This window comes from Bacteroidota bacterium (genome assembly GCA_039821555.1).
Taxonomy (GTDB): Bacteria; Bacteroidota; Rhodothermia; order Rhodothermales; family Rubricoccaceae; genus JBCBEX01.
The window spans coordinates 1-57,671 of the sequence record JBCBNX010000010.1 but is presented as its reverse complement, the minus strand read 5'-3'; the positions used below and the strand labels follow the sequence as shown (position 1 = coordinate 57,671).

The following is a 57,671-nucleotide window of genomic DNA, read 5'->3' as shown; positions in this document are numbered from 1 at the left end:
AGCCTGGACGCGCTGCTTAGCGCGCACGCTCGCCGGGAGGTAGAGCCCGGCCTGCGTCTGGCTGTCGGCTTCTTCTGGGCGCACGAGCACGCGGTCGCCGACGACGAGGAGCGATTCGAGAGGCATAGCGGTTGGGATACGTGGGGGCAACGCCAAGGTACACGCCGACCGAGCGCGTTCGGTCACAGCGAAGCCGCTCCCATCGCTGGCGAGCGGCTTCGTGGTCGTACGTCCGATGCGGTCTAGCGTTCGCTGTCGAGCATCGCCATTTGCCCCTCGGCGTAGCGCGTCCCAGCGGCGACCCCCTTCGGCACGGCCTGCTCGATCTGCGCGAGGTCGGCGTCGGTGAGCGTCACCGCGACGGCCCCGAGCGACTCACTGAGACGCGTCCGGCTGCGGGCCCCCACGAGCGGCACGATGTCTCCGCCCCGCGAGAGCACCCACGCGATCGCGATCTGCGCGACAGATGCGCCCTTCGACTCCGCGACCCCGCGCAGCGCCTCGACGAGGGCGAGGTTTTGCTGGAGGTTCTCGCCGTGGAAGCGCGGTAGGATCGCGCGGAAGTCGCGGCTCGTCTCGGAGCGCTCGGGCGTCCAGTGGCCCGAGAGTAGCCCGCGCGAGAGCACGCCATAGGCCGTGACTCCGATGCCGAGTTCGCGCGTCGTCGGGAGGATCTCGTCTTCGATACCGCGCGAGATGAGGGAGTGCTCGATCTGGAGATCGCTCACCGGGTGGACGGCGTGCGCGCGGCGGATCGTGTCGGCGCCCGCTTCGGAGAGCCCGACATGGCGGACGTAGCCCGCTTCGATCAGCTCTTTGATCGCGCCGACGGTGTCCTCGATGGGGACGTTCGGGTCGAGGCGCGCGAGGCGGTAGGTGTCGACGTAGTCGGTGCCGAGGCGCTGGAGCGTGTAGGCGAGCGCGTTCTTGACGGCGGCAGGCCGCCCGTCGATGCCGAGCCACGAGCCGTCCGGCCCGCGCAGCGCGCCGAACTTGACGCTGATCTGGATGCCCTCGCGGTTGTGGCCCTGCAGAGCGCCTCGTTGATGGAGCGCCTCGCGGAGAAGAAGTTCGTTGTGGCCCATCCCGTAGAAGTCGCCCGTGTCGAGGAGCGTGACACCCGCGTCGAGCGCGGCGTGAATCGTGGCGATGGACTCGGCGCGGTCGGCGGGGCCGTAGAGGTCGGACATGCCCATGAGGCCGAGGGCGAGCGCGGAGGCGCGGGGCCCGTCGGTGCCGAGTTGGCGGGTGGGCATCGGGGTCTGGATGGAGGTCGTGGTCATGACAGGAGCGGTTGAGCGGAGTGGATGGCGCGGCAGCCGTGGAGCGCCGCGCCCGTTGATCTGCCCTCAATCTCCCTGTTTGCCCGCGCTGCCTCCATGCACGGATTCTAGGAGGCCCTACCAATTTCTCAGACCAGAAGCGTTGTCACGCATTGCCTTGATTTCCCTTCCTTGTCATCCCGGACTCGATCTGGGATCTCGGCAATCCTTCAGAGCACCGCAGTCGGCAGAGGTTCTCAGTCGAACTCAGCGTGACTCTGAGGCCGTACAACTAGGGTGCTGTAACGGATGCCTCACACTCCCGCGCGGAAGGTCGTGGGCGTCTGGCCCGTGTGCTTCTTGAAGTAGCGCGAGAAGTGCCCCGGCTCCTTGAAGCCGAGCCGGTAGGCGACCTCCTTCACCGGCACCTCGGTGCGGGCGAGGAGCGCTTGCGCCTCGGCGGTCGCCTTCTCGGCGATCCACGCGTTGACGGAGCGCCCCGTTTTGCGGCGGACGACCGTCGAGAAGTAGCTCGGGTGGAGGTGCTGCGCGGCGGCGAGGTCCTGCACCTGCGGCAGCGCACGCGCCTCCGGCGGCCCGTCGCCCGCGACCAGCGCCCGCAAGCGCGCTTCGAGGTTGCGTTTGAACGTCCGTACGAGGAGTGTGCTGCCATCCGTCGTGTCGTCGGCCTCGCACAGCGGATCGTAGGTGTCCCAGAAGTCCTCGCGCAGCTTCAGGAGGAGCACGACCAGCAGGCTGCCGAGCACTTTGAACTTGTAGGTCGACGCGCCCTCGTACTCGCGCAAGAGCTGTGCGGCGAGGTCGTCGTAGCTGCGAAAGTGCTCCGGGGCGAGGTAGCTCGGCGGGACCGCCTCGGCGATGAGGAACGGGAAGTCGTCGAGGACGCCCCCGTGGACGTAGCGCTTGAGAAACCCCTCCTCAAAGGTGATGACGAACCCCGTTGTGGGCTCCTTCACGCCGAAGCCCTTCACATGGCCAGGGTTGGTGAAGTAGATCGTCCGCGCCCGGGTCGGGTGCGTCTGCTCGTCGATGACGTAGTGCCCGCCGCCGGTGCGGATGAGCACGATGGAGTAGTAGTTCGCCCGGAAGAGCGGCGAGGCGTACGGCGCCTCGGCGTGGACCTCTTCCATCGGGTGCACGGTGAAGCCCTCGACCTGCTCCATCGTCCCCCCAATGGCCGCGTAGAACGCCGCCATCGAGTCGTAGCTAGGGATCGTGTCGGGCATGACGCACGGGGACGGGGCACAGGAGGGCGGGGCGAGGAGGTAGCGCGTTGGACGCCGACCTCTCTCACACGATCCCAGCCTTCTGCTGACCTAGCGGCCCAGAGGTCAGTACGCCAGCGTGCGGTCGATGGCGGCGTAGAGGGTGCGCCGCGCGGTGTAGAGCCCTTCGAGCGGCTTCGCAAACGGGATCGGCCAATCCTCCGCGGCCACCCGCGCCGGCGGCGCGTCGAGGTACCCGAACGCCTCCTCCGCGAGCTCGGCGGCGATCTCCGCCCCGAAGCCGCCCGTGCGCTGCGCCTCGTGGAGCACGAGCAGCCGGTTCGTCTTGCGAAGCGAGTCGAGCACGGTGGCGCGGTCCCACGGGACGAGCGTGCGCAGGTCGATCACCTCGATCTCTGCGCCCTCCTCGGCAGCCCACTGCGCGGCCTCGTCCTCGGCCCACCGGACGCCCACGCCCCACGTCACGATGGTCAGGTCTGTACCCGAGCGGGCGATGCGCGCCTCCCCGAGCGGGACGGCCGTGTCGCCGTCGGGGACGAGCCCTTTGAGCGAGCGGTAGAGCAGCTTGTGCTCGAAGAAGAGCACCGGGTTGGGCTCGGCGATGGCCGCACGCAGCAGTCCCTTCGCGTCGGCGGGCGTCGCGGGGATGACCACCTTCAGGCCGGGCGCGTGGCAGAACCAGGCCTCGGGGCTCTGTGAGTGGAACGGTCCCGCCCCGATGCCGCCGCCGAACGGCGCGCGGATGGTGACGTTGACCGGCGCGCCCCAGCGGTAGTGCGTCGCGGCGAGGTTGTTGACGATCTGGTTGAAGCCGCACGTGATGAAGTCGGCGTACTGCATCTCCACGACGGGCTTGTAGCCGTCGAGCGCGAGCCCGAGCGCGCAGCCGAGCGCGCCTGACTCGATGATGGGCGTGTTGCGGACGCGGGCAGCTCCGAATTCGTCGAGGAAGCCTTGCGTGACCTTGAAGACGCCGCCGTAGTCCGCGATGTCCTGGCCCAGGATCACGATGCGGTCGTCGGCGCGCATGGCGTGGCGCAGGCCGTCCGAGAGCGCGTCGATGAAGCGCTGCTGCGTTCGAGGCACGTTGGATGTTGGTACGAGGCCGGCTTCCTCAAAGTGCTGGGCGTCAGGGCCCGGCGCGAACACGTCGGACCGCTCGCGCTCGGGCGTGCTCGCGACCTCGGGCTGCGTGAGCGCCCACTCGGCCACCTCCTCGACCTCAGCGGCCACCTCTGCGTCGATAAGGTTGAGGTCGGCCTCGGTGAGGAAGCTGTGCTCGACGAGATAGCGGCGGTAGCGCGCCACAGGGTCGCGCTTGCCCCAGCGCTCGAAGAGCTCGTCGGGGACGTACTTCGTGCCGGAGGCCTCCTCGTGGCCGCGCATGCGGAAGGTCTTCATCTCCAGCAGCGTCGGCCCCTCGCCGATGCGCGCGCGGCTGGCCGCTTGCCGCACCGCGCGGATGACCGCGAGCACGTCGTTGCCGTCCACGCGGAAGCCCGCCATGCCGTAGCCCGCCGCCGCGTCCGCGATGTGCTGCACGGCCATCGCGTCGCCCGTGGGCGTCGAGAGGCCGTAGCCGTTGTTCTCCACCACGAAGACGACGGGCAGCTTCCAGACGGCGGCGAGGTTGAGCGCCTCGTGGAAGTCGCCCTCGCGGGTCGCGCCCTCGCCGCAGAAGGCCAGTGCCACGCGCGTCGCGCCGTCGAGCTGCGCGGCGAGGCCGAAGCCGCACGCCACCGGCAGCATCGCCGCGAGGTGCGAGATCATCCCGACGATGCCGTGGTCGAGCGTGCCGAAGTGGAAGGTGCGGTCGCGGCCGTTGGTGAAGCCGCCGTCCTTGCCCATGAGCTGGCAGAAGAGCGGGCGCAGCGGCACCCCGCGCGTGGTCCACACGCCGAGGTTGCGGTGCATCGGCAGGATGGTGTCGTCCGGGTTCAGGCCGGTCGCGCAGCCCACGGCGATGGCCTCCTGGCCGTAGCCCGAGAACCACTTGCTGATGCGGTTCTGGCGGATGAGGCGGAGCATCTTTTCCTCGACGGCGCGCGGCAGCGCCAGGTCGCGGTAGAGGGCCTCGTGGTCAATGGAGGACGAGGGCAGGGCCGTCCCGAGTACGGCAGTGGTGGGGGCGTCCACGGCGTGTGCAGGCTTGGTAGAGGGAGGATACCGGAAGCTACGGCGGTCAGCGAGGTGCTGTCAGCCTTCAGTGACACTCCTCGTTGCATTGCCACCTGGCTTCGCCCTTGTCATCCTGAGCGGAGGCCCCAGGCCAGAGCCGAAGGATCTGCGGGCCAGCTTCCAAGTCGTGCTCCGAGCGTCGAGGTAGACATAGATCCTTCGGCTCGCTTCGCGCGCTCAGGATGACTCATTCAAACTCCAGCAGACGCGTTCAGGGCGTCCCTCGCCTCACGAACAAAAACAGTTCGTCCTCCTCTCTGATGTTTGGCAGCACATACTCAATAATCATTGAGTCATTTTTTGCTTGATATTCCCAGGTACACAGGTATAAGGAATAGTTGCTATACGAGGTCATCACTGACCTCTGAACGATTTCTTCCCCTTCGATGGCAAAACTGCACCCCGTCGATTCAAACCGAATTACTCCCTCATCAAACATCTCGCTCAAGTAGTCACCGGATATGCTCAGCGACTCTTTGCTTCTCGACGTGATGGTAGCGCTGAAGTATCCCTCCATGTTGTAGAGTGCTACACGAGTAGGGTCGGTCCCTTCGGTTCTAACAAGATCGACTTGAACCGAGGGGAAGTCATTGGAGAACAGCGCACAGGACCCTAGCTGAACTGACAGCATCACCAGCGCCACGAACGTTGTAGCCTTCCTCCCGAATGATCGCAATGCATGGATTGCGTTCGGTCTACTCACTGCCCCTTCCCCGTGAGCGCGGTCCGGATCGTCTGCAGGAGGATGCGCGCGTCCATGCCGAGGCTCATGTTCTCGATGTAGAACAGGTCGTACTTCAGCTTCTGGCGCACGTCGTCGAGAGACTGGTCGTAGCCCCACTTCACCTGTGCGAGGCCGGTCACGCCGGGCGGGACGCGGTGGCGGCGGCGGTAGAGCGGGATCTCGGCGGCGAGCTTGCGCACGAAGTAGGGCCGCTCCGGGCGCGGGCCGACGAGGCTCATCTCGCCCTTGAGCACGTTCCAGAGCTGCGGCACCTCGTCCAGGCGCAGCTTGCGCAGCCACGCGCCGAGCGGGGTGATGCGCGCGTCGTTCTTGGTCGCCCACACGGGCCCTGTGCCCCGTTCGGCGCCGTCCACCATCGTGCGGAACTTGTAGATCGTGAACGGCTCGCCGTGCTGGCCCGTGCGCACCTGCCGGTAGATCGCCGGTCCTTTCGAGGTCAGGCGCACAGCGAGGCCGAGCAGGATCCATAGCGGGAGGCCGGCGAGCAGGATGGCCGAACTCACGGCGAGGTCGAAGCCGCGCTTCGCCGCGCGGTCCACCGCCGACATCGGCTCGGGCAGCACCTCGATGAGCGGGAGGCCGTACATGTGCTCCGTCCGCGCCATGCCACCAACGACGGCGTAGAAGTCGGGGACGAGCTTCAGCGTGACGGCCTTGCCGTCGCAGACGCGGAGCACCTCGTCGAGGTAGACGTGGTCGTCCGACCCCAGCGCGATGAGCACGTCCTGCACTTCGAGCCGGTCGATCAGGTCGGGCAGGTGGTCGATGGCGTGGAGCGCCTCGGAGAGGCCGTTGGCGTCGAAGGCGAGGCCGTCGCCGGAGGAGGCGTAGACGGAGCCGTCGCCGCCGGAGGACTCGCGCCGGTCGTCCTCGCCCACGATGACGAGTTCGGGCTCGTCGCGCCGCAGCCGGACGGCGCCGACGATCTCTAGGCCCGCTGCCGGGTAGCGCGCGACCTCGTCGTGCACCTCCGCCACGCGGTCGCTCCAGCCGACGATCACGGCGCGGTGGCGACCGTACCCCGCGAGGATGCGGCGCTTCTGGATCGAGCGGACGGCGAAGCGTCCCAGCGCTGCGAGGCCGATGAACGTGCCGCCATAGAGCATGGCCACCGTCCGAGCCGCGTCCGGGGGCAGCGCATCGAGGACACCGCCGAAGAACAGGCCGAGCGTCCCGACAGCCGTCACCTTCACGAGCGTGGTCACCTCGTCGAAGCGGCTCGCGGCGAAGCGTTCCTGGTAGAGCCCGGCGAGGACGAACAGGAGTGTCCAGAACACCGCACCGGCGGCGAGGACGAGGTAGGGGGAGCCGGGCGCTAGCGCAACGGCCTCAGGCCACGACCACCACTGGGCGGCGGTCAGCAACACGGCGACGTACGCCGCGCTGTGCGCGGTCGCGTCGCTCGCCAAGAGGGCGGCTAGCTCAATTCGTCGGGACACGGGCATCCGGTGCGGGGTGGTACAATCGGAGCGCGTAACCAGGAGCAGAGGCCGTCGGGTTTCTTGGCGAGAGCGTGGACAGGTCAAGGTATTGACTCTCGGTGCAAGATTCAAGCGCCCTCCGCGTACCCTTCGCATCGGGCTGTGGGCGCGCCCGCTCAAGGTGCTGCGGGACATGGACAGCTTGGTGGTGGTTTCGCTGTTCCATACTTCTGGTTCGAGGGCGCATGGCTCTGCATGCATGTGGCGTAGCCGGGTTCGCACGCGTGGAGCCGCACTCGCCGCTGCCAGGGTCACGCCGCTGGCGCACGTGTTGCACCGACGGTATGTCGCTGGTGGCCTCTCCGCCCGGAGTCCTGCGAGCCTCTAGTCATTGCCCTGAGAACCTCTGAAGCACGTTTTTTCATCGATCTCTGATGCTACTCCGGGCTGGCTGCGCTGAACCTTATCACCCTAGACGTGATTCCTAGCGTGCATCTGCGGCTTCAGCATCTCCGTACCACCCCCCATCGCTGAAGCCGTACCACACCGAAGCGGTCTGCGCTTCTCACGCAACGCTTCGTGACGTACACAGCTGCGCTGCGTGAGGCCCACTTCGCGCTTGCATGCTGTCGCCTCACCCTGCCTCTCTACTTCACCATGCGCCCCCTGACACTTGCCCTCGTCGTCCTGCTTGCAACGCTTTCGCAGCACGCACAGGCTCAGATCGACGAGTCTCGCGTGACGGCTGCCCTCGACGCTCTCGCGCAGATCGCGCGGGCAGGCGATGCCTCGCCGCTGTTCGAGCACCTGGCGTGCCTCGATCGCACGAACGGTGACGAAGGCGGCAGCGTTGCACCGTGCGTCTACGAGGGCGATCCGCGCATGGAAGACACGGCGGCAGCCCTCGTGACGGGCATCAACGCGGCCTTGCCGCCCGAGGCAAGTTGGACCCCGGACGCGATCACAACGCGCGCCCGTGAAGGACATACCCTCACCGAGGCCGTAGTGAAAGTCCGCCGCGACGGCGACCTCGTCGGGCTGTCCGCGTTTTTCTTTGCCGACCACGCGTCCCGCCCGCTCCTCGTGCAGGTCGGCGACGGCCCCTCGATGCTGCTCGCCGAGGCGGCGCCCCCGGAGGCCCCATCGATGCTGGACCTCCCGATCCTGCAGGCACCGGACTTGAACGTGCAGCTCCCGGCGCGCGCCGCGCTCCTGCAGCGGGCCATCGACGGCGAGCTATCGACCGCTGACGCGGCGACGCTCCTTTTCTGCCGCACCTATCCAGGCAATGGACGCGGACCGGCTCCCTGCTCCCCGGCCGATGCCGCCGAACGCGTCCCGCAGGTCCTCGCCGAACTCGACTTCGCGCTAGGCGACGCCCAGATTACGCCCCGGACCGAGGTGATTGTCGTTCCACACGAGATCGAAGGCGTCCCGGGCGCGCAGGTGCAGTTCGAAGTCGCGGGTCGCCGCCCCACGCTCTTTTTCATCGAGGACGGGGGCACCTACCTCTATGTCTCGGCACACCCGGACATGGCCCCGCTGACACTGCCCATCCCGGACGCGCAGCCACGCCTCGAAGCGCTCCTCGCCGACCTGCTGGACTGGACCCGGACAGGCAACGCCGAGGCTGCCGCCCCCCACATCGTCTTCCGCGGCGACGGTCCCGACCGCTGGCAGCGCGCCCTCGACCCGGCCGACGCCGACGACCTCGCCAGAGCCGAGGGGGCCCTCCAGCAACTAGCCCGCATGATCGGGACCTACGTCACCTACACGGTGACCTCGTACCTCACCGACACCGAGTCTGAGGGCACCTGGCACGTCCTGGAGACCGAGTTCGAGTCCATGGAGATCCTGGGAGAGACCGAGACCGTGATGTTCGCCTTCCTCCTCATCGACGACGTGTTCGTCCTCGGCGACGTGGATTGAGGCTCGGCGACGTGGGCGGAGCGCTACCGGACAGCGACCTCCTCGCTCGTCGTGACGCTCTCCGGGCACGGGCCGCAGCCTGCAGGATGGACCACCTGGGAGCGGGTGCGCTGGATGGCTTGCTCTGAGTCCGCATCGTGGCCGAGCGTCTCGGGGAGACCGATCCACACGAGAAGCGCCGCAGTGACCGAGAGCCCGCCTGCGATGATGGCGCTCATCGGGAAGCCGATGCCCGCATAGAGCGTCCCGGCTACGGCGCTCCCAACGGCGAAGCCGACCTGGCCGATGGCGATCGTCAAACTCATGAACGACCCACGCCGCGCGCCCACGACGAGTTCGGTGAGCATCGCCTGGAACGCGCTGTAGCGGGCCGCCGCGCAGCCCATGATGCCGAAGAAGAGCGCGAACGGGCCCCACGGCACGCCGCCGCTGAGGGGCGTTGCGGCCATGAACAGCCCTACCCCCGCCGACGCCGCAATGATGACGGGCTTGCGGCCTACGATGTCCGAGATACGCCCCGCGCGCGGCCCGATGAGCACGTTGGACAGCCCGCCGAGCGCGTAGACGCCGGAGATCATCACGCCGGTGAAGCCGAGGCGGTTTTCCATCCAGACGGGGAAGTAGGTCACGAACAGCCCGACGCCGAGGAACAGCACGGCGAAGATGACGCTCGCCCGGCGCGTGTCGGCGCGGCGCAGCAGCTCGCCGTAGCCTCGGCCCACGCGGCGCAGCGTGAGGCGCTCGGTGTCGCGGTTGTTGGTCGCGTCGGGGAGTAGCGTCCAGACAATCACGGTCGCCACGACCATCGTGGCGGCGAAGACGAGGAACGGGGCGCGGAAGCCGTAGAGGTCGGCGAGCGTGCGTCCGATGGGGATGCCGAGGATCTGCCCCACCGCGAAGCCACTCATCACCCAGCCGTTGGCCCAGCCGCGCCGGTCGGGCGGGAACGTGTCGCCGACGTAGGCCACCGCGCCGCCCGAGAGGATGCCGCCCGCCGCGCCCGCGAGCGCCCGCAGCACCAGCAGCGATGCGAAGCTTTCCGCCAGCCCGTGCAGCGCGAGCACGACGGCCATCGAGGCCGCCCCGACGAGCAGCACGCGCCGACGCCCTACGCGGTCCGACACGGGTCCCGTCAGAAGCGTGCTCACCCCGACTGCCGCCGCGTAGACGGTCATCAGCGTCCCGAGCACCGCATCGCCGACGCCGAGTTGCGCGCCGACCATCGGCAGGATCGGCGCGACGATGATGATCTGGCTCGCCGCCGAGAAGACGAGCAGCCACAGCGTGGCGATGATGAGGCCCGCGCGGTCAGGCAGGGGCACGGGCTGGACCGACGGCGCAGGCGTGTTCATGCGTGGAAGCTAGCGCTCGGCTACATACCGAGACTCGCTTCCCCTGATGTTTTGGAATCGAATAGACACGTTGGTTTCAATACCGAAAAAGCTCCCCTTTTGATCTCTCGTCGCGATACGGGACGTAACCAAACGAATAGCAGCGGAGTGGACAAGACAGTACCTGTACGCCTATTATTTAGTCCCACGCAGCCTTTTGGGTGCACATTGCCTAAAAGACTGCGTGCAATCGACAGAAGTAGTAGTTCTACCGCCCCGTGCTCGAACGTGACCAACGCGAGGCTCATCGCTCAGATAGTTCAAGCGCTCACCCGGTACGAGCGTGGTGAACTGGCGGCATCGGAGGTCGAGCGTGCCGTGTCCCTGCACTTCCCCGCGCTCGAACGGGTCGGGACACGCGAGCGGAACGAGGCGGGCCACCTCGCGGCTCGGTTGATCGACGCTGACCTCTCCGATCCGACCGTCGAGGTCAACGGCCAACTGCTCACGTTCGAGGGCGAGGAGCTTGTGGCCGATGTATTACGCGACTTCCGGGTGTTTCTTGCTCAGCTGCCTTCGTAGGTGGGGGGCGGTAGAACCCGTGGCTGCAGGCCGACAACGGGCTCCATTGCTCTTGCTTCGTCCGGGCTTCGGCGTCTACGTTGCCTCTCCCACCTTTCGCGGTCGCTGCCCGTTAGCGGCTGAGCCGCAATCTGTTCGTTCGTCGTTGCTGCTACGCTGCCTCCATAGCTCCAGCAGTAGGCACCTGAAACACCTCCGCGACGGCGCGCACGAGGGCGGCGGGGTCGTCGGGGAGAGCATCACCGGAGTGCACGGGTGGTGCGGCGGCGATGGCGACGCGGAGCGCGTGGAGGCCGCGTACGCCCTGCATGTCGGCCAGCTCTAGGTCCTCGACGCCCGCCTCGATGTAGCCGAGGTGGCGGAGGTAGCCGAGGTACTGCAGGTACTCCTCCCGCTCGGCGCGATTCGAGTACACGACAGCGATCTGGCCGGGCTGCGTGAGCCGCTCGAAGGTGCCCTCCGCGGTCGCCTTGTCGATTTGCCTGCTTACGGATCGAACGGGAGCACGAGGCATTCCACCACTTCACTACACCGTGAGACCATGGAACGCCACGAGATCTTCCACGCCGATCCTGAGATCATGGGCGGCACACCCGTCTTCCAGGGCACCCGCGTCCCCGTACAGACACTTCTCGACTACCTCGAGGGCGGCGAAACCCTCGACGAGTTTCTCGATGGCTTTCCGAGCGTGAGTCGGGAGCAGGCCGTTGCCTTTCTCACGATGGCCAAGGACGCGCTGCTTGCCAACGCCTGATGCGCGTACTTCTGGACGAGAACGTAGACCGGAAGCTGAAGCGGTCGTTCGACGCGACCCACGAAGTGGTCACCGTCCGCGAACGAGGCTGGAGCGGCAAAACGAACGGCGACCTGCTTACATCCGCGGAGGCCGAGTTCGATGTTCTGTTCACGCTGGACAGGAACATGCGCTACCAGCAGCACCTCTCGAAGTACGACCTCGCCGTGGTCCTCGTCACCGCCGTCAGCAACAAGCGAAGCGTGATCGAAACGGCGATGCCGGAGGTAAATGCCCTACTTCCGAGCGTCCGGCCAGGCCGCCTGTACGTGGTTTCGGCCTGACCTCGGGTTGAGTTCCGGCGTCCGACGCTTACCGCCCTTCCTAGTTTCGACTGGGCAAGGCTACCCCGCTTCCGTCGCTCCGATAGTAGGCACCTGAAACGCATCCGCCACAGCCTGTACGAGGGCAGCGGGGTCGTCGGGGAGAGCATCGCCGGAGTGGGCGGGCGGCGCGGCGGCGATGGCGACACGCAGCGCGTGGAGGCCGCGCACGCCCTGCATGTCGGCCAGTTCGAGGTCTTCGATCTCCTGCTCGATGTAGCCGAGGTGGCGGAGGTAGCCGAGGTACTGCAGGTACTCCTCCCGCTCGGCGCGATTCGAGTACACGACGGCGATCTGGCCGGGCTGCGTGAGCCGCTCGCCCGTGCCCGCCACGGTCGCCTTGTCGATCCGCTTCTTGACGATGGCGTAGCGGACGTTGTAGGCCCCGTCGATGTCGAACTGCTTCTCGTCGGGGCGGAAGCGGATGGCGAGCGGGTTGTGCTGCGCGAGGATGAGGTGCGCCACGCGGAGCGCGAGCGGCATCTGCGCCAGCACGGCGTCGAGCGCCCAGCCGACGCTGCACGTCGTCATGAGCTGCCAGAGGCGCAGGTTCTGGAGGTCGAGCGGCGTGAACGTGCCGTCTTCGAGGAGCGAGGTGCCCGCATACATCGTGTAGTCGACGCCGTCGGTCTTGTACTTCTCGAAGAAGTGCGGGACGAGGCGCTGCGCCCACGTCTGCTGCCGGTCGAGCACGTCGGCGACGGTGTCGTTGATGAGCGTGACCGAGTCCTCGTAGCGCTTGCGCTCGCGGTAGAGGACACCCACCTTCGGGTCGAGCGCGGCGCGGTAGGCCGCCACGGCCTGCGCCGCCGCGTCGTTGCGGGCAGCCAGCACGTCGAGGTGCGGCTCCACCTCGGCGTGGAGGAACGTCACTGCGTTCGACTCGTCGCCCACGTTGGGCCGTTCGCGGTCGAGCGCGTCAAGGGCCTGCTCGATGCGATAGGCCAGGAGGTCGAAGGCTGGAGTAGGATGGCCAGCCTGCGCGGCGCGGAGCACGGCACGGGCGAGCGTCAGCTGTTCGCGGCTGTCGGTGCGGATCGCCTCGACGCGCGCCTCCGACGAGCCGCGGATGTCGGACTGCCCGTAGAGCGCGTGGACGTTGTCGAACGCGATGGAGGCGAGGCGCGGCTGCTCGCCTGCCGCCTGCTGCTTCAGCATGGAACGCGCCGCCTGCAGGAAGCGCCACTCGACCGAGGGGTGGATGGCGGTGTACTGCTGCTTGATGAGTGCCTGGAGCCGGTTTGCCTCGGCGTCGCCGTTGCGCTTGAGCGCGCTCGCGAAGAGCGTGGCGATCTCCTCGATCTCGCGGACGTTGAGCGCTGAGAGCACGCTGGGCCTCGCGGAGCCGAGTTCCAGGAAGCCCACAAACTCGTCGCCCACCCGCAGCGGAGCCACCACGAGAGTGCGGTAGCCCACCTCGGCGAGCGTCTGGCCAATCACCGAGCACGTCTGCTGCTGCAGGTCGTCAATGATGACCGGGGCCGTGCGTGCCTCGCTGTAGAAGGACGAGCCCCAGGCTTCGACGTGCGTGGCGTCCTGCGCGCAGATCCCGCAGGCATCGCCGAGCAGCAGGCTCCGCCCGACGGGCTCGCCGTGGCGGATGCCATTGGTGTTGGGCCGTGCAAGGCGGAGTACGCCCAGGTCGAGGTCGGGCTGCCGGAAAACGGTGCGCAGGCGCTGCTCCAGGTGCTCGATGGCGCCGGGGCCCGCCATCGCGTCGGCTTCCACGAGGTCGCGGCGGAGTGCCGAGAGTTCCTCGGTCATCGTGACCTCGGCCGCCTCCATCACCGCGAAGCCGCGCAGCGTGTAGTGCTCGGGCGGCAGTGTCTCAGTCCAGCGGTCGAGGTCGGTGCGGTCGGCGAGCAGCGGACGCAGGACTTCATCGGTCAACGCGGCCGGGGCGGCCTCCGCCTTCACCACCTCGCAGAAGCGCGTGTCGAAACGGAGTTGAAAGTGGCGCGGCAGGCCGGTCGGGTCGTCGGGGTCGACCAGCGTGACCGCGAACGGCACCATCTGGGCGTCAGCCCCATACGCCTCGGCGAGGATGTAGTCGTAGGCCTTGAAGACGTGCTTGCTCGCCATGCCCGGCTCACTGAGGAAGGCCAGCAGGGCGTCTACCAACCCGAGCCGCCGCGCCGTAGGCGTCTCGAAGAATGGAGCAAGGGCGAAGGGCGGGATCGCGAACGCGAGGCGGTCGTCGAGCCAGCCCGACGGGATGAGCGTGCTCATGAGCGCCTGCACGAGGTCGCCGTGCTCCCGCAGCACCGCCGGGTCCTCAATGTCGCCTAGCAGCGCCGGAGTCGCCTCCACGGCCTCCACCAGCGCACGGGCCTGCTCGGCTTCGAAGCCAGCGGCCTCGCCCGAGCGGGAACGCCAGTAGTCGAGCAGCCCGTCGAGGCTGAGCACCCGTCGGAACGGGAAGTCGTCCCCGAGGCCGGGGGCGGCCTGGGGGGCTGTACCGGGCAACGGTACCGAAATGAGCGGGTCAGAGAGCGTAGCAGTCGAGGCCATGCGAGCGTCGGACGAGTGCGCGGTGCCAGGGGCCCTGTGGCACGTCCGATACGCTCAGGGGATCCGCGCTGACCCGAACGGCCCGCCGACGAGGCTATCCCACCAGGATGCCTTCGGGGATGGCGCAGAGACGGTGGAAGTCGGCCACGCGGGCGTCGATCTCGTCGCGGGTGAGCACCATCAGCCGCTCGGGGCCGAGCGCCTCCACGCAGAACGACGCCACCACGCTGCCCATCACGATGGCCTGCTTCATGGTGGTCGTGTCGATGGTCGCTTGGCCGGCGAGGTAGCCCGCGAAGCCACCGAGGAACGCGTCGCCCGCACCCGTGGGGTCGTAGACGTCTTCGAGCGGGTACGCCGGGGCGGCGAAGACCTCGTCGCCCGCGAAGAGGAGCGCGCCGTGCTCGCCCTTCTTCACCACGAGCGTCTGCGGCCCGAGAGCCTGCACCTGGCGCGCGGCCTTGATCAGGTTCGACTCGCCCGCAAGCTGGCGCACCTCGGCGTCGTTGATCACGAGCACGTCTACGCGGCGGAGCGTCTCCGCGAGCGCGTCGGGCGTGCTCTCGATCCAGAAGTTCATCGTGTCCGCGATCACGAGATCGGCGTCCGGCACCTGGTCCATGACCTTCTGCTGGACAGTCGGGTCGAGGTTGCCGAGGCAGACGATGCGGCGGCTCTGGTAGGCCTCCGGCACGACGGGGTCGAACGTCGCAAGGACGTTGAGTTGCGTGTCGAGCGTGTCGCGGTTGTTGAGGTCGTAGTGGTAGCGCCCGGCCCAGAAGAACGTCTTGCCGTCCGGCTCGATGACGAGGCCCTCCGTGCCGATGCCGCGCTCCTGGAGTTCGATGATGTACGCCTCCGGGAAGTCACCCCCGACGACGGCCACGAGGCCGACCTCGTCGGCGAGGAAGCGGGCGGCGAGCGTGAGGTAGGTCGCCGAGCCGCCGAGGATGCGGTCGGTCTGGGCGAAGGGCGTCTCGATGGCGTCGAAGGCGACGGTGCCGACGGCGACGATGCTCATGGTGTCGTAGGTCGAGGGTGGTAGGTCGCAGGTCGGTCCCGGACCGGGGGCGCGGAACCCCAAAACAGCGCCAAAATAGCCGGATGGCAGACCCGGCAACGTGATTTTTGGGCAGAGAGCCCCGTTGCCCGTATTCGGCGACCCTCTCGGGCTCGGCGCCCCAACAAAAAAGGCGGCAACGCTGGGACGCTGCCGCCTGCCTAGGCGAAGGATGCTCTACCGGACTGCAGAGGCGGACCGGAAGCCAGAAGCAAATCGAAGGCCTGCTACTTCTTGAGCTTGTCGAACCAGTCGTCGGCCTTCTTCGCGACGACGCCCAGCACGGCAGCCTTGACGGCGTCCGCGACCACGTCGGCGAAGTCTTTGGCCTTCTCGTAGCCCTCCTCGGCGCGCTCGGCGGCCACCTCGGCCACGTCGCCAAACTTCTCGCCTGCGTCCTGAAGGCGCTCGCGCAGCACGTCGCCGGCGTCGCTGGCAGCGGCACTGCCCTTGGCAGCCATCACGCGGCCTTTCTCGGCGGCGGTCGTGCCGCGCTTGGCGATCTCGTCGCCGAGCTCGCGGGCCCGCACCTCGACGCGCTCGGTGAGCGAGGGCGGCGGCGGCGCCTTGAAGGCGCCCGAGAGCACGCGGCCGAGCGTCAGGCCCACGCCGACGGCGGCGGTGACGGCCAACGCCGGGTGGTCTTCGATCCAGGTGCGCGTGCGCGTGAGCCAGTCCTGCGTGGCAGGCTCGGGCAGCGAGTAGGTCGGCACCGTGAACGAGGGCGACGGCGGCGGGATGCTCGGGCTCGGCGGCGGGGTGGGCTTCGGTGTAGCCGCTGCGTGCGTCGTGGCTGCAGGCGTCGTGGCTGCGGACGCGGCAGCGTCATGACCGGTGTCGGCGCTGGCGTCGGTGTTGGGGGCGTCGGTGCTCATAGCAGACAAGCTGGATGCGATAATGGACAGGAAGGGGACGTGCGCTCGCGACGACGTGAACGTAGTCGTGCCCGCACCGGCAGTAGGACGGGCTCTCCGGGAGCGGCATGGGCCAGCGGAGACTCCAACGGACGAACGAGAGGCTGGGCCGAGGGTGAGCGTATACAACGTGCGCCGCCCCCCGCGTTGTTTCGATGGGCGCGGCGGGCCTTGGCACGGAGTGCAACCTCCACAAGGTCTTTGCCGAACTGTCCGCCCGAAGCGCCGAAAACCTTCTCGGTATTTTTCCTGCGGGCCGCAACGGCCCTGTTTTTGAGGTCACAGCCTCGGCGCCCCCTGCCCGCCCACCGCCGTGCCCCGCCCGACCGCCGCCTCGCCTGCCCATGCTCTCCCCGCAGCTTCCCCTGCTCCGCACCGCCCTCGGGGCGCTCCTATCGGTGCTCCTCGCGTTGCCCCCGGCCTTCGCGCAGCCCGCGCCGCCCTCGACCCCGGACGCGACCTACGCCGAGGCACACGCGCTCTACGACCAGCGCCTCTACGGTCAGGCAGCTCGCGCCTTTCGCGCCTTCACCGAGGCCAACCCGACGCACCCCCGCCACGCAGACGGCCTCTACTTCGGCGGCCTCTCGTCGCTCGGCGCCGGCGACATCGGCCGTGCCGAGCGGCAGTTCGACGCGTTCCGCGAGCAGTACCCGAACTACCCGCTCTCCGGCCAGGTCCGCCTCGCCCTGGGCGAGTATTACTTCGGCGCTAGCGACTTCGGGCAGGCGGAGGGCTACCTCACCGACGCCCTGCGCGACAGCCTCGACGCTGAGGGCGCGGCGCGGGTGCGCTACCTCCTCGGGCGCACCCAACTCGAACTCGGCCGCAGCACGACGGCCCTCGGTTACTTCACGCGGACGGCTTCGCAGTATCCCGAGACGATCTACGCGCCGCGCGCGCTCTTCGATGCTGGCCGGGTAGCGTCGGACCTGGGCCAGCACGCTCGCGCCGCAGACGCACTGGGCATGCTCGCCGAAGACTATGCGGAGGCCCCAGAGAATGCGCTCGTGGGCCTTGCCCTCGCCAACGCCCTCGCGCGCACGAAGCAGCGCCAGGAGGCTGTCACCGAGCTAAACCGGCGGGTCCCCACACTCTCAGGCGCCGCGCTAAACGAAGGGTATTTCCTCCTCGGCGAGATGCACGTCCGCCTCGCCGACGCCAGCGAGGCCGCCATCCCCGACGCCGATCTCCAGAGCGAGCAGGCGGCCCTTGCAGAGGCGGCCAACGAGCACCTCGACGCGGCTACGACCGCCTACGCGCAGGTCACCTACGAGAGCCAGTTCGGCCGCCGCGCCCGCCTCGCGCTGGGGCGCGTCGCCTACCGCACTGAGCGGTTCGAGGCGGCCCTGGAATACTTCTCTGGCCTCGTCAGCACGCTCCCGGCTGGCATCTACGACGATGTGGCGCACGAGGCCGACTACTACGCAGGCCTGACGGAGCGCCGCCTGGGCAACCTCGCCGTGGCCGAGGAGCGGCTGGCTCAGGCGCACCAGCGGCGCCCCACCGGCCCCTACGCCGATGCGGCCCTCCTCGAACTGGGCATCCTGCGCTACGAGCGTCGCCGCTACGACCCCGCCCTCCGCGCTCTCCTCGAACTCCTCGACGCCTACCCCGCGTCGCCGCATCGCGGGGAAGCCTCACGCATGCTCGGCGAGGCGTTTGCCGCGCTCGGGCAGTTCGACCGCGCCCGCGAGTACGCCGACCTCGCCGAGGTGCTCGGCACGCCCTCGGAAGAGTTGGCCGCGGAGGTCGACTTCCAGGACGCCTACGCGCTCTACACCGCGGGCGATTTCGACGCGGCGGCCGACGTACTCTACGAGGTCTACACGGCGTCGCCGCGAGGCCCCCGGGCTGCCGAGGCGCTCTTCTGGGCCGCGGACGCCGCCTTCCGCCACGGGCAGGCGGGCCACCCCCGTGCCTTCGCCCTCGCCGAGCGCAACGCCCAGCTCTACCTCCAGCGCTTCCCGCTCCACCGCCTCGCCGACGCGGGGCGCTACGTCCTCGGCTGGACCTACTTCAAGCAGGGCAACTTCACGCAGGCCGCCGATGCCTTCGAGACGTTCCTCGCCGCCTACGAGGTCAACCTCACACGCGAGGCCGTGCCCTACGCCGCCGACGCCCGCCTCCGGCTCGGCGACAGCTACTTCGCCCTCGGGCGCTACGAGTTCGCCATCGCCAACTACAGCCGCGTGCGCGGGCGCGGGGAGGACTATGCCCTGTTCCAGACCGCGCAGGCCCGCTCGGCCCAGGGCGACCTTGCCATGGCGCTCTCTGTCTACGACCGGCTCCTCGCCGAATTTCCCCAGTCGGCTCTCAAGCCCGAGGCGCGCTTCGCACGGGCGCAGGTGCTCTTCCAGAGCGAGCAGTACGACGCTGCCATCGACGCCTTCCAGGTGCTCGCGGACGACCTCCCCAACCACCCACTCGCAGCCAAGGCACTCTACACCATCGGCGACGCCTACTACAACACGGACCGGCTGCCCGATGCCGAGGACAGCTACCGCGTGGTCCTCCGGCGCTACCCCGACAGTCCCTTCGTGGCCGACGCGCTCACCGGCATCCAGTTCGTGCTCCTTGCCGAGGGTCGCCTCGTGGAGGCCGACAGCCTCGTGAGCGACTTCGTGGCGCTCTACCCCGACCTCGACGCCGAGGCCCTGCGCTACCGGCAGGCCGAGTTCCGCCTTCAGAGCGGCGATACGGAAGGCGGCATCACGTCGCTGGAGACGCAGCTCGAGCGCGGCGGCGTCACGAACCGGCAGCGCGCCGAGATCGGGCTTACACTCGCTCGGGCCTACGCCAACGAGGGACGCGTGGACGACGCCATCGCTCAACTCGCCGCCCTGCTCGACGCCCTTCCAGAAGGGGTCGACACCGCCAGCGATCGCTTCGCAGCCGCCTCGGAGTTGGGCGGACTCTACCTCAATGCGGGCCGCTATGCGGAGGCGCGCGACACGTTTGAGGGACTTGAGATGGACGCGCCCGACACGCAGGCGGTGCTAGAGGCGCGGCTCGGGCAGGCCGCCTCGCTGGCAGGCCTGGGCCGCAGCAGCGATGCCGCCGAGCTCTACCAGATCGTGGCCGACGCGGGCGGGCTGGCGAGCGAACGCGCGCTGCTCGGGATCGCGAAGATCTATGAAGACGACGACCAGAGCGAGACCGCCGTTCAAACCTACGGGCGGATTCTCGACGCCCGCGACGCCGCGGTGCGCGCCGAAGCCACCGTCCGCCTCGGCGTGCTCTACCACACCCTCGGCGAACACAACCGCGCGCTCTCGGTCCTGAACGGCGTCGACCAGCGCTTCGCGGCCTTCCCCATGCTCGTCGCCGAGGGGCTGCTGACGACCGCCCGCGCCTACCGAGAGCTCGGCCTCGACGAGCAGGCCGAGTCGCGCTATCGCCGCGTGGTCGCCGACTTCGAAGGCACGCCCTACGCCGCCGCTGCCCGCTCCGAGCAAACGGGGCAGTAACCCCCGCTGCTCTCGGTCTTCCTTTCCCGTTCCCGTATGTCCATGCGTCTGCCGTTTTCCTTCGCCCTGCTGCTTGCGCTCTTCGCAGCGCCGAGCACGGCGCTCGCCCAGACCGAGGCCCTCCCTGATTTGACGCCGCGCGAGTTCGAGATCCAGGGGAACCTGCAGGTCGACTTTTCGGGCATTCAGCGGCAGCCGCTCTCTGGCTTCGGGCCGCCGCCACGCGCCTACGTGGTGCCCGCCGAGCGCGGCCCCATCGAGTACGCCTATGGCTACCCCGTCGAGCAGATCGCGCCGCCGATCCTAGCGGCGCAGCCGATCCCCAAGGTGGACCTTCTGAATCCGTTCACAGGGCTCGTGGAAGGCCTCGCTGGCGTCTATGCAGGACGGGCGGCGCGGCTGCACCTCCAGCAGAACGGTCGAGCCGGCGCGTTCTTTGTCGATGTGGACTACGACGGGTCGAGCACCTACGCACCGTTCGACGGGGCCGTCTCCGACGCCAACGGGATCTACAACCGCGCGGAGGCAGCCCTCGGGTACATAACCTACACCGGGCTCCAGATCGAAGCAGGCGGGCACTTTGTCGACCACGAGCTCTACGGCGCTGCGTTCAGACAGCCCGCTGCGGCGGCCGGCGCCCCGCTACCCAACCAGCCCACCCGCACGGCCCTCGGGGGGCACGCTACACTCACCTACGAGAGCCCGAGCCTGCCGATCCAGGGCCACCTCCGCTACGAGATCGCCTCGGCATCTACGGACCTCGCCACGTTCGCCGCGCCTGCTGGCGTGGCGACCGACGACCCATCGGAGGGACGACTCACCGCCGGGCTCGCAGCCAGCGTCGGCCGCCTCGACCTGGACGGCCACGCCAGCATCGCCGGGACCAACACCGCGTTCGGTACCGACGTGCGCGGACTTGCCGCAGGCGGCGCGTTCCAGCTGCGCGCGACCCGCACGAGCACCCTCGACGTGGGAGGGCGCGTGCTCGTGGCCGACGGCCCGGCCGGCGACCTTGTCACGGGCGGTCCCGTCATCCGCTTCGAGGTACGCCCGCGCCGCAGCACCGTCCACCTGTTCGCCCACAACGAGCCCCGCGTCATCGACCAGGGCCTCGCTTCCGTGTTCGCGGCCAACCCCTTCGCCGAGACGGCCCCCATCGTGATGCCCGAGGTGCAGCCCATCAACGCGCGGGGCGGGATTCAAGCCCAGATCGGCGCTGCGCGAGCCACGCTCTACGGCGGAGCGCAGTGGGCCGACTTCACCCGCTTCTTCGAACGCAACGCCGCGACCGGCCTGTTTACCGTCGGCTACGGGGAGACCCGGCGCTACTTCGGCGGCATCGAGGTCGCCCTTGGCGACCCAGACCGGGTTGAGGCGACCGTCGGCCTCGAAGTCCGCAGCGGCCAGTTGGTCGACGCCGACAGCGACCTGCCCTACTACGCCCCGGTCGTCGCCCACGCCACGGTCACGGCCGCGCTGCTCGACGAGCGGCTGCGGCTGAGCCTGGGCGCACGCGCCGAGGGCACCCGGCCCGCCGACCGGGTCGGGACGGAGGCTCCGAGCTTCGTCGATCTCCATGCCGACGCCGCGTTTCAGCTCACCGAGCGCTTCGACGTCCTCGTCCGCGCTGGCGGGCTGACGGGCGAGCCCGAGCGCTGGGCAGGCTATCCGGAAGCCCCCTTCGCCTTGCTAGGCGGACTGCGCGCGCGCTGGTAGCGCGTCCCCTCCCAACAGGCACGTGGCGCCTCCTGGATGATGCTATCTTGCCTTCAACCGCCATCAGGAACCTGCTAGGCACGCTGCCATGCCTGCTACCGACGCCGCAGTGCTCCGCGCCTTCGCCGACACGATCCGCGTAGGCCTCTTGAACGACCACACCGTGCATGTTGCCGGGCTCGGCACGTTCAGACGCGAGCACGAGCCCAGCCGCTTTGACGACACCGTGCTTCCGCCACGGCTGCTGCCCCCACGCGAGGTCGTGCACTTCGCCCCGGAGACGCCGCCTCGGCGCACCGTCGCTTCGGACCTCCCGCTTCAATCGGACCTCCCGGCTCCATACGACGGGGCAGCCAACAGCCCCAGCCGTTCGGACCCTACCCGTTCGGACCCTACCCGTTCGGATCAGAGCCCGCGCACGTGAGCGCCGCTGCCTGAGGCACGTCGTTTGCCGCCCTAGCCCAGGCCGCGGCCGTCCGCGCGTTGCCGCCCTCCCATCGCTCCCGACCCATGTCGCCTGACTTCCTTGCTCGCTTTGCCGAACCGCTCGGCATCTCGTCAGCCGAGGCGCGCCCCGTCCTGACTCGGCTCATCGAAAGCATCCACCGGCTCGTCGAGGAGCACGGCGGCGTCTCTGTGCCCGGCCTGGGCACCTTCCGGCGCGACGGCGACCTGCTCGCTTTCGAGCCGGCGCCCGACCTCGCCGACACGGTCAACCATCGCTACGCGGGCCTCGCCCCGCTGGTCCCACGCAGTTCCGCCCCGCCGGAGGCCGCCCTGCCGACCCTTGAACTTGGCGCCCCGCTCCGGCTCAATCTCCCGACGGAGCCGCCGCTGCGGGACCTCGGCGACACCGCGGACCGCCCCCCTGCCGAGGACGTGCGCCTCCCGGAGGAATCGCTCCCCGACGAGCCGCCGCCCGAGGCCTTCGAGGCTGGACCGCTGAGCGCAGCGCTGCCGTCCGAGCCCTTCTCGCTGTCACTCGACAACGCACCGGACGACCTGCCGGAGGCAAGCTCGATCGCTCCCGACGACCTCTTCGACGATGTCTGGAGCGCCGACGACCTCCCGCCGCTCGAACCGCTCGAACTAGACGCGCCGCTCGACCGCAGCACTCCCGCTCTCTTCGGTGCACTGCCCACGGACGCTCCCACCGACGCCGTGCCCACCGACGAGGCACTACAGGAGGACACGCCTGCGTCCGCCAGCGCCTCCGCTCTGGACGCAGACGACGCCCTATCGGAAGCCCCGGCTGATCTGCCAGCCGACGAGGCCTCGGTCTTCCCCATGGCAACGGACCCGTCGGAGGCCGAGGACCCGCTACGTCCGCGGGCGTCCGAGTTCTTCGGGTTCGACGCTGGAGACGAAGCCCGCGACGCCGACGCCCCGGAGGCCACGGCTGCTGACTGGGCAAACTGGGACATGCTATCCGGAGACGACACGCTGGACGCACTCGACCTGGAATCCGGGTCGGACGCAGTCCCTGGCGATACCACGCACGCCGACGAGACGCAAGAAAACCAAGCGTTCGAGGACCCGGCATTCGAGGACGACGCGGCAAACATCTCCGCGCTGGGAGACGACACGTCCTTCGAAAACGCGATACCGTCCGCTGAGAGCGCGCCGCTCGAGCCTGTCGTGTGGGCCACCGACCCAGCGCTAGACGAGGCCCCTGAGTCCGAGCCAGGGGCGCTGCCCGACCTCCCTCTCCCCTTCGCGACCCCGGATGCGCTGCACATCGTTCCGCCGACCCCGTCAAGCGAGACCGCGCCCGACGAGGCGCTGCTCGGCGACCTCACCCCAGGCTTCGAGTTTACCACCGCCCCTGACCTACCCGCTGACCTGAACCTTGCCCCTGACCTGGACCTCAGCACGGACTTCGACGAGCCCGTACGGGCTGAGGCCACCGCCGACGTGGAAGACGGCCCGGCAGACGACAGCGACACGGAGGACGACAGCGACACGGCAGACGACACGAGCGAGAGCATCGGCGCGGCCTCGCTTCCGCTCTCGGAGATGCTCGACACCTCGGACCTCCACGATGTAGACACCGCCTCGTTCGGCCAGACCTCCGCCGACGCATCGACCGACGACTCGGACCCCACCGACGGTGCCCCGCTCCTCTATGATGACGTGTGGGACGCAAGCGACTGGGACGCTCCGGTACGTATCACGCCCCCCGGCGCCGACGAGACTCTGGATGCCGCGTCGATGGCTGACGACGACGCGCCAGATGTACTGGACGCCCGTTCGCTAGACGACGCCGCACAGAACGACGAGGGGATAGAAGCCGACGGGCTTGAGGACGTAAGCCTGGGGGACTTCGCGTCTCTAGACTCCGCAGCCAACACTGAGGCGATCGCCTTGGACCAGTCGGAGACCGACGATACCGGGTTGCCGTTCTTCTCTCTCCAGCCAGATCTGCCGTCGGACTTCGACGAGGCCTTCGAGTCCCCGTCCACGGTCGATGCTGGTGCCTCCATCGATGCTGGTGCCTCCATGGCCGACGCCTCGTTGCACCAGGACCCCTTCGACAACGCCGAGTTGGACGAGGCAGCTTCTCTGCAAGAGCCTCCGATCGAGGAACCTGCCTCTGATGAGACAGACCTGAGAACGGGAGCGCTCGCTGGTGCCGGAGCACTCGGCCTGGCGGGCCTGGCACTCTTTGGCTCGGACGAGGGCGACGAGGAGAAGCCCGACGCCACCGAGGCGACGTCCCTCTCGGAAACGCCCGCCCCGGAAACGACCGACCCCTTCGACTCCACCACTCCAGCCGCGCCGGTAGCCGACGACGCACTGCTGGCCAACGACGCACCGGGCGACGACGTGCCCCAGAGCGACCTTGATGACACGCCGTGGGTCCCCGATGAAGCGACCGTGCCGCTGGACGCCATCGAAGGAGACCGCTTCGAGGATCCCGACCCTGTCGACGCACTAGATGTCGACGCACTAGATGTCGAGGCGCTGGACGTTGAAGCGCTGGACATTGAGGCCTCGGACATCGACGCTGGAGGCCTCGATACCGAAGATTCAGCGTCGGTGGCCGCAGGCGCGGCGGGCGTCGAGGTCGTGGAGCCTGAACCCTTCGACGCGCCCACGGCCTTCTCGGAGGGTACCTCGACCGACGACCTGGGCGTCGATGGATGGCAGACACCCGCGGCGGCAGAGCCGGACGGCCAGCAGTGGACGGACCTGCCGCTCGGCTCGTTCGACGACCCCGCCTCCGAGGCCGACGCTCCGCCCCTGGCTCCGCTACCTTTCGAGGGCGGGATCCCAGACGCCGACCCGGTCTCCATGCCGCTCACGGCAGACCTCTTCGACAACGAGCCCGTCCCGGCCACGGTTGGCGCGATGCCGCCCGACGACGAGCGCGAGCAGCGTTCAGCCTGGCCTTGGCTGCTGCTGCTGCTGCTGCTGCTAGCCCTGCCGGTGGCGGGCTACTACCTGTGGCAGCAACTCAACGGCCCCGCCGACGCTGCCGTCGTCGCTGCCCCGGCGATGCCGGACTCGGACGTAGATCCCATCACCGGCGAGCAAGCTGATCCCACTGCGGATGCCGCCCAAGGCAAAGTCGCGCCAGACGATACCCTACTGGATGACGCGGACTTGCCCTCCGACCCCTTCGCTGGTGCGGACGACACGCCGGACCCGGCCCCCGCGGACGAGCCGCCTGCGGACGCCTCCGCAGAGCCCTCGGAGGACCCGGCTCCTGCGCCCGTGGCCTCAGGCTTGCGCGGTGCCAGCCGCATCGAGGTGAGCCAAGGCGGCTACACGTGGGTCGTAACCACCGACGTGAACGCCGGACCAACCGCTCAGCAGCAGGTCGCGCAATACCGCGCCCAGGGCTACCGTTCGGGCATCGTGCGCGGGCTGGTAGACGGCACCTCCGTCGAGCGCGTCTGCCTCGGCCAGTTTGCCACGCTGGAGTCGGCGCGGCAGGCGCGGTCGCAGCTGCCGCCGGGCGTCTCCCGCTCCTCCTGGGTCCTCAACCTCAACTCGCCGACGGTCCGGCGCTAGTCTCCGGCCCTCTCCGCCTCTCTCGCGTATGACCTCGCCTGCCTTCCTACTCGCGTGGGCCTTCCTGCTCGCGTGGGCCTCCCTGCTCGCGTGGCAGGTCGACCCCAGCGCTCCCGACACGCTCGCCCAAACCATCGAGGTGGTCGAGCGGGTGTCGCTCCTCGAACTGCTCGTCAAAGGCGGCTGGACGATGGTCCCGATCGGGCTCCTTTCCGTGCTGACGGTGTACCTCTTCGTCGAGCGCGTGCTCACGCTGCGCCGGGCCGACGCCGACCCCGACTCGTTCACGCAGAGCGTCCGCGAGTACGTCCGCGAGGGCGATGTCGCGGGTGCGCGGCGCTACTGCCGCGAGTTCGACACGCCGATGGCGCGCATCATCCGGGCGGGGCTCGACCGTCTCGGACGGCCCATCAGCGAGATCAAGGAGTCGGTGCAGGCGGCGGGCAAGCACGAAACGTTTCTGCTGGAGCGCCGCCTCGACCTCATCGCCTCGTCCGCCGCCATCGCGCCGATGCTCGGCTTCCTCGGGACCGTAATCGGCATGATCCGCGCCTTCCAGCAGATCCAAAACCTCCAGGGCAGCGTCAACCCCAGCGTGCTGGCCGAGGGCATCTGGGAAGCGCTCGTCACCACCGCGGCCGGCCTAGCTGTGGGCGTGGTGGCGCTCTTCGCGTACAACTTCCTCGTCAACCGCATCAACCGGACGGTTAACGACCTGGAGCGCGCCTCGACAGACTTCATCGATCTCCTGCAGACGCCATCGACGCCTCGCCCTCCGGCGGGGCCGCCGCGCGACGCCCCGTTTGTCGCACCGTACGCCTCCTAGCCGCCGGGACCGATGAACCTCGACTTCTCGACCGGACGCAAGCCACTCACGGTGTTTAGCCTCGCCGGGCTGACCGACATCGTGCTGCTGCTCCTGATCTTTTTCCTGCTCACGAGTTCATTCGTGACGCAGCAGGGCATCCGGGTCAACCTCCCCGAATCGGCCGCAGGCGTGCCCGAGGAGCAGCAGTATGTCAGCGTGGCGATCACGGCGGAGGGCCTGTTCTTCGTCGGCGACCAAGAGGTGCTCGAAGACGACCTTGCCACCGCTCTTGCTGAGGCGCGCGGCGACCGCGACGCCCTCGTGCTCCGCGCCGATGCCGAGGCCACGGTCCGCCAGTTCGCGGCTGTGGCGAGCGCCGCCCAGGCCAACGCCCTCCGCGTGCTCATGGCAACGGCGCCGCTGGAGCAGTAGGCTTCAGAAATGGGCGAACCGGTACCTGCGTCCTCGCGCATCCTGCTGGCTTCGAACCGTGGCAACAAGTCACTAACCATCCATGTGCACGGGACCGATGTCGAGACGCTTCGGTGCGACATCTCGCTCTGGAGCGCGCTCCCTACACAACCGAAGCCTCAGGCTGATCGCTCCTGAGTGACGTCCGGGGCGCTCGGCGAATTGCCAGGCTCCGCGACGTAGCCTTGCTGCTGTGACGTAAGGGGCCGGGCGTGGCGCGCGAGGGCGCGGTTGCAGGGCGACTACCCCCACCAGCGCGTTTGCCGTGTGGTTTGGGGCGCTAGCTCGTTCGAGGCGCAATGATTGCGGGGGCTACCCGCGCGGCATCCTCGGCCGCCTGGCTGTATGTTCGGGCCGCGAGGGCTCCTGAGCCGCGTTCGCCCACCACCGACCTTAGCATCGCCCATGCCCCCCAACGCCCACCGCTGGGAGCGCCTCCAGACCATCCTCGGCGCAGCGCTCGATGCCGAGCCCGCCGACCGGCCAGCGCTCCTCGATGACCTGTGTGAGGACGACGACGCGCTCCGCGCCGAAGTTGAGGACCTGCTCGCACACGCCGAGGAGGCGGACGACTTTCTGGAGGCTCCAGCCGTCGCCGTCGTGATGCCCTCTTTTTACGACGGCGTTTCCGGCGACGAGCCTGATGGCGAGGAGGCGCTGCCGGACCGCGTCGGGCCCTACCGTCCGCTGCGGCTGCTCGGGCGTGGCGGCATGGGCGAGGTCTTCCTCGTGGAACGCGCCGACGGCCTCTTCGAGCGCCAGGTCGCCCTGAAACGCATCCGCGTTGGCCTCGACGTGCCCGGCGTCGCGCGCCGCTTCGAGGCCGAGCGCCGCATCCTGGCGGCCCTCCAGCACCCGGGCATCGCCCGCCTCCTCGACGCGGGCACCGACGCCGCCGGGCGGCCCTACTTTGCGATGGACCACGTTGAGGGCGAGCGGATCACGCGCTTCGCCGAGACGCGGATGCTGTCGGTCGAGGCGCGCCTCGATCTCGTCGAGCAGGTCTGCGAGGCCGTCCACTATGCCCACCGCCGCCTCATCGTCCACCGCGACCTCAAGCCATCGAACATCCTCGTCACCGAGGCGCCCCAGGGGCAGTCCGGCGCGAAGCCCACGGTCAAGCTGCTCGACTTCGGTATCGCGAAGCTCCTGGAGCATGACGAGGCTGAGCCGCTCACGCTCTACGGGCCCAGCCCGATGACGCGGGCGTACGCCGCGCCGGAGCAGGTCAGCGGTCAGCCCACGACGACGGCCTCCGATGTCTACGCGCTCGGGGTGATTCTCTACGAGCTTCTCACGGGCAAGCTACCGTACGATGGGTCGACCGAGGCGCAATTCGAACAGGCCATCCTCACGGCCGAGCCGCCTCCGCCGAGCGCGCGGCAGCGCAGCCCGGATCATGTGCCGCCGACCGACCCTGCCCGGCTGCGCGGTGACCTCGACGCGATCTGCCTCAAGGCGCTCGCCAAAGACCCCGCCGACCGCTACGACTCGGCGATGGCGCTCGCCGACGACCTCCGCCGCCACCGCACCGGCCAGCCCATCGAGGCGCGCCCGCCCTCGGTGGCATACCGGCTGCGGAAGTACGTCGCCCGGCACCGCGTCGGCGTGGCGATGACGGCGGCCTTCGTGCTCGCCGTCGTGGCGCTGACGGGCGTCTACATTTCCCGACTCACGACCGAGCGCAACCGCGCCGCGGAGCAGGCAGCCCGCGCTGAGGAAGCCCTCACGTTCATGGACTACGTGCTCTCGTCGGCCAATCCCTTCCAGACCAACCGCCGCGACACGCTTCGCATGGGCGACCTGCTCGACGGAGCTGTGCTGGCAGCGGCCGACTCGCTCGTGGACCAGCCGACCGTGCAGGAGCGCATCCACACCGTACTGGGCAACGCCTACTCCGGCATCGGCCGGTGGCACGAGGCCGACTCGCTCTTCCGCCTCGCGCTGCCGGGCCTCCGCGACACGCCGCTGGCCTACGCGAACACGGCGCGCGGGCTGGCAAACGTCCTCGTCCTCCTCGGCGGCGAGGAGCGTGAGTTGGAGTCGATCGCGCTCAACCGCCAGTCGCTCGAAGCGCTACGCGAGGTCGGGTCGCCTGACACGGCCGACCTCCACCACGAACTCGGGATCGCGCTCAACCGACGCGGGGAGGCGCGCGAGGCCGAGGCGCATTTCCTCCAGTCGACCGCTGCGTTCCGCGAGCGGGGGCACACGGCCTACCTCGCGATCTCGCTGGGGCAGTACGCCATGCTGCTCCGCGACCACGGGCGCCCCCTCGACGCCGAGCGTATGCTGCGCGAGGTGGTAACCCTCAACGAGGAGGTGCACGGGGCGACCCACCCGCACGTCGGCGTGTCCAGCTACCTGCTTGCGCTGACGCTGGGCACCAACATGAAGCACGCCGAGGCGGAGGCGGCCGTGCAGCGGGCCGCCTCGATCTACGAGCAGGCCCTCGGCCCCACCCACCCCAACACGCTCGACTGTGCCGTCGCGCGCCACGTCTACAGGGTCGAGCAGGGGCAGCCCGATGCCGTCGATGACCTCGGCACCGCGGTGGCGCAGGCACGGACTTCGGTAAACGCGCGGGACCCTCGCCTGCCGTTCTGGTTGCTCCACTACGCTAAAGCCCTCAACAGGGCCCAGCGCTTCGTCGAGGCGCGCACCGTCATCGACGAAGGCCTCCCGCTGATGCGAGCCATCCACGGCGCAGACCATCACGGGGCCACCTCGTTCTTGTTGGAGCAAGCCCTCGCCACGCTAGACCGCGACGGCTTCGAGCAGACGCAGGCGCGTTTCACGGAGGCCGTCGGGCGCTATGATGGGTTCTTCGGGCGCAGCGACAACATCTACAGCGCGCAAGCCCACTTCCGATACACCCGTCGGTTGATACAGGCAGGGCTCACCGACGAGGCCGCTGCCGTCGCGCGCGCAAGCGTCTCGCTTCACGAGACACAGTTCGGCCCGGGCCACCCCCGCTCCGAGCAGGCCCGCGCCCAACTCCGGGAGGTCTAACCCGTGATTGGCCGAGGTCTTCCTTACCCCTCGCGCACGACCGCGATCCCCTCAGCCACACCATCGCCCGAGACCGCCGGAGCGCTTGGTTCGTAGGCGAGGTTCGGCGCGAGCCACCGTTCCACCTCGGCGACAGGCACGCCTTTGCGGCGGGCGTAGTCGGCGATCTGGTCGGGACCGAGCACGCCGAGGTTGAAGTAGGCCGCGTCGGGGTGGGCGAAGTAGAGCCCGCACACGCTCGCGGCGGGCGTCATGGCAAGGTGCTCGGTCAGGCCCATGTCGGCATTCCCAAACGCGTCGAGCAACTCGAACAGCTTGACCTTCTCGGTGTGGTCGGGCTGCGCGGGGTAGCCGGGCGCGGGGCGGATGCCGTCGTACTGCTCGCGGATGAGCGCGGTGTTGCCGAGCGCCTCGTCGGGCGCGTAGCCCCACGTCGTGCGGCGTACCTGCAAGTGCAGCCACTCGGCGGAGGCTTCGGCGAGGCGGTCGCCGAGCGCCTTGGCAAGGATCGCGTTGTAGTCGTCGTGGTCGGCCTCGAACTCGGCGACGAGCTTCTCCATGCCAATGCCCGCCGTGACAGCGAACGCACCGAGGTAGTCGCCTCGACCTGACGTGATCGGTGCCACGAGGTCCGACAGGGCGCGGTTGGGCTTGCCGGGCGTCTTGGCCGTCTGCTGACGCAGCGTATGGAAGCGCGCGACGATATCGGTGCGATCTTCGTCGGCATAGAGCTCTACGTCGTCGCCGTCGGCGTTCGCGGGCCAGAGGCCGAAGACCCCGTGGGCGGTGAGCAGCTTTTCGCCGATGATGCGGTCGAGCAATTCGTTCGCGTCGGCGAAGAGCTTGCGCGCCGCCTCGCCGCGCACCTTGTCGTCGAGGATCTGCGGGTACTTGCCCTTCATCTCCCACGAGATGAAGAACGGCGTCCAGTCGATATAGTCGCGCAGGACCGCGAGGTCGATGTCGCGGACGACGTGGACGCCAGGCTCGTTGGGCGCGACGATCTCGGTGGCGTCCCAGTCGATCTCCTGGCGGTTGGCCTGCGCCTGGTCGAGCGAGAGCAGCGTCGTCTTGCGCTGGCGGGCCGCGTGCTGCTGGCGCGTGGCTTCCAACTCGGCGGCGTTGTCGGCGACGAACGCGTCGGTCTGCGACGGCGTCACGAGTTGGTTCACGACGGGCACGCTGCGGCTCGCGTCGAGCACGTGCACGATGGGGCCGTGGTACTGCGGCGCGATCTTGACCGCCGTGTGCACCTTCGAGGTCGTCGCGCCGCCGATGAGCAGCGGTTTGTCGAAGCCCTGGCGCTCCATCTCCTTGGCGACATAGACCATCTCGTCGAGCGACGGCGTGATGAGGCCCGAGAGGCCGATCACGTCCACGTCGTGCTCCTTCGCGGCGTCGAGGATCTTCTGTGCGGGGACCATCACGCCGAGATCGATCACCTCGAAGTTGTTGCAGCCGAGGACGACCCCGACGATGTTCTTGCCGATGTCGTGGACGTCGCCCTTGACAGTCGCCATGAGGACTTTCGCACGGGCGCTGCTGGTGCCGCTCTTCTCCTTCTCCGCCTCGATGTAGGGCGTGAGGTGGGCGACGGCCTTCTTCATCACGCGCGCCGACTTGACCACCTGCGGGAGGAACATCTTGCCCTGCCCGAAGAGGTCGCCGACGACGTTCATGCCGTCCATAAGCGGCCCCTCGATCACGTCGAGCGGGCGGCTCGCGGCCTGGCGGGCCTCTTCGACGTCTTCGTCGATATACTCCACGAGGCCCTTCACGAGCGCGTGTTCGAGGCGCTTCGAAACCGGCGCGTCGCGCCACTTCTCGTCCTTAACGTTGACCTTGCCCTCCGACTTGACCGTCTCGGCAAAGTCAACCAGCCGCTCGGTGGCGTCCTCACGGCGGTCGAAGAGCACGTCCTCGATGCGCGCGAGCAGTTCGGGCTCGACCTCCTCGTAGACCTCCAGCTGGCCCGCGTTGACGATGCCCATGTCCATCCCGGCGCGGATGGCTTCGTAGAGGAACGCCGCGTGCATTGCCTCGCGGACGGCGTTGTTGCCGCGGAACGAGAACGAGAGGTTCGAAACGCCGCCCGAGATTTTCGCCTCGGGGAGGTTGTCCTTGATCCAGCGCGTGGCGTCGATGAAGTCGATGCCGTAGCGGTTGTGCCCCTCGATGCCCGTCGCGACGGCGAAGACGTTGGGGTCGAAGATGATGTCCTGCGGCGGGAAGCCGACCTCGTCCACGAGGAGCCGGTAGGCGCGCTCGCAGATCTCGATGCGGCGCTCGTAGGTGTCGGCCTGGCCCTCCTCGTCGAAAGCCATCACGATCACGGCGGCGCCATACTGCCGAGCGAGGCGCGCGTGGCGGAGAAACTCCTCCTCGCCCTCTTTCATCGAGATCGAGTTGACGACGCACTTCCCCTGGACGCACTGCAGACCCGCCTCGATGACTTCCCACTTCGAGGAGTCGACGACGACGGGCACGCGGCTGATGTCGGGCTCGGCCATCGCGAGGTTGAGGAACGTGCGCATCGCGTCCACGGAGTCGAGCATGCCCTCGTCCATGTTCACGTCGATCATCTGCGCGCCGTTCTCGACTTGCTGGCGCGCGACCGAGAGCGCGGTCTCGTAGTCGCCCTCCTTGATGAGGCGCGCGAAGCGGCGGGAGCCCGTGACGTTGGTGCGCTCGCCGACGTTGACGAAGTTCGTTTCCTCGCGGAGGACGAGCGGTTCGAGGCCCGCGAGGCGGGTGTACGGCGGGAGCGTCGGCGGGACGCGCGGCGGCTTGCTAGCGACAGCCTCGCCCATTGCGGCGATGTGCGGCGGCGTGGTGCCGCAACAGCCGCCGAGGATGTTCAGGAAGCCCGCGTCGGCGTACTCGGCGGCGACCTCGGCCATGTATTCCGGCGTCTCGTCGTAGCCGCCCATCTCGTTCGGCAGCCCGGCGTTGGCGTAGAGGCTGACGGGGATGTCGGCGACGCTGCTCAGCTCCTCGATGAACGGGCGCATCTGCGCCGAGCCGAGCGCGCAGTTGAGGCCGACGGAGAGCAGCGCCGGGCAGTGGCTGATCGAGATCCAGAACGCCTCGACGGTCTGCCCCGTGAGCGTGCGCCCGCTCATGTCCACGATGGTGCCCGAGAGCATCACCGGAATCTCGTAGCCCCGCTCATGGAACGTCTGCGCGATCGCGGCGATGGCCGCCTTGGCATTGAGCGTGTCGAAGATCGTCTCGACGAGCAGCAGGTCCACGCCGCCGTCGAGCAGGCCGTCGAGCTGCTCCATATAGCTGTCGCGCACTTCCTCGAAGGTGACTGCGCGGAAGCCGGGGTCGTTCACGTCCGGCGAGATGGAGAGCGTCCGGTTGAGCGGCCCGACGGCCCCGGCCACGAGGCGCGGCCTCTCAGGCGTGCTGAACGCGTCCGCAGCCTGCCGCGCGAGCTGCGCGCTCGCGAGGTTGAGCTCATAGACGAGCGCCTCCATGTGGTAGTCGGCCTGCGAGATCGACGTGCTGTTGAAGGTGTTCGTCTCGATGAGGTCCGCGCCTGCCTCCAGATACAGCTTGTGGATGTCGCGGATGACGTCCGGCTGCGTGAGCGACAGGAGGTCGTTGTTGCCCTTGACGTTGTGCGGCCAGTCGGCGAAGCGGTCGCCGCGGTAGTCCTCCTCCTCGAATTTGTGGCGCTGGATCATGGTGCCCATCGCGCCGTCGAGCATGAGGATGCGCTCGTCGAGGAGCGCGCGAAGCTCCGCGAGCGTCACGCGGGGCTGGTCGTTGGAACGAGCGTCGGAGGCAGCCATTGGGGCAGTCACGATGAGCGGGGCGCTGGATAAAGGGGGGCCAAGCAGAGCGAGGGGAGCCGAAACCGTGCCAGACGTCGCACAGAATGGGGACACGGGTCGCACAGAATGGGGACACGGACTGCCCTCGAGTTTAGCGCAGGTACGCAAGGCACTCCGCTACGTTTCCCTGGTTTCCGTGGAGTCCAGGCCAGCGCCGCTGCACTCATCGTCGTGGCGAGCTCCGGTGCGGGCCTCCCCCGGACCGGAGCCCGGGGGCTGCTCATGCCTCGCGGCGAAGCACCGGCGCTCGGGAGCCCAGCGCCTAGAAGCCAAACTTACCGTTGTCGTTCTGCCAGGCCTCTCGCGGCGGGATCGTCTCGATCGTGTCCCAGTGCTCGGCAATCTTCCCGTTCTCGACCCGGAGCAAGTCGTAGAACGCGACAGGGTCGCCCCCGAAGCGTCCTTCGCTCACCACCAGCACGAAATTGCCCTCGCCAAAGACAGCGTGCACCGTGTCGTAGGCGAACTCGAAGCCCTCCTCCTGCCACGACTGCAGCGCGGCGCCCAGGCCCGACAGCCCGTCTGCGATAGCAGGGTTGTGCTGGATGTAGCGATCGCCGTCAAAGTAGTCGGGGAGGCGGTCAAAGCGCTGGCCGACGAGCACGTCCTCGAAGAAGGTGCGGACGAGCGTCTTGTTCTCGTCCGTCTTCTCCAAATCGGTGGGCGTGGTGGGGCCGTCCAGCATCGTGTGGCCGCTCGGGTTGGGGCCTGCCGTCTCCTGCAGGTTGTCCCAGTGCTCCACGACACGGCCGTCCTCGAAGCGGAAGATGTCAAAGCCGACCTTCGGCCCGAAGAAGTCGTAGTCCGTGTGTACGAAGACGTAATCACCGTCCTCGAAGACACGCACCGAGCGGACGCGGGCGGTCCCGTCGAGGAGTTCAAGCGCGGCGGCCAGACCCTCGATGCCGTCCCCGATGGCGAGGTTGTGCTGGGTGTAGTTGTCGGGGTTGACGAGCGCAACGGGGGCAGGATCGCCGGTCTCCAGGCTTTTCAGGAGAGCCAGCACCTGGCGCTCGCGGTCGGACGTGGTTGGAGCCGTGGCAAGCGGATCAGAGAACATCGGGGTGACAGGTTGGATGGAGGAATCGGGAGCAGGCTGCGCTGCCGCGGGCGTGCCCGGTGCCGCGACACCGATGGAAGCCAGCAGGAGGAATAGGCGTAAATGACCCATAATTACAACCAAATTGGTTCTGTTTATAACCACGCCTTCTCACCTTGAGCGCGCGGTCGGTCCCCTACTTAAAGAGAATCGACATGGTTCCTATTATTTTTCCTGTGCGGGCTCCGTGCACTGCGTGCGCGCATGAAAGTCCGCGATGGTCTCGTCGCGGAGGTGTGCCAGAAGCGCGTCCTCCGCGTTTTGGGCGACGTCCGTGAACGCTGTCGCTACGCCCTGTCCTACCTGGCACCTAGGACTCGGCGCCTCGTGGATCGCGAGGAGGCGGCCCCTGCCGAACACCGCTAGGTAAACCTCAGCCAGGGTGATCCGGTCTGCAGGGCGGGCAAGCGATGCTCCACCGTCGACGCCCCGCTTGATCTCGATGAGGTCCGCCCGCTGGAGGTCACGCAGGACGCGTCGCATGAAGACGGGGTTGGTCCCGACGCTCGCAGCGATGAACACGGCGGAGAGCGGCGAGGCGTTCTCGTGGTGGAGCAACGCAAGCGCGTGCAGAGCGATGGCGAAGTGCGTGTTCATGACGAGAAAAACCGAGCCTGAAGAGACGTGTTCTCAGCGACAACGCTTTCCGGTTGGCTGCATCGATCGCGGGAACGGATGCTTCAAGCTACTATGCACGCGAGGCCATCTCCGAACGAGGAGGCCCAGCGTCCGTATGCCTGCCCTTGCTCACCTCCCACCCTGCCTGTGCCGCACCGCCTCACCCCACCCCTCGACCGCGTCCGGCGGCTGGTGATGACCCACGGCTGGAACGCGACAGCCTACCAGTTACTCAATCCAGGGCTGTCCTATTGGTTCGCGCCGGGAGACCGCGCCGTGGTCGGCTACGTCGAGACGCGGCGGCTGAGCGGGCGCGCGATGTGGGTGGTAGCGGGCGAGCCCGTCTGCACCGAAGACTATGTCGCTGAAGCCGCGCATCGGTTTGCGGCAGCGGCCCAAGCGCAGCGGGCTCGGGTGTGCTACTTCGGCGCGGACGAGCGCCTGCGCACCGTCCTCGCCGGGCGTCCCGACTACAGCCAGATGACGCTCGGCGCACAGCCCGTCTGGGACCCCGCACGGTGGGACGATATCCTCGCGTCAAAGTCGTCGCTGCGGGCGCAGCGCAACCGGGCGCGCAACAAGGGCGTGACGGTGGGAGCGTGGCCAAGCGAGCGCGCCGAGTCGCACCCGGCGTTGGAGCGGCTTCTCGCCGAGTGGCTCGCCTCGAAGCGGATGCCCGCGATGCACTTCCTCGTCGAGCCGCAGACGCGCGGGCGCCTGATCGACCGCCGCGTGTTTGTGGCCGAGCAGGCGTGCGACGGCGGTAAGGCAGACGACCGGAGTAAAGCAGAGCCCGTTGGCTACCTCATCCTCTCGCCGATCCCGGCGCGGGACGGGTGGCTCGTGGAGCAGATCATTCAGGGCCGCGCCGCGCCCAACGGAACCGCCACGCTCCTCCTCGACGCCGCGATGCACGCTGCAGCCGAGGCGAGTTCGCCCTACGTCACGCTCGGCCTCTCCCCGCTCTCGCAGCGCGCCATCGAGACGGCCCCCGGCGTGCCGCACCTCGACAACCCGCTCTGGCTTCAGGGGCTTCTGGGATGGGTGCGCGCGCACGGACGGCGGTTCTACAACTTCGAGGGGCTCGAAGCCTTCAAGGCAAAGTTCGTCCCCGATCACTGGGACGCGATCACGGCGATCACCCAGGAGGCCGCGCCGTCGCTCGGCACACTCCACGCCATCGCCGATGCCTTCGCTGGGCCGCGCTCGCCCTTCACCCTCGTCGGCGGCGCACTCGGGCAGGCTGTCAGTGACGAGGCTCGGCTGCTTCGTGACAAGCTCGGGGTGTCCTCACGGTGACTGTGCTTCGGCGGGCGAGTGGGGCGGCAGAAAATCCGTGTACACCTCCGTGATGTCCGCCTCGGTGCGATAGGTCTCGGCTTCGTCGGCCCCGTTCACGGTGTGTACGTAGGTCGGGACACCACGTTGGGCCAGCGCTTGCGGTAGGTTCGTCCGCGCCCGCGCCTTGGGCATCGTCACGGCGAACGGCCCCTCGAACCGTTCCGTCCAGGCGATCACGTCCTCGACGCTACCGTCGTAGCGGTAGAGCGTCCAGATCACCTGCTCGAAGCCCAGGCGCTTTGCCTCCGCGAAGGCCTCGGGGTGATAGACCTGCGGGATGACGCGGCGAGTGGCCTCCGGGATACGCGCCCGAATCAGAGCCAGGGCGTCGAGGTTGTCGCCTTTTACGTCGGTGACGAGGTGAACCTGCGTGTGCGTCGTCATCCATGTGCGGAGCCGCTCCAGGTCGCAGTTGTCGAACGTCCCGCGCGCCTCGACGGCGGTACGGAACTGGTCGTACGACAGCGCCTCCCCACCGAAGTCGTCCCAGTCGTGCAGGCAGACGAGTTCGCCGTCGGTGGTGAACAGCAGATCGAGTTCGATGTAGACGAAGCCGCGCGCCGCGCTCTGGTCGAGCGCCTCCATCGAGTTTGTGTACGTCTGCCCGTCGAGGCCGCCGCCGGCATGCGCGACGCGGTGGAAGACGAACCCGTTCGAAGGCGGCGCGCTCTCGCCCCCTTCCCACACGAGCCACGCGCTGACACCGAGAACGAGGGCGACGAGGAGTAGGAAACGAGTCACGATGCCAGGACGGAGGTTAGAGCGACACCCACGGAGGCATGTGGGTACCGCTCCTACCGCCAAACCTCGTGCCAGCTTCCTCGCAGCGCCTGCGTCAGCGACGCCGCTTTACCTGGAGGGCTGCAACCTCTCGAACATCGTCAGGATGCCTGCGCAGCCCCGTGGCCCGCATGACTCGGAGTCACGTTTACCGCGACACGGTCACCTGCCGTGTCTCTGCCGCCCCGTCTACGGTGGCTCGGATCAGGTAGGCGCCCGCTGGCCATGCTGCCGTCTCGATCACGAGGGCATGCGTGCCTGCCGCCTGAGCGCCATCGGCTAGCACAGCGACCTCGCGGCCTAGCACGTCGTAGACCACCACACGCGCCTCGGCGGGCTGCGCGAGCGTAAGCGGCACCGTCACGGCGTCCTGCGTGGGATTCGGGTACGGCACACCCAGCACCGAATCACTCGGCTTTCCCGGCACCTCCTCACTCGCCGACGCCGCCACCGGCTCCACCGAGCGCAGCACCGTCCGCTGGGTCCCTACCCACACGCGGCCCTCCCAGTCTATGACTACGTCCTCCATGTGGAACGGCTCGCCGATCAACTCCCGCCCGTCGAACTGCCCTACGTTCTCCCAGGTCGCCCCCCGGTCCAAAGAGCGGTAGACCGCGCCAAACTGCGTCGTGTCCTGGCCACTCACCATCACGCCCCACAGGCTACCGTCAGGCCCGGCTGCGAGCCGCCCCACGAAGCCGAAGATGTCTGCGGGCAGCCGTCCTCGCGTCGTCCACGTACGCCCGTCGGTGCTCTCTCGCACGACGCCCTTCTCGCTCCCGCCGTCCTCCACCGGGCCGTTCATGTACGTGTAAAACGCGTCGTGAACCGCCGAGTAGATCACGTCCTCGGAGTCGTAGCCGAAGAAGCGCGTGAGGTTCGACGACTGCCATGTGAGCCCGTCGTCGGTGGAGACGGCGGCTCCGCCGAGGCCCGCCACGACGAGCCGCCCATGGGGGAGTTCAGGCGTGGGCGGACTCTGGGCGAAGGCGCGCCCGAAGACGCTCTGGAAGATGGGGTCGTCGCGGCCGATGACGGTCCAGGAGTCGCCACCGTCGGTGGAGCGCTCGACGCCGAGGTTGTCAGTGGCGGCGATGAGCGCGCCGGAGTGCGTCTCGATCACTGCCTTCCCGAGATCTACCGCAACAGGGGTTTCTCCTCCTACTCCTAAGTAGTCCTTCGAGATGCGAAGATCGGCGCTTACAAGGAAGAGCCATCCATTTGACGCCATGAGTATACTCCCGAAATTACGCTGGGCGTTGACCTCCACGAAACGGTCCGGCCCGGAGCGCCGCCACACCCATGTGCCCCGCCCGCCGGTGAGGTACACCGTCGAGTCACCCGACACCGAGAGGCCCCGCGTGTCCGTGGCGTTCTCGACCACCTCCCACGCGATTGGGGCCTCACCAGACGGTGCCCCCTGAGCGCGTGCACCGGGGGCACTCAGCCCTACAAGGGCTACAGCCACGAGGAGGGTCCACCTCATCGCACCACCGTGAGCGTGCGCGTGAACTGCTCCGTTGCCGCCTGCATCGCCACGGTCGCCTGCACGAGGTACACACCCGGAGCCAGGTTGGCCGTCTCGATCTCGTAGGCGCGTAGGCCTGCCCGCGCGGTCTGCGCTTCGAGGGTCTGCACCCGCTGCCCAAGCGTGTTCACGAGCCAGAGCGTCACCTCGGCGTCCCGAGCGAGCGCCAGCGGCACCGTCACGCCTGAGGCCGTCGGGTTGGGATAGGGCGCACGCAGTTCAGTGGTCGTCGGCACGGTCTCGTCCACGGCGAAGGCTTGTACCGAAGGGGCTGCCGTGCGCGGGGTGCTTGGCGTCTGTACGCCGCCTCTTTCGACCCGGTCGCCTTCGCGCGCCAGAGCGAGCGCCCGACCAAGCACCTCCGTCTCGTGCCCAGGCCACCCGGCGTGTACCGCTGCCAGAGCAGCATCCGCCTCAGCGAAGTCGCCTGCGTCCTGCGCTACGACGTAAAGCGTGAGCCATCCGCGCCGTGCGTGGTCGGTCTCCGCGTACTCCGTGGTGAGCGCGGTTGCCGTCGCACGCGCCTCGTCGTGGCGACCCGTGCCGTAGTAGATCTCTGCGAGCGCGGCATGCGCATACCCGCCGTGCTTCTGGGTGCGGCTCTGCCCGTGCAGGAAGCCTTCGAGACCAGGGTGTGCCTCATTCCGCCCGAGTTGTGCGGCCACGTCGAACGCACGCTGCGCGTCGAAGTCGGTGCGAGCGCTCTGAATGGCGTTCACGGCATGGCCAATACCGACGTTCAGGTCGGGGTTCTCGGCCCCCTCTACGATGGCAAGCCAGCGGTCTTCCGACATACCCTTTGGCGGCCCACCTTCCTCGGTACTGTCATCCTTCGCCCCCTCAATCCCTGCGTCCGTACGACGCGCGAAGGTGTCACCGCCCGTCGTGATATCGTTCTGCGGAGGCGTGGTCCCGCAGGTGAGGGAGATAGCGGGCGGATCGTAGAGGAAGGGCGAGCCGTCGAAGACCCCATAGCCGCCGATGAAGACGCGCGCTGGGTCCGGCCCTGTCGGCTCGTCCCAGTAGTTGCACTCCGCAATCACGTCGGCGTAGCCGATGGTGGCGTGTTTCTGGTTGGGGTTGCCGCTGTTGAGCCGCAACCAGTTGTTGCGGTAGTTGGAGTCGAAGCTGATACCGCTGCCGCCGCCATAGACGGTTGCCCCGTATTGAGTGGAGAGCGTGCTGATCTGACTATCCGCGAGGAGGTTGTTCTGGCCGGTGACTATGCCGTTCTGCCCAGGACGCCCCAGGAGCACACGACCGTTGAAGTAAGCCGCTGCCCCTTGCTGGCTATCGTCCACTGTGGAGACATGCATAAACACGTCAGCCCCGTTGGTGGCGTAGACGCCTGAGAGCCCGCTTTCTTGGATGCGTACCCTTTCGAGCGTCACGTCCGCCCCCGAAGCGGAGACCACACCATTCTGTTGGGTGTGTCGAAGGATCTCAGACTGCCGATTGCTACTAGAGCGCATCGTGACGTCGGCACCACTGCCGGTGACGAAGAGGCCGTCGCCGGTGCCGTCCTGGATGATGACGCCTTCGAAGATCGGGTCGGCGTTGTGCACGTAGACCGAGGGTGACGGACTGGACCCGCTCTGGTCGTTGACGAGTTCGACGGTGGCGTCCTGAAGCAGGCCCGTGCTGCCCTGCTCGTAGCGAATGCCGCCCCAGCCTTGTCCGATGCTGCTCTCAGTGAACGTCGTGCCCTCCGCGTTTAGCTCTCCGAGAACCTGGACGCCCGCAAAGAGGCCCACACGCACATCGACATCGTAGAACGTGTAGGTCTGGTTCGCCCCGATGACGAGATCGTCGGTGAGGAAGACCTCGTCCCAGCTTGTATAGACGAGCGAGGGGCGACCTGCCACCGCCTCGTCTCTCATGCGCGTAAACTGCCCGGCCGTGAACTCCATGAGACACTGCTTTTTCTGGACGTTCATGTAGTTCTCGACAGGCGGGACGCCTGCCTGAGGATTGAATTGCAAGCACGTATTGAACGTAACAGGACATCCCTGAGGACCTAGATGCGGACTTGTATCCGACACGATATCTCCCGTGCCAGGGTCCTCCATGCAGATCTCCTGAGGGCTGTGTATCGGCAACAAGTCCTCGTCTCGCAACTGGTGGAAGGTGTGGTACAGGCCCAGATAGTGACCGACCTCATGGATAGCCACGTCTCCGTCGTTGTAAGACGTATCGCTCCCGCCAGGAAGCACTTTGTAATCAACAAAAATCGCATCTCCAGGATCATCCTGCGTCGGATAAGTAGTCGGCAAAGAACCTCTACCTCGTGCTGAATAGTCAACTATGTAGAAATTAAGAACCCTACTAGGGTCAATGCTAATTTGATTGGTTACCTGCACGAACTCAGGGTTAGGGTTGGCAGGAGGATTGCCATCATTGAGTGTATGCCAATCGTCATCCTGCGTATACGTGAGTGCTACCATCTTAAAATCGTAGGACGGTAGACTGGGTGAGGGGTTGGGACTCGTAAACGCCGCATCGAACAGGGAGATCTGCTGGTCAATGGTTGCCTTTGAGACATACCCCGTCGCGTTCTCCAAAGTGGTGCCGTCTTCTTTCGTGATAACGTGAACGGCTACAGGCACCTCAATAACACTAGGAACCGGTGGAGAACTTGCGTTCGGTGGCGGTGTTGGCCCCATGTACGGTGTAAACACCTCGTCGCAGAAATCTTGCGACTGAGCCAGCAGGGCATTTCCACTCAACACCCAGGCAAGAGCGAACACCACCCATACCGGAACGCGCCTACTGAGTCTAACCGCTAGACTACCAGAGAGAGAGAGAGAGAGAGAGAAGACGTAACCCATAACAGACCTCACGTGTTGATGAAGAGGGCAAACAGGGTGGGGCTATCGGACGATAGGGGATTCCCTGATCAAAACCAAGTCGTTTCTACCAGGAAGCCAATTTTCCATAACGTCCGATTCATTCGCCAATACCCTGCCTTTACGTCTACCTGGAGGTCATTTCGACGGCCGCATCATCTCGAACATGGTGAGGATACCGTCGCGGTCCATCTTCGTGAAGTCGTTGAACTGGCCGCCGGCGTTGAGCACCTCGCCGCCGTCGAGGACCACGTTCTGGCCGGTGAGGTAGCTCGCGAGATCGCTCATCAGGAAGGTCGAGAGGTTGGTCAGTTCCTCGTGGACGCCGAAGCGGCGCAGCGGCACGCGCAGGCGCATGTTCTCGGCCATCTCCTCGCTCGGGACGAGCCGCTTCCACGCGCCGTCGGTCGGAAACGGCCCCGGCGCGATGCAGTTGAGCCGGATCCCATAGACGCCCCACTCCGCCGCGAGCGACTTCGTCATCGCCACGATGCCCGCCTTCGAGACGGCGCTCGGGAGCACGAAAGCACTGCCCGTGTCGGCGTAGGTCGTCGAGATGGAGAGCACGGCGCCCTTCGTCTCGCGCTCGATCCAGCGCTGGCCGCACCACTGCGTGGCGTAGAACGAGCCGTAGAGGTTGGTCTTGACGATCGCGTCGAAGCCGTTGGGCGAGATCGTGTGGCTGGGTGCGAGGAAGTTGGCCGCGGCGTTGTTGACAAGCCCGGTCACCGGCCCCTGGCGCTCCTCGGCTTCCTCGAAGAAGGCGACCACGCTGTCGGCCTCGCGGAGGTTGCACGAGATGCCCTCGGCCTGCCCGCCCGCCTCGCGGATGTCGCCGACGGTGGTTTCGAGCGGCTCGGTGCGGCGGCCGCAGATCGTGACGGCGGCACCGTGCTCGGCGAAGCGCATCGCCATGGAGCGGCCGAGGCCCGTGCCGCCGCCGGTGACGACGATGTGCTGGCCCGCGAGGAGGTCGGAGGAGTAAGACATGGGGGAGGTGTAAACGTTTAGAGGTGTGGATGTGGGGAAGCTACGGGGCGTCAGCATCTCCTGCTCAGGATGACGAGGTCGGAGCGGCTCCCCCCGCTCCGCTCCCCCCGAAGGGTCGCGAAGCTGTCCCCCTCACGCGTGAGGGGGACAGTCTGGGTTGATCTAGGAACTTGGCGACGGTCAGCCCAAACGGGGAGAGCCGAGCTAGCCAGAAAACCTACGGGAGCGGCCCGCCGCAGCGAGCCGCCCCCGGTGGTTGAGGTGAATCGAGGGACTACGAGGCAGTCGGTGCGCTCGGCGTTACAAACACGGCCGCGCCGTCACCGGAAGCACCGTCGCCTTGCGCGAGCGCGTCGTTGCCGACCGGCATCGGGCCGTGCTCGGGGGCTGGGCCGTGCGGGTGCGTTGAGGTCGCCATGTACTCGGCGAGCGAGAAGTGGTCGACCTGGATCGCGTCCGTGCGGGCGATCTCGGCGCGCTGCAGGAGGTCGGCCTCCTCGGGCAAGATCACGCCCTGCTCGACCGCCATCGCGACGAGCTTCGCCGGGTGGACCTTCTTCGGCAGTTGCTTCGCCTTGATCGCCTTGTAGAGCTTCTTCTCAACGGGCTGGGCCTGGTTGACGAGCCGGAAGGCATGCTCCAGGCGGCCGAGCGCGTCGGTCGGGTCGCTGGAGACGTAGATGTTGTTCGAGAGGCGCTCGCGCTGGTCGCCGTCGCGCTGGATGGCCTGGGCGACCTGCTGACCGAGGTCGTCCGAGGGCATCGCACCGAGGCGGTTGAAGCGGCTCCACGCCGCAACGGGACCACGGAAAAGCCACGTCGCGCCGGGGATCTCCATGTTGGCATAGAGCCCGTCGAACGCCTCCTGGATCTGGGCGAGGGCGTACTGCATCGACCAGTGGACGAACGGGAGGTCTTCTTTGCGGCGGCCGTCGGCCTCGTAGCGCTTGAGCACCGCCGAGCCGAGGTACATCCACGAGAAGATGTCGGCGAAGCGGCCGGTGAGCTTCTCCTTGCGCTTGAGGTTGCCGCCGAGCGTGCCCATCGCCATGTCGGCGAGGAAGGCGAACGACGCCGACGCCCAGGCGAGCTTGCGGTAGTACTTCGCCGTTGGGCCGCTGACGGGGCTGCCAGCCAGGCGGCCGCGCGTGCTGCTGAGCACGAACGCGCGCACCTTGTTGCGGACGATGTGCCCGATGTGCGCCCAGAAGGCGCGGTCGAAGGCCTTCACGTCGCCCGCCTCGACGGCGAGCATTTCCTTGAGCGCGTACGGGTGGCAGCGGATCGCGCCCTGACCGAAGATCATCAGCGTCCGCGTGAGGATGTTGGCCCCCTCCACGGTGATCATGATCGGGAGGTTGGTGTAGGCACTCGCGGTGGTGTTGCGCGGGCCGCGGCTGATCGCGTTGCCGCCGAGGATGTCCATCGCGTCGTTGATGGCGATGCGGTAGAGCTCGGTGGCGTTGTACTTCATCATCGCCGTGACGACGCTCGGCTTAGAGCCCTTGTCGAGGCCGCCGTTGGTGTAGCGCCGGGCTGCTTCGAGGATGTACGTGATGCCGCCGATGCGGGCCAGCGGCTCCTCGATGCCCTCGAACTTGCCGATGGAGAGGCCGAACTGCTTGCGGTTGACGGCGTGGGCGCTCGCCACGCGCAGCATCGTCTTGGCACCGCCCGAGGACGACGACGGCAGCGAGATACCGCGCCCCACGGAGAGGCACTCCATGAGCATCCGCCAACCGCGTCCGGCGCCCGCCGTGCCACCGATGATGGCCTCCTCGGCCTTCACGACGACGTCGGTACCGGTAGTCGGGCAGTTGTAGAACGGGATGCCGAGCGGGTCGTGACGCTCGCCGAGGTGCACGCCGGGCGCGTCGGTCGGGACGAGCGCGCAGGTGATGCCGAGCTTCTTCCCCTTACCAAGGAGGTTGTCCGGGTCTTCGAGCTTGAAGGCGAGGCCGAGCACCGTCGAGACGGCGGCGAGGGTGATGTAGCGCTTCTTCCAGGAGAGGCGGAGGTAAATCTCGCCATCGTCGCCTCGGAAGAGGACGCCCTTCGACGAGATCGCGCCTGCGTCGGAGCCCGCGCCAGGCTCGGTGAGGGCAAACGCGGGGATATCCTCGCCGCGCGCGAGGCGGGGGAGGTAGTGGTCCCGCTGCGCCTGCGTGCCGTAGTGGATGAGCAGTTCGGCGGGCCCGAGCGAGTTGGGCACCATCGCCGTGATGCCGAGCGCGGGTGACCGGGCGGCGAGCTTCTCCACGACGGCGCTGTTGGCTGACGGCGTGAGGCCGAGACCCCCGTACTCTTTCGGGATGATGAGGCCGAAGAAGCGGTCGTCTTTGAGCTTCTGCCAGACCTCGTTGGGGAGATCGCGCCGCTGCATGATGTCCCAGTCGACGGCCATCTCGCAAACCTCTTCGCAGGGGCCTTCGAGGAAAGCGCGTTCCTCGTCGGTGAGGTCGGGGTAGTCCTCGGCGAGGATCTTCTTGAAGTCGGGCTTGCCGCTGAAGAGTTCGCCCTCGACCCACACCGTCCCGGCGTCGATGGCTTCCTTCTCCGTTGGCGAGATGGTTGGTAGGAATCCGAGCTTGTCCATGAGCGCCATCACCGCGCGGGTGATCTGCTGCCGAATGGGGGGCACGTTGAAGACGACGACGAGGGCCGCGAAGGCGGCGAGCAGCCAGACGGGCGCGCCGAAGCCGACGAGGGCGACCGCGCCGAGGGCGGCCCAGAGCCCGAGCGGCGCACCGACGTAGCCAAGCACGAGCGCGACGAGCACGACGCCCGCGAGCATCGCCCAGAGCGGCGTGGCGACGAGGCCGCCCATGAGCGCGCCATGGAGCGTATTCCAGAGGTCCATAGTGGGTAGGGCTAAAGGTGAACAGCGTTAACCGCGCTGTCGAAAAGAGAGCGCTTCCGGAGTTCCCGCAACGAAAGCGCTTTTTCTTTGGTCTTAACAGTGTAAACCTTCAGGACCTTTTTGTCAAGAGACTGTCAAGGATTGCGCGAGGGGCTGCTAGATAGTCTCCGCCTTGATCGAAGACGCGACGTAGTCTCGCTGGCGAGATCGCCGTTGTATCGCTGACAATTCGACTCCTTACTTCGCGCAGCATTGTGCGCAGGCGGCCATGCCGCGACCCCTCCAGCCACGCTCACAGTTGTGTCTTTGTACCCCTTCCCGCCCCCATTCTTCTACGGGCGGCAGAAGCACGACGGGTCCTGCATCTACACATCCCTCACCCTCTACGTAGGCGCCAGCAAAGGTGCATAGTACGTGCCGCCGGGGGCGCTGAGGCGGGTGTGTTGTACAGCGCACGTCTCCCCTCGCCTCTGATCGCGTGCAAACGCACGAGGGCCGCGCCTCACAATCGAGACGCGGCCCTCGCCTTGCAACGGTGGGTATGCTCAGCTCTGCCCGAGTAGCTGCCAGCCCTGGTTCTGGATTTTGGGCAGCGCGTGCTTGTACTTCATCGTGTGCTGCTCGCCGGTGGACGGGTCGAGCACGAGGACGTGGTCGTTGCGGCCAGGCTCCTTGGCGACGACGACGGGCGCGTTGTCGCTCACGGACGGGTCGCGCTCGGCGGCGCTGCCGTTGCCGTTGCTGCTCGACCGACCGCCCTTGATGCGGTAGTCGGCCTCGGCGGAGTCGTGGCGGGTGCGGGCGCGGTTGCGGTCGAGGCGCGCACGCGGGGCCTGCTGCGGGGCACGTGCGCCCTGCTGCTGCACGAGCGGTCCGGCCTTGAAGACGAGCCCGAGCACCTCCTCGTTGATCTCGCCGATGAGTTCCTCGAAGAGGCGATAGGCCTCCATCTTGTACTCCACGAGCGGGTCCTTCTGCCCGTAGGCGCGCAGGCCAACGCCCTCCTTCACCTCGTCGAGGTCGCGGAGGTGATCCACCCACTTGCTGTCGATGACCGAAAGCACGGAGGCACGTTCGAGGCCGTCGTTGATCTCTTGGCCCTCCGAGTCGAGCACGTCCTGCACCTGCACGGTGGCGCGGAGCACGCGGCGGCCGTCCGAGAAGTCGACGTAGAGCTTCTGTGTCGGCTCGATAGGCTTGCCGTCCTTCCCGGACACCATGTTCTGGGCGCTCTTGTGGAACGGCTCGGCGAGCACGCGGCGCTTGCGCTGGTAGTGCTGCCACGCGTCCTCAGTGGCGCGGTCGATGAGGCCGTCTTCGCCGAGGCGGAACGCCAGTTCGCGGTCCACCTGCAGGTCGAAGGCGAGGTGGCGGAGGAGCGCCTCGCGGATCTCGTCGAAGTCGCCGTCGCCGAAGTGCTGGCTGATAAGGTTTTCGATGAACGTGCGGAGCATGTCCTGGAGGTCGCCCGAGAGACGGGCGCCGCGGAGCGCGTTCTGGCGGCGGTCGTAGATCACCGAGCGCTGCGCGTTGAGCACGTCGTCATAATCCAACTGCCGCTTGCGGATGGCGAAGTTGTTCTGCTCCACCTTCTTCTGGGCGCGCTCGACGGCCTTGGTGATCCACGGGTGCGTGATCACCTCGTCCTCCTTCATGCCCATCTTGTCCATGATGCGCGCCGTGCGGTCCTCGCCAAAGATGCGCATGAGGTCGTCTTCGAGCGAGATGTAGAACTGGCTCTCGCCCGGGTCGCCCTGACGCCCGGCGCGGCCGCGTAGCTGGAGGTCGATGCGGCGCGACTCGTGGCGCTCCGTGCCGAGGATGGCGAGGCCGCCCGCGTCGAGGACGCCCGGCCCGAGCTTGATGTCGGTACCGCGACCCGCCATGTTCGTGGCGATGGTGACGGCGCCGGGCTGCCCGGCTTGCGCGACGATCTCGGACTCGAGCGAGGCGCGGTCGGCCTTCGCGTTGAGCACGTTGTGCGCAATCTTGTTGCGCGTGAGCATCCGGCTGAGCGCCTCTGACACGTCGACGGAGGTGGTGCCGACGAGGACGGGCTGGCCGCCCTCGTTGAGTTCCTCGATGCGGTCGATGACGGCCTTGTACTTCGCGCGCTTGGTCCGGAAGATGAGGTCGTCCTTGTCGTCGCGCGCGATGGGCTTGTTGGTCGGGATGACCGTGACGTCGAGGCCGTAGATCTTGCTGAACTCCTCGGCTTCCGTCTCCGCCGTGCCGGTCATGCCGGCGAGCTTAGCGTACATGCGGAAGTAGTTCTGGAGCGTGATCGTCGCGTAGGTCTGCGTCGCCGCCTGGACGGTCACGTTCTCCTTCGCCTCGATGGCCTGGTGGAGGCCGTCGGAGTAGCGGCGGCCGGAGAGCACGCGACCCGTGTGCGTGTCGACGATCTGGACTTTGTTCTCTTGGACGATGTACTCGATGTCCTTCTCGTAGAGCGTGTAGGCGCGCAGGAGTTGGTTGACGGCGTGGATGCGCTCGGAGCGGTTCGAGTAGCGGCTGTAGAGCTCCTGCTTCTGGCGGTCGGTCTCCATCGCCATATCGCGAAGCTCCTCCATGACGCGGGCATCGGCGTCCTCTTGGGAGAGCCCTTCGGCCTTGCCCCCCTCTTCCCGAATAGTGGCGTAGAGCTTCTCCTTCTGCTCCTTGAAGCCGCGTTCGATCTGGGCGATCTCGTCGCCCATGTCGGGAATGATGAAGAACGAGATGTCCTCGCCGGCCTGCTTCGCGACGAGCGCGCGGCCTTTGTCGGTCATCTCCAAGCCATGCTGCTTCTCATCGACGGCGTAGTAGAGTTCGTCGTCGACGACGTACATCTGCTTGCCGGAGTCCTGGAGGTAGAAGAACAGCGTCTTCTGGATGAGCGCCTCGACGCCCGGCTCCTGCTTGAGCTTGGTGAGTTGCTTGTTCTTCGGGAAGCCACGGTCGGCGCGCAGGAGCGCCATTCCGGCCTCTTCGCGAAGTTGGGCGGCCTTCTTCTTGTCGCCGCCCGCCTCGGCGAGTTCCATCTCTTTGAGGAGCCGCTGGCCCTCGGCGGCGAATTTGGCGACGAGCCGCTTCTGCTGCTCAACGAGGTGGCCAACGGCCGGGCGAAGCTGGACGTACTGGTCGACGTCGGCCTGCGGGACGGGGCCGGAGATGATGAGCGGCGTCCGCGCCTCGTCGATGAGGACGGAGTCGACCTCGTCGATGATGGCGAAGTGGTGGTGCTGCTGGACGAGTTGCGCGGGGTCCACGACGAACGAGTTGTCGCGGAGATAGTCGAAGCCGAACTCGTTGTTGGTGCCGTAGGTGATGTCTGACTGGTAGGCCTCCTTGCGCCCCGCGGAGTGCGGCTGGTGCTTGTCGATGCACGCGACGGTGAGGCCGTGGAACTCGAAGATGGGCGCCATCCACTCCGAGTCGCGCTGGGCGAGGTAGGGGTTGACGGTGACGACGTGCACACCACGCCCGACGAGGGCGTTGAGGTAGATCGGCCCGACGGCCACGAGCGTCTTGCCCTCGCCCGTCTTCATCTCAGCGGCGTTCCCCCGGTGCAGCGTGATCCCGCCGATGAGCTGCACGTCGTAGGGGATCATGTTCCACTCGATCTCCGAGCCGCCCGCGGTCCACGACTGGCCGACCATGCGGCGACACGTCTCCTTGGCGACGGCGAACGCCTCGGCGAGGATGTCTTCGAGGATGTCTTCGACGGTGTCGAGCCACTCGGCGTCGAGGTCTTCGAGGTCGCGGTAGAGCGCCTGGCGGTCGCGGAAGGTGAGCGTTTCTACCTCGGCAGCCTGGCCGTCGCCGCCGACCGGGCCGTCGGTCGCCGTGGCCGAACGGAGGCGCTGCTCGATATCGCGCTGCTCCTCCTCGATGCCCTGGACGGCCTCGCGGATGCGCGCCTTGAAGGCCTCCGTCTTGGCGCGGAGGTCGTCGTCGGAGAGGCGCTGGAAGGCCTCGGCGTGCTGGTTGATCTCGTCGACGAGCGGGTCGAGCTTCTGGAGCTCACGCTCGTTGCTGTCGCCGAAGAGCTTCTTGATGAAATTGATCATGCGTGCGGGCCGGTTCAGTCGGCAGAGCGAAAGGTCGGGGAGGCGGAGGGTCGGGCCGAAGGCGGCGTGTGGGACGAGAGTCTCAGACGTAGCAGGGGCGGGCACGGATTCGGCCCTGGACGCGGCGGCGGCGAAAGTACGATATTGCCCCGCGCCTTCAGGCTTGTGCGTCCGCCGTTTCGGCAGGCTGGGCCTCAGCGCAACGAGCGTGCCGCACGCACCGCTACAGCCGAGTTGGCACGCGACGTGCCCTGCGCCGTTCCGGGGGCCCGCCTTCTGCCCGCGCGTTTCGCCCCGTTTTAACCGCTGCCCACTCACACGCCCGCGCCTTTGGAGCTTGTTTCGGAATAGCCTCGATCTCGCCACTTGTCATGCTGAACTTGATTCAGCATCTCGCCGGAGACGTTGAGATCCTGAACCGAGTTCAGGATGACACGAAAGGCGATATCGAGTCAGGACGTTCCGATCTCCGACCTGGAAACAGATTTATGCGGCTCCTATTCGCGGCCCTCGCGCTTCTTCTGACAGCGGCTCCGTCCTTCGCGCAGACGCCCGACCGCTACGCGCAGTTCAAGGTGCTCGGGCTCGCCCCATCGGCGCGCGCGACCGCACTGCAAGGCTCCGTCGGCGCGGTCTATGGCGACGACCCGGTGGCGTACTTCTACAACCCGGCGCTGCTCAACCCGCAGATGGACCGCCAGGTAGCCGTGAGCTACCTCAACCACCTGGCTGACATCTCGGCAGGCTCGGCGCTCTATGTCCGGGATGTGGACCGCCTCCAGGGCACACTCGCCGCGAGCATCCGCTACCTGTCGTACGGCGAGTTCGAGCGGGCCGACGAGAACGGCGTCCGCGACGGCTCGACGTTCGGCGCGGGCGACGTCGCCCTCTCGGTCAGCTACGCCCGCGCCCTCACCGCTGACGAGCGCCTGCGCGGCGGCGCGACCGTCCATGCCCTTTTCGCCACGCTCGACGATGCTGGGGCCTCGGCGCTGGCTTTTGATGCAGGTGTGGCCTACACGATCCCGGAGCAGCGGCTCACCGTCAGCGCTGCCGTCGTCAACGCAGGGGCCGTCTTCTCATCGTTCGGCGAGGAAGACGACACGCTACCGTTCGACGTACGCCTCGCTGTCGCCAAGCGGCTCGCGAACGTCCCGCTCCAACTCACCGTCACCGGCTACGATCTCGCTGACCTCTCGGAGGGCACGGGCAACGCGGCCAACCGCGTGCTCAACCACCTGACGGTCGGCGGCGAGTTGTATTTCGGCTCGGCCTTCATGCTGCGCGCGGGCTACAACGACCGCCTCCGCGACGAACTCAACCCGCAGGGCCGCTTTGACATTGCGGGCGTGGGACTCGGCTTCGGTCTCAAAATCCGACGCGTGGGCTTCGACTACGGCTATTCGGGCTGGTCCGAAGTCGGCGGGCTGCATCAATTTTCGCTGCGCACCCGCCTCTAGCGGCCCGTTTTCGGCGGGTTGGGGGCGTGCCTCGTCCTTCAGGTCACGGGCGGGCGTTCGCTGGCCTGGGCTTTGCACTGCCCGCTCGTCACCTTCCAGGCACGCGCCTTGGCATTGCTGCCGCGTTCGTAGCTTGGGCTTGCTCTCCCTGATTCATCCTCTTCTCGACCATGCGCGCCTCCCACCATCCGCTCGCGGTCCTCACGCTCCTTGCGCTGCTCCTGGCCGTCGGCTGCGGCGGCACCCGCGGGACCTCCGAAGCCGACGAACCGACCGTCCCACCCGCCAGCACGGCTACCGACACCGGAGCTGCCTTTGGCATCGAAGTCGGCGAGTCGCTCACGCTCAACCAGTACGGCGACCGCATCCTCTTCAACCGCGTTGTGAGCGACAACCGGTGCCCGGAAAATGTCGCCTGCGTGCAGGCAGGCCGCGCGCTCGTGAGCATCACCTACATCGCAGAGGACGTCGCTTCGACCTACACGATGGAGATTCCTGGCGGCGTCCGACCAACCAGCAGGGAGGGCACGCATCTGTGGGTGGAGGCCCGCGGGAACCGCTTTACGCTACTCGGCCTCAGCCCCTACCCGGGCTCGCAGGCCCCTGCCGGTATGCCTCAGACGGCCACTCTGAAAGTAGAGCCGGTAGCCCTCGTGCGCCCGGGCGGCTGAGCCCTCGTCTTCGGCTTACGTCAACCGCTCGATGAGCGCGTGGTGCTGGGGAAAAGCCTCCAGCATCGCATCGCGTTCGGCCAGTTCGAAGTCGGCGAAGTCGAAGCCAGGCGCGACGGTGCATCCGACGAGGGCATAGTCTGCACTCTCAGCGACGGTCGCGCCGAACCAGACGCCGCCGGGGACCACGTGCTGCGGACGCTGCCTTGCGTCCAGATATAGACCCAGGTGCAACGCTTCGTAGGCTCCGTCCTCGGTCAGCGTGTGTATGGTGAGCGGCCCGCCCGCATAGAGGTGCCAGCCCTCGTCCGCGGTGATGCGGTGGAGGTGCGATACGTCACCGGCGCGGAGCAGGAAGTAGATCGCGGTCGACGCAGCGCGCGGCTGGCCGTGCTCGCCCGTGACGGCGTGCCCGGCGCGGTAGGTCTCACGAAAGAAGCCCCCTTCCGGGTGTGGAAAGAGGCCAAGGGTGTCGATCCAGGTCTGAGCGGAGGTCTGCATGGCTGCAATCTACCGCCGCCCAGACCTGGTGAGTCTGTCCCACGTTGCGATATCACTCACGCGACGCGGCGCAGCGCAGGGCGCTCGATGATGCGCAGCGTGTGCCCGTCCCCCTCGGTCTGGGCTGTGGGAGTCGGAGTTGGATCGACTGGCGTGGGATCGCTGGGCACGGGGCCACGCTGGGCGGCCCGCCACCGCATGACGCGCTGGGCGAGCATCTGTCGCCGGACGCGCCGGGCCCGGAGCCGCTGCGCTCGGTGCAGGATCGTGTTCAGTTGGAGCCGGAGTCCTTCCACCGTCCGCGGACCGATGCCGTCGAGCGCCTCCACGCGGCCATCGAGCAGGGCGCGTTCGAGCGCGGCGAGCGATGCGAGGCCGAGGTCGGCGACGAGCCGCCGCGCCAGGTCGGGCCCGACGCCCGGCACGCTGCGGAAGAGGGCCTCCGGGTCGGCAACTTCCATGAGGCGGTCGTAGAGCCGGATGCGGCCTGTCTCGATGTAGTCGGCGAGGTGCGCGGCGAGGTTGAGCCCCACACCGGCGAGCGCTTCGAGCGCTTTCGCGCCGCCCTCGACGTAGCGCGCGACGACGGGCTCGTCCTCAGCACGCAGCGACTCGGCGGCGTTCAGGTAGGCGCGCACGCGGTAGGGGTTGGGCTCCTCTACACGCACGAGGAGTTCGGCCATCGCGCCGAGCACGGCGGCCAGTTCGTCGTTGGACGGCCCGAGCGGAGCGGGCACGACAGGCTTTTGAGCAAGAGAAACAGGCGTCATCATGGGTGTCCTCAAGGGTTCGGTCCACAAGGCGGGGTGGATACAGACCCAAGGTAGACCGTCACAGTGACACCATTCTGTCACAACTAGGCGAAGCGAGAAACCGGAGGGACGAAGATGCCGAGAGGCCGCCTGGGCTTGACCACCAACGCGCTACCCCTGCACCATTTCGACCTTCGACCTTCGACCGCTACCCGCCCAGCGCCTCGCGCAGCGCCTCCAGCGAAGTGCGCAGTTCGGCCACCTCGGCTTCCAGCGTGTCTACGCGCTCGGTGAGCGACGCGCGTGTCTCCGCATCGAGCATGGCTTCCTCGCCCGACACCACGGCTCCGTCCGGCGTCTCGTAGGCACTCAGGTCGGGCTCGCCCGCGAGCAGGTGCGCCCAGCGGTCGGCGGACTGCCCCGCCTGACGCGGCAGCAGCGTCGCCAGCGGCTCAGGCCGGTCGCTCATGCGGTCGAGCACTTCCTGCACCGCGTCCGTCGAGGCGAAGTCGTACATGCGGCCCACGCGGCTGCGGATCTCGCCGGTCGTCTGCGGGCCACGGAGGATGAGCACGGCAACCGTCGCCAGCCCTGGCTCGTCGAGGCCGAACCGCTGACCGAAGGCATGGCGGTATTTCGTCACGCGCCCGCCGTCGCTCGTTCCAGCCATGCGAAAGCGCATCAGCCGGTCGAGTGCCTGCCGTACATCGCGCTCGGAGAGGTCCATCACCGGGTCGCGGCCCGTCTTCTGGTTGCACGCCGCCATCAGGGCGTTCGTGGACATCGGGTAGTAGTCCGGCGTGGCGAGGCTCTTCTCGATGAGGGCCCCCGCCACGCGCAGGTCGGCGGGCGTGAGGGCGTTGGCGTCAGCAGGCGTTTCCATAGGAGGTCTGAACGTATACGGGCTTGAACCCAGCTCCCCCCGTTTCCCTCCCCCTGAAGGGTCGGGAAACTGTCCCCCCACGGGTGAGGGGGACAGCCTGTGCGCCGTCGCAGGCGTACAAGCGGGGGGAGCCGAGCCGGACAAGAACTCTGGTAGTAAGCTACCCAAACAGAGCGCCCCGCCAATCCGAAGACCAGCGGGGCGCAGCGACGGGCGGACGTGTGGGAGCCGTCCGTTCCGCCGACTCAGGCTACGAAATCCTCAGCGCTCAGTTGAAGATGTAGCGCACGCCGAACTGGGCACGCCAGCGAGAGAACTCACTCGGATCGTCGATGAACGTCTCGTCGGGGCCGGTGAAGTTGAACTCCGGCTCGCCGCCCTCGAAGCCGACGAGCGTGAGCGGCGCGGTGGCCGCCGGGTTGGCGATCTTGCGCACGCCCCAGTCGGAGTTGAGGAAGTTGGCCACGTTCAACAGGTCGAAGCTGAGCTGGATGCGGTTCGGGACACCCGCCACCATCACGCCGATGTCCTGCAAGATGCGCAGGTCGACGTTCATGTACCACGGGTTGATGGCGCCGTTGCGCTCGGTGATCTGCCCGCGCTGGGTACTCAGGTAGTCGTCCTGCTCGATGAAGGCGTTGAACCGATTCCACTGGTCGGCTTCCGATGCGAAGAAGTTACCCGCCGCGTCGGTGTCAGAGAACTTGATGTCGTTGGCGCCGCGCGGGACATAGAGGAGGTCATTGCCCGCGAAGCCGTCACCGTTGACGTCGCCTGAGTAGACGAACGAGTAGCGGTTGCCGCCCGCGTATAGGTACTGGTTGCCCTTCGCCACGGTGGCGAACACGCCGAGTTGCGTCGTAAACAGGTCGCTCCACGGGAGTCGGACGGTGGCCGTGCCGACAAAGCGATGCGGCTGGCCGGCCTGCGAGAAGCTGAGGCCTGGCTGGTTTGGGTCACCCTGGACCGGGTTGCTCGAAAAGAGCACGCTCGCGATCTCCGTGGTGTTGAAGATGTTCTCCGCCTCGGTGTAGGCGTAGGCGATCGACGTGTTGACGTTGTCGCCGAAGGACTTCCGCAGCTGCGTGGTGAACGAGAAGCTGTAGCCTTCGTCGGTGTTGTCGATCACGTAGATGCCAGCACCGCCGTCGGGGTTCAGTTCGGCGCCACCCTCCTGCGCGCCGAAGTACGGACGACCGCCGACCGACCGCAGGTTGCGCAACGGCTTGCGCAGGTCCGCGTTGCGGAGGAAGACGCCGTTGATGTCTTTCGAGTAGATCGCTTCGAGCGTGCCGAGGAAACCGGCGCCGAGATCGACATCGAGGGCGAGGTTGGTGGTCCACACCTGCGGGAAGGTGAAGTCCTCGTCCATCGCGTTGAGGTCGAACGACTGCGTCGGCGTCGAGTCGTCGTTCAGGATGTCGAGGCCCTCGTCTTCGGCCTCAGGCACCGTGAACTCGCCCTCGGAGGGCAGGTTGGGGTTGGCGCCCGGGTTCGAGATCACGTTGCCGACCCACACGAAGGGCACGCGGCCTGTGAAGATGCCGGTGCCGCCGCGCACCTGCACGGAGCGGTCCTCGGTCTCCGACCAGTTGAAGCCGAAGCGCGGCGAGAAGAGCACCTTCGTGCCGGGCAGGCTCGCCTGGTCAACGACTTCATCCTGGTCGTTCTCGTCAAGGGCGGTGAGGCCCGTCGAGAAGGGGTTGGCCGTGAGGTCGTTGTTGTAGAACGGCATGTCCACGCGGAGGCCGAACGTGAGGTTGAGGCGCGGCGAGACGAGGAACTCGTCCTGCACGTAGAAGGCCGCCTGGCCGACGTTGATGCGCTCGCCCTTGAACACCTGCGACTCCGGCGTCACCATGCCGTTGAGGTCCACGCGGCAGGTCGTGCCAGCGTCGGCGAGTTGGAAGACGCCGCCCATGCCGTCGTCGCTACCGCAGAGCGGTAGGTTCGGATCGGTCACGTCGAGGAACTAGTCGACGGAGAAGAAGGTCGAGCCGTTCGGGATCTGGTCGCCCTCGAAGTCGAGGAAGTACGGCAGTTGGAAGAGGCCGTGGCGGAACAGGTTGAACGAGTTGAAGAACGAGAAGTACTCGAAGTTGCCGCCAAAGGTGAGGACGTGCCGCCCGGCGAAGACCGAGAAGTTGTTGGTCACCTGCACCACGTCCTGGTCGAGGATGTTGTGGATCGAGAACGGCTCGTGGCCCGCCGTGGTGTAGGTGATCCCGTCCTCGATGATCTCGATGGTGGGGAACGGCGTCGAGAGCGGCTCGCGGAAGTCGCGGAAGCGGTTGTAGCTCGCAAAGAACCGGTTCGAGAAGGTTTCCGCGCGGCTGTTGAGCTCGAAGGCGAACGAGTTCAGCTCGTTGTTGATGCGGTAGCCTGAGTTCTGGAACGGCAGGCTCGTCTGGTTCGGCCCGCGTCCGGCGTTGGCGAAGGAGATCGCCGCCGGGTTGACGGGGAGGTCGCGGTACGAGTCGAGGTAGTTCCAGCGGAAGCTCGCGTTGTTGCTGCTGTTGATGTTCCAGTCGAGCTTGACGATGAGCTTGTCGTTGTCGGTCGCGAGGAGGTAGTTGTCGAACGCGCCGGCGTCGTAGCCATAGGCATCCAGGAGGCGTGTGCTGATGGCGTTGAGGTCGGCGGCGGTCGCCCGGCTCTCCCCGAAGCCGACGGAGCCGTCGGTGTCGGCGAGGAAGTTGGTGCCGGGGTCGTCGCGGCGCGAGAGCTCGCCGTTGACAAAGAAGAACAGCTTGTCCCGGATGAGCGGGCCGCCGAGGCTGATGCCGTACTGGTTGAAGCCGAGGTCGGGGTTGGCGAGGACCTCGTTGCCGCTGACGGTGTTGCCGATCAGGTTCTCGTCGCGGTAGAACGTGTAGGCCGAGCCCTGGAGGCGGTTGGTGCCCGACTTCGTGACCTGGTTGATGCTCGCGCCGGTGAAGCCGCCTTCGCGCACGTCGAAGGGCGCGATGGAGACCTGGACCTGTTCGATGGCGTCGTAGGGGACGGGCTCCGCGCCTGCCTGGCCGCCCGGGGCGGGGTCATCGAGGCCGAACGGGTTGTTGAAGTAGGAACCGTCGAGGGTGACGTTGTTGTAGAGCCAGTTGCGTCCGCCGAAGGAGAAGTTGCCGTCGGAGCGCGGGTCGACGCGGGTGAGGTCGCGCGTGGAGCGGCTCACGGTCGGGAGCTGCGTCACGGCCTGCGGGTCGATGAACGTGGCCGCGCCGGTGCGGTCGCCGTTGAGTACGTCGTCGGCCATCGCCGTGACCTCCACGTCGCCGAGGGCCACGTCGTCCGGGACGAGCGCGAAGTCGAGGCGGAGCGTCTGGCCGAGGCTCAGCGAGATGTTCTCCTCGACCTGCTGCTGGTAGCCGATGTAGGAGGCCGTGATGGTGTACGGCCCCCCGACACGCATGTTGGGGATGATGTAGGAGCCGCCGGTGCGGGTGGCCGCGCCGTAGGTAGTGCCGCTCGGGACGTGTACAGCGATGACGTTGGCGCCAGGAAGGGGCTCGCCGGTCTGATCGAGGACGAAGCCGGAGAGGCCGGCCGTGGTGACGCCCTGCGCAAACGCAGGCGTGCCAGCCAGCACGAGGAGCATCAACGCGCCAAGCGCGCCGATGATAGGTCGGGTAGACATGGGTGGGTCCGGGATGAGTGG

The 57,671-nt window shown here is 67.5% G+C and carries 38 protein-coding genes (1 of these 38 running past the window's edge); 14 read left to right on the top strand and 24 right to left on the bottom strand.

Annotated elements, in window-relative coordinates; genetic code table 11:
• From AAFU51_12200 to AAFU51_12180, 5 genes are all read right to left on the bottom strand, one after another.
• Positions 1-126 carry the 5' end (the start) of a co-chaperone GroES family protein gene (locus AAFU51_12200; GenBank protein MEO1572021.1) on the bottom strand. 255 nt of this gene lie to the left of the window's left edge, so only the first 126 of its 381 coding nucleotides appear in the window; its start codon is at positions 124-126; its stop codon lies off the left edge, out of view.
• Between the two features lie 116 nt (positions 127-242).
• Entirely contained in the window at positions 243-1,283 is a 1,041-nt protein-coding gene (locus AAFU51_12195) for an aldo/keto reductase (GenBank protein MEO1572020.1), read from the bottom strand.
• 293 nt (positions 1,284-1,576) lie between these two features.
• On the bottom strand, positions 1,577-2,509 hold the full coding sequence (locus AAFU51_12190) for an AraC family transcriptional regulator (GenBank protein MEO1572019.1): 933 nt from the start codon (positions 2,507-2,509) through the stop codon (positions 1,577-1,579).
• Positions 2,510-2,614: 105 nt separating this feature from the next.
• Positions 2,615-4,645, bottom strand: a complete 2,031-nt coding sequence (locus tag AAFU51_12185) for a dehydrogenase E1 component subunit alpha/beta (GenBank protein ID MEO1572018.1) — start codon at positions 4,643-4,645, stop codon at positions 2,615-2,617.
• 741 nt (positions 4,646-5,386) lie between these two features.
• The gene (locus AAFU51_12180; GenBank protein MEO1572017.1) at positions 5,387-6,877 is read right to left on the bottom strand and encodes a sugar transferase; all 1,491 of its coding nucleotides are present in this window, start codon (positions 6,875-6,877) and stop codon (positions 5,387-5,389) included.
• 633 nt (positions 6,878-7,510) lie between these two features.
• On the opposite strand from AAFU51_12180, the gene AAFU51_12175 reads away from it, so the two are divergent.
• The gene (locus AAFU51_12175; GenBank protein MEO1572016.1) at positions 7,511-8,782 is read left to right on the top strand and encodes a hypothetical protein; all 1,272 of its coding nucleotides are present in this window, start codon (positions 7,511-7,513) and stop codon (positions 8,780-8,782) included.
• 23 nt (positions 8,783-8,805) lie between these two features.
• Here the strand turns inward: AAFU51_12175 and AAFU51_12170 are convergent, their stop codons facing one another.
• On the bottom strand, positions 8,806-10,134 hold the full coding sequence (locus AAFU51_12170; GenBank protein ID MEO1572015.1) for an MFS transporter: 1,329 nt from the start codon (positions 10,132-10,134) through the stop codon (positions 8,806-8,808).
• A 267-nt stretch (positions 10,135-10,401) separates the two neighbouring features.
• Between AAFU51_12170 and AAFU51_12165 the strand changes: the two genes are divergently transcribed.
• Complete coding sequence (locus AAFU51_12165) at positions 10,402-10,695, top strand: hypothetical protein (GenBank protein MEO1572014.1); 294 nt, start codon at positions 10,402-10,404, stop codon at positions 10,693-10,695.
• Between the two features lie 151 nt (positions 10,696-10,846).
• On the opposite strand, the gene AAFU51_12160 is transcribed toward AAFU51_12165, so the two are convergent.
• The gene (locus AAFU51_12160; protein ID MEO1572013.1) at positions 10,847-11,209 is read right to left on the bottom strand and encodes a hypothetical protein; all 363 of its coding nucleotides are present in this window, start codon (positions 11,207-11,209) and stop codon (positions 10,847-10,849) included.
• Between the two features lie 27 nt (positions 11,210-11,236).
• Between AAFU51_12160 and AAFU51_12155 the strand changes: the two genes are divergently transcribed.
• The gene (locus tag AAFU51_12155; GenBank protein MEO1572012.1) at positions 11,237-11,449 is read left to right on the top strand and encodes a DUF433 domain-containing protein; all 213 of its coding nucleotides are present in this window, start codon (positions 11,237-11,239) and stop codon (positions 11,447-11,449) included.
• A complete protein-coding gene (locus AAFU51_12150) occupies positions 11,449-11,772 on the top strand; it encodes a DUF5615 family PIN-like protein (protein MEO1572011.1) in 324 nt (107 codons plus the stop codon). Before AAFU51_12155 ends, AAFU51_12150 begins: the two co-directional genes overlap by 1 nt.
• A 60-nt stretch (positions 11,773-11,832) precedes the next feature.
• Here the strand turns inward: AAFU51_12150 and AAFU51_12145 are convergent, their stop codons facing one another.
• The 3 genes from AAFU51_12145 to AAFU51_12135 form a co-directional block, all read right to left on the bottom strand.
• Complete coding sequence (locus tag AAFU51_12145) at positions 11,833-14,322, bottom strand: GAF domain-containing protein (GenBank protein MEO1572010.1); 2,490 nt, start codon at positions 14,320-14,322, stop codon at positions 11,833-11,835.
• 94 nt (positions 14,323-14,416) lie between these two features.
• A complete protein-coding gene (locus AAFU51_12140; protein MEO1572009.1) occupies positions 14,417-15,343 on the bottom strand; it encodes a PfkB family carbohydrate kinase in 927 nt (308 codons plus the stop codon).
• Positions 15,344-15,609: 266 nt separating this feature from the next.
• Positions 15,610-16,257: a hypothetical protein gene (locus AAFU51_12135; protein MEO1572008.1), complete on the bottom strand. Its 648-nt coding sequence runs from the start codon at positions 16,255-16,257 to the stop codon at positions 15,610-15,612.
• A gap of 383 nt (positions 16,258-16,640) precedes the next feature.
• Here AAFU51_12135 and AAFU51_12130 point away from each other — a divergent pair, with 383 nt between their 5' ends.
• The 7 genes from AAFU51_12130 (at position 16,641) to AAFU51_12100 (ending at position 29,790) form a co-directional block, all read left to right on the top strand.
• A complete protein-coding gene (locus tag AAFU51_12130) occupies positions 16,641-19,766 on the top strand; it encodes a tetratricopeptide repeat protein (GenBank protein ID MEO1572007.1) in 3,126 nt (1,041 codons plus the stop codon).
• Positions 19,767-19,808: 42 nt separating this feature from the next.
• Positions 19,809-21,482: a hypothetical protein gene (locus AAFU51_12125; GenBank protein ID MEO1572006.1), complete on the top strand. Its 1,674-nt coding sequence runs from the start codon at positions 19,809-19,811 to the stop codon at positions 21,480-21,482.
• 88 nt (positions 21,483-21,570) lie between these two features.
• Entirely contained in the window at positions 21,571-21,906 is a 336-nt protein-coding gene (locus AAFU51_12120; protein ID MEO1572005.1) for a hypothetical protein, read from the top strand.
• Between the two features lie 86 nt (positions 21,907-21,992).
• A complete protein-coding gene (locus AAFU51_12115; protein ID MEO1572004.1) occupies positions 21,993-25,499 on the top strand; it encodes an SPOR domain-containing protein in 3,507 nt (1,168 codons plus the stop codon).
• A 28-nt stretch (positions 25,500-25,527) separates the two neighbouring features.
• Complete coding sequence (locus AAFU51_12110) at positions 25,528-26,325, top strand: MotA/TolQ/ExbB proton channel family protein (GenBank protein ID MEO1572003.1); 798 nt, start codon at positions 25,528-25,530, stop codon at positions 26,323-26,325.
• A 12-nt stretch (positions 26,326-26,337) separates the two neighbouring features.
• Entirely contained in the window at positions 26,338-26,739 is a 402-nt protein-coding gene (locus AAFU51_12105; GenBank protein ID MEO1572002.1) for a biopolymer transporter ExbD, read from the top strand.
• A 444-nt stretch (positions 26,740-27,183) separates the two neighbouring features.
• On the top strand, positions 27,184-29,790 hold the full coding sequence (locus tag AAFU51_12100) for a serine/threonine-protein kinase (protein ID MEO1572001.1): 2,607 nt from the start codon (positions 27,184-27,186) through the stop codon (positions 29,788-29,790).
• Positions 29,791-29,813: 23 nt separating this feature from the next.
• On the opposite strand, the gene metH is transcribed toward AAFU51_12100, so the two are convergent.
• The 3 genes from metH to AAFU51_12085 form a co-directional block, all read right to left on the bottom strand.
• A complete protein-coding gene (gene metH / locus AAFU51_12095; protein ID MEO1572000.1) occupies positions 29,814-33,590 on the bottom strand; it encodes a methionine synthase in 3,777 nt (1,258 codons plus the stop codon).
• A 304-nt stretch (positions 33,591-33,894) separates the two neighbouring features.
• Positions 33,895-34,692, bottom strand: coding sequence for a nuclear transport factor 2 family protein (locus AAFU51_12090; protein ID MEO1571999.1), 798 nt, complete (start codon positions 34,690-34,692; stop codon positions 33,895-33,897).
• A 204-nt stretch (positions 34,693-34,896) separates the two neighbouring features.
• A complete protein-coding gene (locus AAFU51_12085) occupies positions 34,897-35,328 on the bottom strand; it encodes an Rrf2 family transcriptional regulator (protein MEO1571998.1) in 432 nt (143 codons plus the stop codon).
• A 168-nt stretch (positions 35,329-35,496) separates the two neighbouring features.
• Here AAFU51_12085 and AAFU51_12080 point away from each other — a divergent pair, with 168 nt between their 5' ends.
• The gene (locus AAFU51_12080; GenBank protein ID MEO1571997.1) at positions 35,497-36,648 is read left to right on the top strand and encodes a DUF2156 domain-containing protein; all 1,152 of its coding nucleotides are present in this window, start codon (positions 35,497-35,499) and stop codon (positions 36,646-36,648) included.
• Here the strand turns inward: AAFU51_12080 and AAFU51_12075 are convergent.
• From AAFU51_12075 to secA, 6 genes are all read right to left on the bottom strand, one after another.
• Entirely contained in the window at positions 36,640-37,431 is a 792-nt protein-coding gene (locus AAFU51_12075) for a glycerophosphodiester phosphodiesterase family protein (protein MEO1571996.1), read from the bottom strand. The two genes, AAFU51_12080 and AAFU51_12075, sit on opposite strands and share 9 nt — an antisense overlap.
• 187 nt (positions 37,432-37,618) lie before the next feature.
• Positions 37,619-38,938, bottom strand: a complete 1,320-nt coding sequence (locus tag AAFU51_12070) for a T9SS type A sorting domain-containing protein (protein ID MEO1571995.1) — start codon at positions 38,936-38,938, stop codon at positions 37,619-37,621.
• A gap of 14 nt (positions 38,939-38,952) precedes the next feature.
• Positions 38,953-41,442, bottom strand: coding sequence for a M43 family zinc metalloprotease (locus tag AAFU51_12065; protein MEO1571994.1), 2,490 nt, complete (start codon positions 41,440-41,442; stop codon positions 38,953-38,955).
• 540 nt (positions 41,443-41,982) lie between these two features.
• Positions 41,983-42,834 (bottom strand): SDR family oxidoreductase, encoded by an 852-nt coding sequence (locus AAFU51_12060; protein MEO1571993.1) that lies wholly within the window; start codon positions 42,832-42,834, stop codon positions 41,983-41,985.
• Between the two features lie 274 nt (positions 42,835-43,108).
• Entirely contained in the window at positions 43,109-45,694 is a 2,586-nt protein-coding gene (locus AAFU51_12055; protein ID MEO1571992.1) for an acyl-CoA dehydrogenase, read from the bottom strand.
• Between the two features lie 545 nt (positions 45,695-46,239).
• Positions 46,240-49,746 carry a preprotein translocase subunit SecA gene (gene secA / locus AAFU51_12050; GenBank protein MEO1571991.1) on the bottom strand — a complete coding sequence of 1,169 codons (3,507 nt, stop codon included), beginning with the start codon at positions 49,744-49,746 and terminating at the stop codon, positions 46,240-46,242.
• A 488-nt stretch (positions 49,747-50,234) separates the two neighbouring features.
• On the opposite strand from secA, the gene porQ reads away from it, so the two are divergent.
• Positions 50,235-51,206: a type IX secretion system protein PorQ gene (porQ, locus tag AAFU51_12045; GenBank protein MEO1571990.1), complete on the top strand. Its 972-nt coding sequence runs from the start codon at positions 50,235-50,237 to the stop codon at positions 51,204-51,206.
• 170 nt (positions 51,207-51,376) lie between these two features.
• On the top strand, positions 51,377-51,877 hold the full coding sequence (locus AAFU51_12040) for a hypothetical protein (protein MEO1571989.1): 501 nt from the start codon (positions 51,377-51,379) through the stop codon (positions 51,875-51,877).
• A 15-nt stretch (positions 51,878-51,892) separates the two neighbouring features.
• On the opposite strand, the gene AAFU51_12035 is transcribed toward AAFU51_12040, so the two are convergent.
• The 5 genes from AAFU51_12035 to AAFU51_12015 all read right to left on the bottom strand — a co-directional run bounded on the left by AAFU51_12035 (position 51,893) and on the right by AAFU51_12015 (position 57,650).
• Positions 51,893-52,378, bottom strand: coding sequence for a cupin domain-containing protein (locus AAFU51_12035; protein ID MEO1571988.1), 486 nt, complete (start codon positions 52,376-52,378; stop codon positions 51,893-51,895).
• 56 nt (positions 52,379-52,434) lie between these two features.
• Complete coding sequence (locus AAFU51_12030) at positions 52,435-53,115, bottom strand: helix-hairpin-helix domain-containing protein (protein MEO1571987.1); 681 nt, start codon at positions 53,113-53,115, stop codon at positions 52,435-52,437.
• Positions 53,116-53,338: 223 nt separating this feature from the next.
• A complete protein-coding gene (locus tag AAFU51_12025) occupies positions 53,339-54,013 on the bottom strand; it encodes a YceH family protein (GenBank protein ID MEO1571986.1) in 675 nt (224 codons plus the stop codon).
• Positions 54,014-54,281: 268 nt separating this feature from the next.
• Complete coding sequence (locus tag AAFU51_12020) at positions 54,282-55,976, bottom strand: TonB-dependent receptor (protein ID MEO1571985.1); 1,695 nt, start codon at positions 55,974-55,976, stop codon at positions 54,282-54,284.
• A 9-nt stretch (positions 55,977-55,985) separates the two neighbouring features.
• A complete protein-coding gene (locus tag AAFU51_12015) occupies positions 55,986-57,650 on the bottom strand; it encodes a carboxypeptidase regulatory-like domain-containing protein (GenBank protein MEO1571984.1) in 1,665 nt (554 codons plus the stop codon).
• Positions 57,651-57,671: the final 21 nt, after the last annotated feature.

Bases quoted from the DNA above. Each gene is read 5' to 3' on its own strand.
- AAFU51_12195 (MEO1572020.1), bottom strand. From the start codon at position 1,283: ATGACCACGACCTCCATCCAGACCCCGATGCCCACCCGCCAACTCGGC.
- AAFU51_12190 (MEO1572019.1), bottom strand. From the start codon at position 2,509: ATGCCCGACACGATCCCTAGCTACGACTCGATGGCGGCGTTCTACGCG.
- AAFU51_12180 (MEO1572017.1), bottom strand. From the start codon at position 6,877: ATGCCCGTGTCCCGACGAATTGAGCTAGCCGCCCTCTTGGCGAGCGAC.
- AAFU51_12175 (MEO1572016.1), top strand. From the start codon at position 7,511: ATGCGCCCCCTGACACTTGCCCTCGTCGTCCTGCTTGCAACGCTTTCG.
- AAFU51_12170 (MEO1572015.1), bottom strand. From the start codon at position 10,134: ATGAACACGCCTGCGCCGTCGGTCCAGCCCGTGCCCCTGCCTGACCGC.
- AAFU51_12160 (MEO1572013.1), bottom strand. From the start codon at position 11,209: ATGCCTCGTGCTCCCGTTCGATCCGTAAGCAGGCAAATCGACAAGGCG.
- AAFU51_12155 (MEO1572012.1), top strand. From the start codon at position 11,237: ATGGAACGCCACGAGATCTTCCACGCCGATCCTGAGATCATGGGCGGC.
- AAFU51_12150 (MEO1572011.1), top strand. From the start codon at position 11,449: ATGCGCGTACTTCTGGACGAGAACGTAGACCGGAAGCTGAAGCGGTCG.
- AAFU51_12145 (MEO1572010.1), bottom strand. From the start codon at position 14,322: ATGGCCTCGACTGCTACGCTCTCTGACCCGCTCATTTCGGTACCGTTG.
- AAFU51_12140 (MEO1572009.1), bottom strand. From the start codon at position 15,343: ATGAGCATCGTCGCCGTCGGCACCGTCGCCTTCGACGCCATCGAGACG.
- AAFU51_12135 (MEO1572008.1), bottom strand. From the start codon at position 16,257: ATGAGCACCGACGCCCCCAACACCGACGCCAGCGCCGACACCGGTCAT.
- AAFU51_12130 (MEO1572007.1), top strand. From the start codon at position 16,641: ATGCTCTCCCCGCAGCTTCCCCTGCTCCGCACCGCCCTCGGGGCGCTC.
- AAFU51_12125 (MEO1572006.1), top strand. From the start codon at position 19,809: ATGCGTCTGCCGTTTTCCTTCGCCCTGCTGCTTGCGCTCTTCGCAGCG.
- AAFU51_12120 (MEO1572005.1), top strand. From the start codon at position 21,571: ATGCCTGCTACCGACGCCGCAGTGCTCCGCGCCTTCGCCGACACGATC.
- AAFU51_12115 (MEO1572004.1), top strand. From the start codon at position 21,993: ATGTCGCCTGACTTCCTTGCTCGCTTTGCCGAACCGCTCGGCATCTCG.
- AAFU51_12110 (MEO1572003.1), top strand. From the start codon at position 25,528: ATGACCTCGCCTGCCTTCCTACTCGCGTGGGCCTTCCTGCTCGCGTGG.
- AAFU51_12105 (MEO1572002.1), top strand. From the start codon at position 26,338: ATGAACCTCGACTTCTCGACCGGACGCAAGCCACTCACGGTGTTTAGC.
- AAFU51_12100 (MEO1572001.1), top strand. From the start codon at position 27,184: ATGCCCCCCAACGCCCACCGCTGGGAGCGCCTCCAGACCATCCTCGGC.
- metH (MEO1572000.1), bottom strand. From the start codon at position 33,590: ATGGCTGCCTCCGACGCTCGTTCCAACGACCAGCCCCGCGTGACGCTC.
- AAFU51_12090 (MEO1571999.1), bottom strand. From the start codon at position 34,692: ATGTTCTCTGATCCGCTTGCCACGGCTCCAACCACGTCCGACCGCGAG.
- AAFU51_12085 (MEO1571998.1), bottom strand. From the start codon at position 35,328: ATGAACACGCACTTCGCCATCGCTCTGCACGCGCTTGCGTTGCTCCAC.
- AAFU51_12065 (MEO1571994.1), bottom strand. From the start codon at position 41,442: ATGGTAGCACTCACGTATACGCAGGATGACGATTGGCATACACTCAAT.
- AAFU51_12060 (MEO1571993.1), bottom strand. From the start codon at position 42,834: ATGTCTTACTCCTCCGACCTCCTCGCGGGCCAGCACATCGTCGTCACC.
- AAFU51_12055 (MEO1571992.1), bottom strand. From the start codon at position 45,694: ATGGACCTCTGGAATACGCTCCATGGCGCGCTCATGGGCGGCCTCGTC.
- secA (MEO1571991.1), bottom strand. From the start codon at position 49,746: ATGATCAATTTCATCAAGAAGCTCTTCGGCGACAGCAACGAGCGTGAG.
- porQ (MEO1571990.1), top strand. From the start codon at position 50,235: ATGCGGCTCCTATTCGCGGCCCTCGCGCTTCTTCTGACAGCGGCTCCG.
- AAFU51_12040 (MEO1571989.1), top strand. From the start codon at position 51,377: ATGCGCGCCTCCCACCATCCGCTCGCGGTCCTCACGCTCCTTGCGCTG.
- AAFU51_12035 (MEO1571988.1), bottom strand. From the start codon at position 52,378: ATGCAGACCTCCGCTCAGACCTGGATCGACACCCTTGGCCTCTTTCCA.
- AAFU51_12025 (MEO1571986.1), bottom strand. From the start codon at position 54,013: ATGGAAACGCCTGCTGACGCCAACGCCCTCACGCCCGCCGACCTGCGC.
- AAFU51_12015 (MEO1571984.1), bottom strand. From the start codon at position 57,650: ATGTCTACCCGACCTATCATCGGCGCGCTTGGCGCGTTGATGCTCCTC.